Source organism: Rhodococcus sp. 27YEA6 (genome assembly GCF_044908235.1).
In the GTDB taxonomy this organism is placed as follows: Bacteria; Actinomycetota; Actinomycetes; order Mycobacteriales; family Mycobacteriaceae; genus Rhodococcus_F; species Rhodococcus_F qingshengii.
Window position 1 is genome coordinate 403,050 of sequence record NZ_JBIYCY010000004.1, and the last position, 57,671, is coordinate 460,720.

The following is a 57,671-nucleotide window of genomic DNA, read 5'->3' on the forward strand; positions in this document are numbered from 1 at the left end:
CATTCTCGGCCTCGGCCTGCGCCGCAGCCGAGAATGCTCCTGGCAAGTCGAACTCCGCCCGAACCACTCCGAAGTCGATTCCCTGCACCATCATTCGACTTGCGGGCACGCATCCTCCATGATCGGTTCGGGCCGGTGTAGCAGCAGTACCGGTCCCAGTTGTTCGAGTCCCGGCTGTTCCAAGGCTCAGTTATTCCAAGGCTCAGTTGTTCCAGTCTTCGTCTGCCCGATCGGCGGCTTTGTTGCGTTCGGCAGCGATCTTCAATGCATGCTCGGCAGAGTCCCGATCAGGGTACGGCCCCATCCTCGTCAGCGAGGACGCACCCTTTCCCTGCGTGACGGAACCGTCGGACACGTCGAAGTACCAGAGTCGATCTTCATCAGTCATATCCACAGTGTGACATCAGAGTGAGATAGAAGCTTGTAGATCGCTGTGAGACTGATATTCTTTCTACTTGGCCTGGCAGGTGAGAACCGGACATTCGAACGGTGAGTTCTGCTTGAATGCCCAACACAAGCTACGAACAGAAAATGGAGTGCGCATGTCCGCAATTCTTTACGATTACCTCCTCCCGCTCATGGGCCATGACGCGGCAACGTACTGGGCTACGCTGCTGGTCATCAAGCCTGTCTGACAGCTTTTCGAACAAGGAAGACCCCCACCGATCCGGTGGGGGTCTTCTTTTTCTCACTGTGCAGATCGCGGGCGGACGAGTCGGCGTGTAAGCCGGATCCTGTCCTGCGGCACCGAAGTGCCGAGTGGCGACCATCCATCTGGGCACACCGTCGCCGGGTGCCTCGAGCGGTTCACCCGCAGGCTCGGGCGAGCAGCCCTCGAACACCTGCGCAGCCGCACCGCGAGCGATGCGACCTTCAACCTTGCTCCGGGCGGGGTTTACCTAGCCACCCCGGTCACCCGAGGTGCTGGTGCGCTCTTACCGCACCGTTTCACCCTTACCTGCCTCGAAAGGCAGGCGGTCTGTTTTCTGTGGCACTGTCCCGCGAGTTGCCTCGGGTTGCCGTTAACAACCGCCCTGCTCTGTGGAGTCCGGACTTTCCTCGGCCCCAGGCCTGTGCGCGATACGCGCTGGTTCCAGAAGCCGCGGCCGCCCGGCCAACTCGTCCGCCCCCGTATGCTACCGGGCGCCTGTCGGTGGCCGGCACTATGGTCACCGTATGACTCGGTACGTGGCCCTGCTACGCGGTATCAACGTGGGCGGCATCAACATCAAGATGGCGGACCTGGCGAGAGTCTTCGGTGACCTCGGATTCCAAGGGGTGAAAACCGTGTTGGCCTCAGGCAACGTTCTGTTCGACAGTCCGAGCACCGACATCCCGACGCTGAAGAAACAGATCGAATCCGCCCTTGCCCGCGAGTTCGGCTACGAGGCTTGGGTGTTCGTCCTCGACCTTCCGACACTGCAGGCGATCGTGGACAACTACCCGTTCGAGCGCGAACGCGAGGGTTGGCACGCTTATGCGATGGTTGCCTCCGAGCCGGAAATCCTGGAGGAATTGAGCACTGCGGCAGCGCAACTCGATGCCTCGGTCGAGCGTGTGGCGGCAGGCGACGGAGTCTTGTACTGGGAGGTCGAGAAGGGGCAGACCGTCAAGAGCGCGTTCGGCCGGAACACCGGAAAACCGAAGTTCAAGGCGTTCACCACAACCCGAAACCTGAACACGCTCTACAAACTGCTCAAATGACGCTCGCCCCGACACGGAGCACCAACGCGTGACTCTTCTTCCCATCCTGCTCGTCGCCGCCGTACTCGTCTTTGCGATAGTGCGTCCACGCGGGCTTCCCGAGATCGTCATCGCCGGGCCGGCAGCCGTCATCGTTCTCCTGACCGGCGTCGTAACTCTCGACGAAGCCCGCGAAGAACTGACGAGCATGGCACCCACCGTCGTCTTCCTGGTTGCCGTGCTGGTTCTCGCTCATGCCGCGGACGCTCTCGGCGTCTTTCGCTGGGTCAGCCAGATCCTGCAGCAAAAATCCCTCGCCGATCCACACCGGTTGCTGATTTACGTTTTCGGCGCCGCTGCCCTGACCACGGCGGTCCTGAGCCTCGACGCCACCGTCGTGCTGTTGACACCCGCGGTGATCGCGGCCGCACGATCCATCGGAGCAAGTACGCGGCCCCATTCCTATGCCAGTGCGCACCTGTCGAACTCGGCGTCGACGCTCCTGCCGGTATCGAATCTGACCAACCTCATCGCGTTTGCCGCAACAGGTTTGACGTTCTTGCACTTCACCGCATTGATGGCGTTGCCGTGGGTTGTGACGATCGCTGTCGAGTACCTGATTTTTCGACTGTTCTTCCGTTCGGAACTCGCGCGGGGCGACAGCGCCGAACCGCCGGTGGCAGCCAGATCTGCGCCTGCGCCGATTCTGCCGCTGACGGTGATCGGAATGACGCTGCTCGGTTTCGCGGTTTCGGGTTTCTTCGGGATCGAGCCCGCCTGGATCGCGGTGGTGGGTGCGAGTGTCCTGGGAGCGATCGCTCTGTCTCGGCACCGTACGACCGCCGCCAAGATGCTCTACGCTGCCGACCTCTGGTTCTGCGCGTTCGTCCTGGTTCTCGGAATCATCGTCGCCGGAGTCGCGAACGGGCCGGTGGGTGAATGGATTGCGCAGATCCTGCCAGGCGACACCAGCTACGGCTCGCTGCTCTTTGTCGCCGCGGTAGCGGCGGTTGCGTCCAATCTCGTCAACAACCTGCCGGCAACCTTGCTGATGATCGCAGCGCTCGGAACGGCGGCACCTCCAGCGCTGGTGCTTGCGATGTTGATCGGCGTCAACCTCGGCCCCAACCTCACCTACGTGGGCTCACTGGCAACGATGCTCTGGCGACGAGTCGCCACCAGCGCGGGCGCACCGCCCACGCTGGCGACATTCACTCTGCTCGGGGTCATCACGACGCCACTGACATTGCTCGCCGCCGTGAGTGCCCTGTGGTTGGTGATCTGATCAGAGGCTGATCAGCCGTCGGGGCTCTTTCAGCGAAGGTGTGACGTGTCGTTGACCAACCGGACCGAGGCTCCCCCGTCGGGATAGAACTCGGTGATACTCAGCGACGCCAGATCCAGATGCAACCGATACAGCAACGACGGCCCGGCATCGAGGGCCAGCTGCACCAAAGTCTTGATCGGGGTGACGTGAGAGACGACCAACAGCGTCGCGCCGCCGTAGGTCGAGATCAGGTCGTCACGCGCGGCGACGACTCGTTCGCGTACCTCGTCGAAACTCTCGCCGCCCGGTGGACGCACCGAAGTGTCCGAGAGCCATTCGCGATGCAGGTCCGGGTCACGCTCGGCTGCCTCGCGGAACGTGAGTCCGTCCCAGTCGCCGAAATCGGTTTCGATCAAACCCTTGTGCTCGACGACGGGTAAACCGAGCACGCGGGCCGATGCCTCTGCCGTCTCACGGGTTCTGCCGAGGGGTGAGCAGACGATGGCGTCGATACCGCCTCGGTTCCCGAAGCGTCCGGCTGCGCCGGCAGCCTGCGCGCGGCCCAGTTCCGTGAGCTCCGGATTCCCGCGTCCGGAATACCGGCGATCGACCGACATCGCTGTCTGTCCGTGACGTAGCAACAACATTCGTGTCGGCTTGCCGGTGGTGGCGATCCATCCCGGAGAGCCGGCGATCTGCGGCTCCGACGTCTCTTCGGACGGCGCGGCGGGTGCGGGGGCTGCGGTTTCGATGCCGGCAGCCGCGTCCATCGCCTCGTTGGCAAGACGATCGGCATGAGAGTTCTCGCCGCGAGGAATCCACGTGTAGGTCACTCGCGAGAACTGCGTCGCCAGCTCGGCAGCGCGCCGCTGCAGCGGAATCATGTCCGGGTGCTTGACCTTCCAGCGCCCGGACATCTGCTCGACGACCAACTTGGAATCCATGCGGACGTCGACCGTCGACGCGCCGAGCTCACCGGCAGCGGTCAACCCGGCGATCAGTCCGCGGTACTCGGCGACGTTGTTGGTCGCGATACCGATGCTTTCCTTGCGTTCGGCCAACACCGAGCGCGAGGCGTCGAACACCACCGCTCCGTAGCCGGCCGGACCGGGATTGCCCCGCGATCCACCGTCGGCCTCGACGATGACCTGCGAGAGAGTCACAGACCGGACTCCTTGGTACGCACCATGATTGCATTGCACTCTGGGCAACGAACTACGACGTCGGCCGGTGTCGCGGCGATTCGGGAGATCTCGCCGCGGTCGATCTCGATCCGGCAAGCGCCGCATCGGCGTGCCTGCAGAAGCGCCGCGCCCGGTCCGCCCAGGCTGCGCTGCTTCTCGTAGACAGCAAGGAAATCGGCGGGGAATTCACCGACGAGTCGTTCACGATCGGCGGCACAACGCTCCTGCGCCTTGTCCAGATCAGCGACGGCATCGTCGCGGCGACGCTTGGCGTCGATCAGCTCTTCTTCGGCCTGGGACAGCTGGGCACCGGCGTGATCGTGATCGGCCTGCAACGCCTCACGCTGCTCCATCACTTCGAGCAACTCGTCTTCGAGAAGCCCCTGACGCCGGACCAGGCTGCCGAGTTCGTGTTCGAGTTCGGTGAGCTGCTTCGCCCCGACCGACCCGCTCTGCAAGAGTGTGCGGTCACGATCCTCGCGCTGACGAACCGCGTCGACCTCGCCTTCGAGCTTGCGAATGTCGCGATCGATGTCGTCGATCTGGATTTCGACGGCTACGGACGCGTCTTTACGGCTGATTCGCTCGGCCTCGAGACGTTCGACTTCCTGCTGCTCGGGAAGCGCTCCGCGTCGGTGGGTGATCCGAGTGAGCTCAGCATCCACCCCGGCGAGGTCGAGAAGCTTGGATTGCACCTGTGGTTCGACGTTCACGCTGTATAACTCCTGCTGTAAGTCCGATGTCGGCAGTGCTCGCGAAGGACGGCTCTCGAAGAACTGCTCTTGAATTGTTCGTGCAACCGTACCTTGCAGAGCGCTGCACTAATGCGCACTCAAACACCACGGATCGGTGCGAATTGTCGAAACCCGGCTTTCCCACTCCGGATTGTCGGCAAACGCGGCGTCGAGCACCGATTTCGCCTGTGCGCACCACGGGTATTCACTCGCCCAGTGCGCGACGTCGACCAGAGCCGGGCCACCGGCGCGTAGATGCTCGTCCGCGGGATGATGCCGCAGGTCCGCAGTGACGTAGACGTCGGCGCCCAGTGCCGCCACCACGTCGAGATACGAGTCGCCGGAACCGCCGCACACCGCCACGGTACGAACGGTCGCGTCTGGATCTCCGGCCGCGCGAACACCCCACTCGGTCGAGGGCAGTGAGCGCGCCACTCGCGCGGTGAATTCCCGCAAGGTTTCGGGGTGGTCGAGCTCACCCAACCGCCCCAGTCCGAGTGAACTGGGGAACGCTGCGAGTTCGAAGACATCGAAGGCCGGTTCCTCGTACGGATGGGAGGCACGCAATGCGCCCAGCACTGCGCTTCGCTTTCCGCGAGGGGCAATCACTTCCACACGATTCTCGCGAACCTGCTCCACAGCGCCGACGGTCCCGATCGTCGGATTCGCTCCGTCGGCGGGCAGGAACTGACCCGTACCGGTGACGGTCCAACTGCACTGGCTGTAGTCACCGATCCGCCCAGCCCCGGCCTCGAAAAGTGCATCCTGCACGGCCGATGCATTCTCCACCGGAACCATGACGACCCACTTGTCGAGCGGCTGCGTCGGCTTGGGTTCGATCGGGCGCAGCACGGTCAGGCCCAGAGCCTGCGCCAACGCGTCGGACACTCCGGGGTCGGCCGAGTCCGCATTGGTGTGCGCCGAGAACAGCGCGCACCCCGCCTTGATGAGCTTGTGAACCAACGCACCTTTGGGTGTGTGAGCACCGACGGTGTCCACCCCACGCAGCAGAAGTGGATGGTGAACGACCAGAAGGTCGGTACCGGAGGCGATGGCGTCGTCGACCACTGCCTCGGTCGGATCCACCGCGAAAACCACTCTCGTCACAGCGTCGGCCGGATCGCCGCAGACCAGGCCGACCGAGTCCCACGATTCCGCCAGGGCCGGCGGATAAGCGGATTCCAGCACGGCTATGACGTCCGCAAGAGTTGGGCCACTCACAAGATCTCCTTCATCGCTTCGATCAGTACCGCAACCTGCTCGGCTGGACGGACGGCCACGCGCAGCCGATCCGGGCCGAGTCCGGGAAAGGTGTCGCACCGGCGGACCGCGATTCCGCGGGCATGCAGGTGCTCTCGCATCGTGGCGCCGTCACGGACGTCGATGAGCACGAACGGCCCCGCAGCGGGTTCGTGCACGGCAATCCCGATCTCGGTCAGTCGCCGCGACATGTCTCGGCGGTCCACGGCAATCGCGTCGGCTTTGATCCTCGACTGCTCGACGGCAAACGGTTCGCAGCACGCCGTGATGGCCTCGATCTGCAGACTGCCCAATGGCCAGTGGGCTCGGCCGTGACTGAGTCGAGCCAGAAGATCGGGAGAGCCGATCGCGTATCCACACCGCAATCCGGCGAGCGCCCACGTCTTGGTCAGGCTCCGAAGGACCAGTACATCCGCCGACTCGACACCGGCGATGCTCTCCGTTTCGCCGGGGACCGCGTCGCCGAAGGCCTCGTCCACCACCAGGATCCGGCCCGGCTGACGCAATGCCAACACATCGGCCTTGGGGTGAAGCACGGATGTCGGGTTGGTCGGATTGCCCAGAACGACAAGGTCCGCGGATTCGGGTACCTGCGCGGTCCGAAGCTCGAAAGGCGGCTCCAGAATCACTTGAGTCACCGGCACACCGGCCTCTCGCAGTGCCAGTTCCGGCTCGGTGAACGACGGATGGATCAGCGCTGCCGAACGAGCGCCCAGGCGCGGCAGCATCGCGAATCCCTCGGCACCGCCCGAGAGCAACAACACCTCTTCGGGCCGGCGCCCGTGCCGCTGCGCGACCGTTTCGCGAGCCTTCAGTTCCGCTGCGGCCGACGGGTACGAACCAAGCGTCGCCAGCCTTGCGGCCAGCCGATCCCGCAACCACTTCGGCGGGCCGGAGCCTTGAACGTTGACGGCAAAATCGAGTAACCCGGGCTCCGCTTCGACATCGCCGTGATGTCGCAAGCTCTCCAGGTCAACCGTTCCGGTACTCACCCGGTCAGCCTACGGTCGAGCACCGTGCGCGGACATCACCCCTGCCGTCCGGGACAATGAGTGCCGTGACGACACCCCCGCTCGACCGCTTTCCCGTAGTTCTGTTCGATCTGGACGGCACCATCACCGATTCCGCTCCCGGCATTCACGGCGGCTTCCGACACGCGTTGGCAACTGTCGGCCATCCGGAGCCGACGGAATCGATGTTGGCATCGGTGATCGGCCCGCCGATGGTCGACACCTTCAGGTCACTCGGTATGGCCCCGGCGGACGTGGATCGGGCGATCGCCGCGTACATCGAGCGTTACGACGCGACCGGGTGGCAGGAGAACTCGGTGTACGAAGGCATGGACGTCGTCCTGGGTAAGGCTCGCGCGAGCGGAACCCGACTGGCCGTCGCCACCTCCAAGTCGGAGCGATTCGCCATTCGAATCCTCGAGCATTTCGGCCTGGCCGAGCACTTCGAGTTCATCGGCGGCGCGAGTGACGACGGAACTCGTCGGGCTAAACCCGATGTGATCGCGCATTCGCTGACCTCGCTCGGGATCACTCCCGTCCTCGCATCCGACGGCGGAACCCCCGACGTTCTCATGATCGGCGACCGTGATCACGACGTGCTCGGCGCCGCGAAGTACGGCATCCCCACCGTCGTCGTCGAATGGGGCTACGGTTCCGCCGAGGAAGCGCGGCAAGCGTTTCGCTCCGTATCGTCGGCATCCGAACTGGGAGGACTTCTCGATGGCCGCCACTGAACCACTCCACGTGACTGAACCACTTCATGTGACGTTTGTGTGCACCGGCAATATCTGCCGGTCACCGATGGCCGAAAAGATCTTGCTCGCGCATCTGGACCGTGAAGGCCTCGCCGACCGAGTCCGTGTCAGCAGTGCAGGTACCGAGGGGTTTCACACCGGTAGCGAGGCCGACGAGCGGACCAACGTCGTGCTCCGAGCGGCCGGATATCCGACGGGCCACAGCGCCGCGCAGGTCAATGCAGATCATCTCGCCGCCGATCTTGTCGTCGCCCTCGACACCGGGCACGAACGTGAGCTTGCTCATCTCGGCGTGCCCACCGAGCGTCGGCGCCTACTGCGATCGTTCGACCCCGAGGCGGACGGAGAATCGGTTCCGGACCCGTACTACGGGGATCAGGAGGACTTCGAACTGGTGCGAGACCAGATCGAAGCAGCCATTCCCGACATACTCGACTGGATCCGCGAGCGAGCCTGAACCCGGAGCAAAATTCACTCCCGTTCGGGCAACGGATACCGTGGACGTGTGCGAAGACTGAAATTCCTGTTGCGGCCCGGTTGGTTGGTACTGGCAGCTGTGGTCGGGCTCTTCGCCTACCTGTGCTTCACCGTGCTCGCCCCATGGCAACTCGGCAAGAACACAAAGACCGAGCACCGCAATGATCTGATCTCGAACTCGATCAACGCGGAGACCGTGCCGATCGGTGACGTCATCGCCGATTCGACGATCGCACCGGACGACGAATGGCGAAACATCACCGCGGCAGGCACCTATCTGCCCGACGCCGACATCCTCGTTCGACTGCAGTCCATCGAGGGCGCACCGTCGTACGAGATCCTGACGCCTTTCCTTCTCGACGACGGCCGCACGATCCTCGTCAATCGCGGATACGTTCGGCCGATCAACGGCGCCGAGGCACCGCCCATCGCCGCGCCGCCGACCGATCCGGTCACTCTCAACGGTCGCGTGCGTCTGTCGGAAGGCACCGCGCCCGGCCGAGTTCCGATGTTCGAGGACGGCGCGAAACAGGTCTACTCCATCGACGCACAACCTATCGGCGAGTTCATCGGAACGGACCTGATCGACGCGTACATCCAACTCGAACCCGACCAGCCCGGCGGCCTGGGGACGATCCCTCTCCCCCAACTCGATGCAGGCCCCTACCTCTCGTACGGGTTCCAGTGGCTGGCGTTCGGCATCATGGCGCCGCTCGGACTGGCCTACTTCATTCGCGCGGAGTGGCGCGAACGTCGCAAGGAGAAGGCAGCTCAAGCAGCTGTCGACGGTTTCGCAGCGGACGACGCCGCTACCGAGACGACCCCGGAAGCGCCGGTGTCCGCGCCTGCCTCATCCCCCGCCGAACCGGCTCGTACCTTCAGCCGTCGCAAGAAGCCGGAGCCGGAATCAGTGCCGCTGACGGCGCAGGAAGCCAAACTTGCCGATCGATACGGCAATACCCGCTGAAATACCCGCTGACACCACAACTGCACTGATCTGCACCGCCGACGAAAGCCTCGACGCGCGGCGCAGATCGTTCGGCGTCGGCACAGTCCCGCGGCCGAGGACGGGACGCATCTCCACCCCGTGCGCGTACTCGGTCCGACCACCCAACGAAATGCCCAACGCCCCTGCCGCCGACGCTTCCGCGACGCCCGCATTGGGGCTTGGATGAGCCGCTGCGTCGCGTTTCCACGCTGCCAGTGATTCCTGAACCGAGCCGCCTACCACCGGTGCACACGCAGCCGTCAGCGCACCTGTCAGCCGAGCGGGGACGATGTTGACCAGGTCGTCGAACCTCGCCGCAGCCCACCCGAATCTGCGGTATTTCTCGGAGCGGTAGCCGATCATCGCGTCGAGGGTGTTGGCGGCGCGGTAGACGAACAGACCCGGCACGCCCGCAATTGCACCCCAGAACATTGCACCGACGCTTGCATCCGAGGTGTTTTCGGCGACCGACTCCAGCGCTGCACGCGTGAGGCCCTCCTCGCCCAGCACCGAGGGATCGCGTCCACACAGTGAAGGGAGAAGCTCGCGCGCTTTCGTCAGGTCACCATCGACCTGTGACGCCTCCAATCGAGCGGCCATATCGATGCCGGTGCGTGCAAGCGACGTCCCGCCGAGCACAGCCCAGGTAGCCATCGCTGTCGTACCCGTGACGGCCACCCAACCGGCCCGGCGCGACGCTGCTTCGGCTGCGAGCCCAAGTCCAGCGGTGCCGGCCAAGAGCACAGCGACATGAAGTGTTCCGGCCGCGCGCGAGTCCCGGTAGGACATCTTCTGCAGCGCGATAGCCGCGGTTCCGAAGCCGGCAACCGGATGGAACCGCCCCGGATCGGCGAAGACCCGATCCGCGACGAATCCGAGGAGAAGCCCGGCAGCTCGCGCGTTGAATCGAGATCGGGACGAGCGAACCGAAATGTGCACGAGCGTAGTTTTAGCAGCCACGCTCGTTCTCTGGCCAACCGTCACGTATCTGCCCGAGCTGAGCACTACCTGCCCCAGTCGATCGTCAGATAGATCAAGCGGTGCATTCGGTTGATTTCCCAGACACGGGCAATCCCGGTCGCCAGTGCGTCGCTCTGGGAACGAACCCGGATCGTCTGCCCCGCGAACAACGCAACACTGAGACTGGGCATCTCGGCGATGTGTATGTGCGGACGGGTGGGATGCACGCGCGTCGGGTCGACGGCTACTTCGATCACAGAACTGGACATGCGTCCAGAATGGCGTATTGCGGACAATTCGTTGTCGAAAATGAAAAACCCCGATCTGCATCGACATGCAGATCGGGGTTTGAATTCTTCGGTGGGCGCGGAGGGTTTCGAACCCCCGACCGCTGGTGTGTAAAACCAGAGCTCTACCACTGAGCTACACGCCCGAACTCCCGGTGAGACCCTCACCGGGAGTGCTCTAAGACTCTAGCGCGGCAAGCGCGTTTGCCCAAAGTCCGTGGTCACGGGCTTCTCCGGGGCCGTTCATCTCGGCAAAACGAATGATTCCGTCTTTGTCGATGACAAAGGTGCCACGATTCGCGAAGCCCAACTTGTCGTTGAACACCTCGTACTTCTGAGCGACCTCACCGTGCGGCCAGAAGTCCGACAGCAAGGGAAATGTGTATCCCTGCTCGGCCGACCAGATCTTGTGAGTCGGCGAAGCACCGACAGAAATCGCGAGAATGGCGGTGTCGTCGTTCTCGAACTTCGGAAGCTCGTCACGGACCTTGCAGAGTTCCCCCTGACAAGTCCCGGTGAAGGCCAACGGATAGAAGACCAGCAGAACGTTCTTCTTACCGCGGAAATCTGCGAGCGAAACTTCCTGGTTGTTCTGGTCCTTCAAGGTGAAATCCGGTGCCTGGGCACCAACTTCGAGAGGCATGTGCGATTCCTTGGGAAAGTGCGGAAAGGACCGGGTCAGCGCTTGTTGGCCGGACGAGCCTTCGGCTGAACCAGTCGACTTCCCGACCAGTCACCGAGGTTGGCTGCCGATGTCTGCGTCAGGCCGGCAGTCGGCGCCGATTCGGCGATCTCGCTGGGCTCGACGTGTCCGTCGAGACCGGTCTTGGGAGTGAGAACCCACACGAAGCCTTCGTCGGCGAGGGGCCCGATGGCATCCATGAGGGCGTCCACCAGGTCACCGTCCTCGTCGCGCCACCACAGCAGCACGACGTCGATGACCTCGTCGGAATCCTCGTCGAGCATTTCCCCGCCGATGGTTTCCTCAACCGCGGCACGAATGCCGTCGTCGGTATCCTCATCCCAGCCCAGTTCCTGCACCACCATGTCAGTGGTAATCCCGAGTTTCTGAGCGTAGTTCTGGGCATCCGCCGCGGCGACCACGGTGGGGTCCTCCTTTTGTTGATGGTGTGTGGCGACCCCGCACACCTACCGTTTGACGATCAATTAGGGAAAGCGAACATGGTCTGAGGCGTTAGCGCAAGCCGACCACGCCGAAAACTTTCACCAAAGATCGTCTTCTGACACACGGCGAACCTTACGCCTGCGGATTACCGCAGGTCACAGGGATCCACATTCATCGAAGATCGACTTGCGAATCGAATTGCTCGTATCGCTGATCGAATTGATTTCATCGGCCGAATGATCACTCTCGATCACGACAGCAGATGAACGTAGGTTCGCGGCCAATTCGGCGAACAGTCCGGAAAGTTGCGTCGGAAGTTCACTCGAGACCGAGTCGAACCACGAGGCCGTCTCCCTTGCCGAGGAAGCAGCAGCGCTTGCTTCGGCTCTCAGGTCGGTCTCACCATGATTTCCGGCGTCGACGTAGGCATTGAACGCAACCACGTCGTTTTTCGATCGAGAGACCGCTTCCTCACAGATCGCGAACGCCGCATCTGCCGCATCTGCCGCCGCTTTCGACGAGGACGCGGCGGCCATCGAAATACTCACCTCGGATTGGTATGCAGCCACGTGCGCTTCATTGGGTACTGCCGATCCGGTCACCGCCGCCGAACATCCCACGATCACCGACAGTCCCACTGCGATCGATCCGACCGAGACCCACGCCCCGACCCTGCCGTAATTGATTTCTTTGTTTATTTTTTCCCACCCCTTCATACGTTCCGATCGATCCCCCAAGCCTGTGACTACGGGGAACCATCACACCCCTGCGTCACGCCGAAAAACGCTACCCGAGAGTAACCAGAGGCGAGGTGTGCCGGACCGACCGGGATGGTGAAAGATGAGGTACGCGCCATATTCACGATGGAAGTGCGTCGGACCTAACAAGGCCTCGATCACCTATGTAAGGACGCCCCACCACGCGTCCCCAAACCAATGAGGAGCACACGTTGTCTGACCTGATCCAGGGTCCCGCGTCCGGGCAGAACGCCGATTCCGGCGCCGCCGGCGAGTCGGGTTCGCCCGCGTCGAATACGCCGGGGGGAACCGACGGTCGCGTTCGCGTCATTCGCGAAGGTGTTGCGTCGTACCTGCCGGACATCGATCCGGACGAGACCACCGAATGGCTCGAATCATTCGACGGACTTCTGGATCGATCCGGACCCACGCGTGCCCGCTACCTCATGCTCCGCATGCTCGAACGCGCCGGCGAGAAGCACGTCGCACTCCCCGCGCTCACTTCGACCGACTACGTCAACACGATTCCGACCGAAAACGAGCCGTGGTTCCCCGGTGACGAAGAGGTCGAGCGCCGCTATCGCGCCTGGATCCGTTGGAACGCCGCGATCATGGTCCACCGCGCTCAGCGACCGGGCGTCGGCGTCGGCGGTCACATCTCCACCTACGCATCCTCGGCAGCGTTGTACGAGGTCGGCTTCAACCACTTCTTCCGCGGCAAGGACCACCCGGGCGGTGGCGACCACATCTTCATCCAGGGTCACGCCTCCCCCGGCATCTACGCACGCGCCTTCCTCGAGGGCCGCATCCCCGCGGAACAGCTCGACGGATTCCGCCAGGAGAAGTCCCACGCCGACTTCGGCGGCGCACTGCCGTCCTACCCGCACCCGCGGCTGCTTCCCGACTTCTGGGAGTTCCCGACGGTCTCGATGGGCCTCGGCCCGATGAACGCCATCTACCAGGCCCGGTTCAACCACTACCTCAACGACCGCGGCATCAAGGACACCACCGATCAGCACGTGTGGGCGTTCCTCGGCGACGGCGAAATGGACGAGCCCGAGTCACGCGGCCTCGCTCACGTCGCGGCAACCGAAGGCCTCGACAACCTCACGTTCGTGGTGAACTGCAACCTCCAACGCCTCGACGGCCCGGTCCGCGGCAACGGAAAGATCATCCAGGAACTGGAATCGTTCTTCCGCGGTGCCGGCTGGAACGTCATCAAGGTCGTCTGGGGTCGCGAGTGGGATGCGCTGCTGCACGCCGATCGCGACGGCGCACTGGTCAACCTGATGAACGTGACGCCGGACGGTGACTACCAGACGTACAAGGCCAACGACGGCGCGTTCGTACGCGATCACTTCTTCGGACGTGACCCCCGCACCAAGGAACTGGTCAAGGACCTCACAGACCAGGAAATCTGGAACCTCAAGCGCGGTGGCCACGACTACCGCAAGGTCCACGCCGCCTACGCAGCGGCCATGGCACACAAGGGCCAGCCGACGGTCATCCTGGCGCACACCATCAAGGGCTACACCCTCGGTAAGCACTTCGAGGGCCGCAACGCCACGCACCAGATGAAGAAGCTGACGCTGGACGATCTCAAGGCGTTCCGCGACATGCAGCACATCCCGATCTCGGACGCCGAGCTCGAGAAGGATCCGTACCTGCCTCCGTACTACCACCCGGGCGCCGACGCACCCGAGATCAAGTACATGCTCGACCGTCGTAAAGCACTGGGCGGGTTCCTGCCTTCCCGCAACACCGACGCTGCTCCGCTCAAGCTCCCCGAGGACAAGACGTACGACGTCATCCGCAAGGGTTCGGGCAAGCAGGAAGTCGCCACCACCATGGCGATCGTGCGCATCCTCAAGGAACTGTTGCGCGACAAGGAAATCGGCAAGCGCATCGTGCCGATCATCCCGGACGAGGCTCGCACGTTCGGTATGGACTCGTGGTTCCCGTCGCTGAAGATCTACAACCGCAACGGGCAGCTCTACACGTCCGTCGACGCCGAACTCATGCTCGCCTACAAGGAGAGCCCGATCGGCCAGATCCTGCACGAGGGCATCAACGAGGCCGGTTCGACGGCTTCGTTCACCGCAGTCGGCACGTCGTACGCCACCCACGGTGAACCGATGATTCCGCTGTACATCTTCTACTCGATGTTCGGTTTCCAGCGCACCGGCGACGGCCTGTGGGCGGCTGCCGACCAGATGGCTCGGGGATTCGTTCTCGGCGCCACCGCCGGTCGTACAACTCTGACCGGTGAAGGTCTTCAGCACGCCGACGGACACTCGCTGCTCCTGGCATCCACCAACCCCGCAGCTGTCACGTACGACGCCGCGTTCTCGTACGAGTTGGCGCACATCGTCAAGGACGGCTTGCGCCGCATGTACGGCGGCACCGAGGGCGTCGACGGTTTCGGTGGCGAGAACATCTTCTACTACCTGACCATCTACAACGAGCCGTACGTTCAGCCGGCCGAGCCCGAAGGTCTCGACGTCGAGGGCTTGCTCAAGGGCATCTACCTCTACAAGACGTCCGAAGCATCGGGCCCGAAGGCACAGATCCTCGTCTCCGGTGTCGCTATGCCCGAGGGGCTGCGCGCGCAGAAGCTGCTCGCCGACGAATGGGGCGTCTCGGCCGACGTCTGGTCGGTCACGTCCTGGGGTGAGCTGCGCCGCGAAGGCGTCGAATGCGAACGTCAGGCGCTGCTCAATCCGTCCGAGGATGCTCCGGTTCCCTTCGTCACCACGGCGTTGTCGTCGGCCCAAGGCCCTGTCGTCGCGGCTTCGGACTGGATGCGGGCGGTCTCGGACCAGATCCGTCAGTGGGTTCCCGGCGACTACACCACGCTCGGTACGGACGGGTTCGGGTTCTCCGACACACGCACTGCAGCGCGTCGCTACTTCAACGTCGATGCCGAGTCCATCGTCGTTGCCGTGTTGATCGGTTTGGCGAAGGAAGGATCGATCGAGCGGTCGAAGGCCGTCGAAGCAGCGAGCCGATACCGCATCGACGACGTGAATGCTGCTCCCGAGCAGACCGGGGACACCGGTAGCGCCTAAGTCGTAGGGCAACAGTCCCAGCGATCGAAAACAGACCTACGCCCATCGCCGCGGGTGTCATCTCGACATCCGCTGCGGTGATGGGCGTAGGTTTTTCTCATGCCCGAACCTGATCCCGAGAAACCCGAAGAGGGCGTACGCCGCACTCGACCTCAGTCGTCCGGGTTGCAGGCTGTACTCGCCCGCCGTCGTCAGGTTCGCGATCCACTTCCAGAAGCCTTGCTCCGCCGCGTCAAACAGTTCTCCGGCCGGCTCTCCACCGAGGCCGTGACCGTGATGGAGGAGCAGCTTCCGTTCTTCGACAGTCTCGACGCTTCGCAACGCGCCGACGTTCAACTGTTGGTGCAGACGTCGGTGGTGAATTTCCTGGAATGGCTGCGGCAACTCGACTCGGAGATCAGCTTCGGATACGAGTCGTTTCCGGTCATCCCTCAGGATCTTGCTCGACAGCTCACGCTGCGCCAGACCGTCGACATGGTCCGGGTGGCGATGGAGTTCTTCGAGAAATGGCTGCCGGCTCTCGCCCGCAACGATCAGCAGCTGATCGCGCTGACAGAAGCCGTCCTGCGCTACGGGCGTGAACTCGGTTTCGCAGCAGCGACGGTGTACGCAAGCGCTGCCGAGTCGCGGGGTGCCCTGGACACGCGACTGGAAGCGCTCGTCGTCGACGCCGTCGTGCAGGGAGACACCGGCTCGGACATGCTCTCTCGCGCCGCCACCTTGAACTGGGATGCCACGGCTCCGGCCACCGTCATCGTCGGGTCTCCCCCGCCGGACGAGCGGGTCTCGGTTGCCGGCACCGTCCACGCGACTGCCGCCGCGCACGGGCGCGCTGTTCTCGCCGTGGTGCAGGGTCCGCGACTGGTGATGATCGTCAGCGGGGAACTGAGTAGCAAGACGGAAGGCAGCCAATTCCTTCAAGACCTGCTCATGAGTTTCGCCGACGAGCCGGTGGTGATCGGCCCGACGACACCCTCGTTGAGCGCAGCGCACTTCAGTGCGTCCGAAGCGCTGGCGGGAATCAAGGCTGTTGCCGGGTGGCGCGGCGCACCTCGTCCCGTTTTCGCGACTGAACTGCTCCCGGAACGGGCACTACTGGGAGACGCCGCTGCCGTGAAGGCTCTTCGCGATTTCCTCGTCGCACCTTTAGCTGAATCCGGCACAGTCTTGACCGATACTTTAGACAGTTATCTCGACTGTGGAGGTGCGGTTGAGACTTGTGCACGTCTTCTGTTTGTTCATCCAAATACCGTTCGGTACCGCTTGAAGCGAATCGCCGAAGTTACCGGCCGGGATCCAACGAATCCACGCGACGCGTATGTACTACGGATCGCCGCTACCGTGGGCCGATTGACACAAATCGATCTCAAATCGAACAATTCGGTTACTTCAGTCACATCTTTAACATCCGGACAAACAAACCTGTAACCCCTGAGCGTCCAATTTCGATGGCCGAGCGCGACGTGGGATTTTGTGGGAACCCTACAAAACACTTCGCCAGAGTTCATCGCGACCGACATCTCGCAGGTCGCTCGCGGCGGTGTTCTCTTAATAAGTGATTTCGTTGCTCGCCCCGGGACAGGGCTCTCAGACACCCGGCATGCTCAGCCCCTGGCTGGCACTGCCCGGAGCACAAGACCGCCTCGAAGTGTGGTCGAAGGCAGCCGGCCTGGACCTCGTCCGACTCGGCACGACCGCGACCGCCGAAGAAATCACCGACACCTCGGTAACCCAGCCCCTCGTCGTTGCCGCTGCTCTGCTGGCATACGAGGAAATCGAATCACGTGGGCTCCTCGGCGCCGACGTCATCGCTGCCGGCCATTCGGTGGGTGAACTTGCCGCTGCTGCGGTCGCCGGTGTTATCTCCGCTGACGACGCGGTCGCGCTTGCCGCCCTCCGTGGCGCCGAGATGGCCAAGGCTTGTTCGCTCGAGCCCACGGGCATGTCAGCCGTTCTCGGTGGAGACGAAGCCGAAGTGCTCGCACGAATCGAAGAACTCGGGCTGGAAGCAGCCAACCGCAATGCGGCCGGCCAGATCGTGGCGGCCGGACTGCTCACCGCGCTCGAAGAACTCGCAGCAAACGCACCCGAAAAGGCCCGAGTCCGCGCACTACCCGTCGCCGGAGCTTTCCACACCCGCTTCATGGCGCCGGCGCAGGACGCCGTCGCAGCTGCTGCCGCCAAGATCACCCCTTCCGATCCGACGCGCACGCTGCTTTCCAACTCGGATGGCGCACCCGTCTCCTCGGGCGCCGACGCCCTCACCAAGCTTGCCGCGCAGGTAACCCGCCCCGTTCGTTGGGACCTCTGCTCCGCGTCGTTGCGGGCAGCAGAAGTCAGCGCGATCGTGGAACTCCCGCCGGCCGGAACCCTCGTCGGAATTGCCAAGCGTGAAATGCGTGGCACACCGACGGTGGCCCTCAAGAACCCGGAGGATATCTCCGCACTGTCCGAGCTGACCTAAGCTCGGACGCCCACCCGGCCGATCAGCCCGAACGGCGGCCGGACGTTTCACCCCACCTCAATCGATCAAGAAGGGAGCCACACCAGTGGCCCACACTCAGGAAGAAATCATCGCGGAACTCGGCCAGATCGTGGAGGAGGTCACCGGTATCGAGCCTTCCGAGGTCACCGTTGACAAGTCCTTCGTGGACGACCTCGATATCGACTCCCTGTCCATGGTCGAGATCGCCGTTCAGACCGAAGACAAGTACGGCGTGAAGGTCCCCGACGAGGATCTCGCAGGCCTGCGCACCGTCGGCGACATCGTCGCGTACATCCAGAAGCTCGAAGCCGAAGGCGCCGAAGCCAAGAACGCAGAGTGAGCCGACCGTGACTTCCGCTTCTACCCGCAAAGGGAAATTCCCCGACATCGTCGTCACGAGCCTCGCGACGTCGACCTCGGTGGCTGGTGATGTGGATGGCACGTGGAAGGCGCTCCTCGCCGGCGAAAGCGGCATCGGAATCCTCGATGACCCGTTCATCGACGAGTTCGACCTTCCCATTCGCATCGGCGGGCACCTGAAGGTTTCACCGGACGAGGGCTTGTCCCGCGTCGAAATTCGACGGATGAGCTGGGTGGAACGCCTTGCCCTCACGTTGAGTCGCACGGTCTGGAGCAACGCCGGCAGCCCTGAAGTCGATCAGGACCGCCTGGCCGTTGTCATCGGCACCGGACTCGGCGGCGGCGACACGCTCATCGACGCCGTCGACAAGCTCCGTGGCGGCGGATACCGCAAGGTGTCCCCGTTCTCGGTACAGATGGTCATGCCCAACGGACCGGCCGCAACGGTCGGACTCGAACTCGGGGCCCGCGGTGGCGTCATCACTCCGGTGTCGGCATGTTCATCAGGTTCCGAGGCAATTGCTCACGCTCACCGCATGCTTGTCATGGGTGACGCGGACATGGTTGTGGCTGGTGGAGTCGAGAGCTTCATCGACGCCGTTCCGATCGCGAGCTTCGCCATGATGCGTGCGATGAGCACCAACAACGACAATCCGGCCGCAGCTTCACGTCCTTTCGACAAGGACCGCGACGGATTTGTCTTCGGCGAAGCCGGCGCCTTGATGATCCTCGAAACCGAGGAGCACGCAAAGGCACGCGGGGCAACGATTCACGCCCGCCTGCTTGGTTCCGGAATCACTTCGGACGGGTACCACATCGTGGCACCGCATCCGGAAGGCCTGGGCGCGGCGCGAGCCATGACCCGAGCAATCGAGATGGCCGGACTGACGAAGTCCGACATCAAGCACATCAACGCCCACGCCACTGCGACGCCGATCGGTGACATCGCAGAGGCAAAGGCAATCAACGCAGCGGTCGGCAATCACGCTGCGGTGTACGGCCCGAAATCCGCGCTGGGACACTCGATCGGCGCTGTCGGCGCCCTCGAATCAGTCCTCACGGTTCTGGCAGTGCGTGACGGGATCATCCCGCCCACGCTCAATGTTGACAGCCAGGATCCAGAAATCGATCTCGATGTCGTCAAGGGTGAACCCCGAACCGGCTCTTTCGATTTCGCACTGAACAACTCGTTCGGTTTCGGTGGGCACAATGTCGCGCTCGCCTTCGGTCGGGCCTAGCCCGAACCGCGGTTTGCACCTGTCCGCGGGTGTCGTTGCAACACAACGTCACCCGCGGACAACACCGACCTTTCGTTCCACCCAAGGCTCGTACTGAAGGAGGACGCGATGACCATCCTGGCCCCCGTGACAAAGTCCGAATCATCGACAGACCCGCGCGATCCTCTTGCGCGCCTGGAAAATCTGTTCGACCCCGGCACAACAGTGCCGCTCCACGCCCGTGACAAGTCCGGTGTGCTCGCCGCGTCCGGAAACATCGACGGCGTCCGCACCATCGCATACTGCTCCGACGCCACTGTCATGGGTGGCGCCATGGGCGTCGACGGTTGCAAACACCTCGTCAAAGCCATCGATACCGCCATCGAGGAAGAGTCCCCGATCGTGGGCCTCTGGCACTCCGGTGGCGCGCGTCTGGCTGAAGGCGTCGAGGCGCTCCACGCCGTCGGACTGGTCTTCGAGGCCATGGTCCGCGCGTCGGGTCTCATACCTCAAATTTCCGTCGTGCTCGGCTTTGCCGCTGGCGGAGCCGCGTATGGTCCAGCCCTCACCGATGTCGTGATCATGGCGCCGGAAGGCCGAGTGTTCGTCACCGGGCCAGACGTAGTTCGTAGTGTCACCGGCGAACAGGTCGACATGGTGTCACTCGGCGGTCCGGACACACACACCAAGAAGTCGGGTGTCGCGCACATCGCCGCACACGACGAGGCCGACGCATTGCACCGCGCGCGCCGCCTGGTCTCGATGATGTGCGAGCAGGGCGAATTCGATCAGCGGGCAGCGGAACTCGGCGACAGCGATCTGCGCGCCATGATGCCTGCCTCCGCGAAACGCGCGTACGACGTTCGTCCGATCGTTCACGAAATGCTCGACAACGTCGAAGGCGAGTCGAGTTTCGAAGAACTGCAAGGCAATTACGCTCGGAGCATCGTCACCGGTTTCGGCCGGATGGCCGGACGCACCGTTGGCGTCATTGCGAACAACCCACTGCGACTCGGGGGGTGCCTGAACTCCGAAAGTGCAGAGAAGGCCGCTCGATTCGTGCGACTGTGCAACGCATTTGGCGTGCCGCTCGTGGTCGTCGTCGATGTTCCCGGGTATTTGCCGGGCGTCTCGATGGAGTGGGAAGGCGTTGTCCGACGCGGAGCGAAGTTACTTCACGCCTTCGCCGAGGCAACGGTCCCCCGCGTCACCGTCGTCACTCGAAAGATCTACGGCGGCGCCTACATCGCGATGAACTCGCGAGCACTGGGAGCCACGGCCGTATTCGCTTGGCCCAACTCCGAAGTAGCCGTGATGGGTGCGAAGGCTGCTGTCGGCATCCTGCACAAGCGGGCCCTCGCAGCTGCACCGGACGACGAGCGTGAAGCATTGCACGACCGACTCGCTGCCGAGCACGAGGCAATCGCGGGCGGCGTCGACCGCGCGGTCGAAATCGGCGTCGTCGACGAGGAAATCGACCCGGCGAAGACTCGCAGCATCGTGACCGCTGCCCTCGCGTCTGCACCATCTGTCCGCGCGCGGCACAAGAACATTCCGCTCTGACAACCCTGGACAGCAAGGTGGGCCTCGCCGATACGGCGGGGCCCACCTTTGTCATTCAAGTCTTTGTCGTTCAAGCCGCGAGAGCACTCCGGGTTCAGGATGGACCTCGGTCAGCTGACACGCCTTCGCAGCCATGTCACTTCGGCACCTTCGCCTGAACTCCGGAAGGGTTCGAGTTCCTCGTCCCACGGTGTACCTATCGCCCGATCGATTTCCGCGGCGATGTCTCCACCGGAATTCATGATGGACCGCAGTTTCATCTCCCCTACGACGACATCACCGTTCGCACTGGTGGATCCGCGCCACAGGCCCAGACCGGGCACATGGCTGTACCGTTCGCCGTCGACGCCATGACTCGGGTCCTCGGTGACCTCGAACCGCAACATCGGCCACGCGCGTAGCGAGTCGACCAGGCGGGCACAGGTTCCGACGGGACCCGTCCAGTCCGTCGTCGCACGCAGAAGCCCGTCGTAGGCAGGCTGTGAGGTCCATCTGAGCTTGGCAGGGCTGTCCAACGTGGCGGACAAAGCCCAATCCACGTGCGGGCACAGCGCCGCGGGCGACGAGTGGATGTAAACCACACCAGTCGTCACGTCCGCGAATTGATTCATTTCGCGCACTCGAGCCTCCTGCTTCGACGAGGGACGTCTTCCCCAACGACCTCTGTCGAGTTCGTGCAGCACGCTCGATTGAACAGTGTGCCTTGTGTTACCCGTGTTGCGCCAGTGGAAGGAGAGAAATTTGTGCTCTACCGCGAAACTTCACCGACCACGCCATCCGACAATTCGGTCCACAAAGGCTTGGCCCAATCACCGAAATCGCGATCGGTAAGCACGACGCACGCAGTATCGATCGTGGGATCGACCCACAGGAACGTCCCGGACTGGCCGAAATGACCGAAGGTAGCGGCCGAGTTCTCGAGACCCGTCCAATGCGGACGCTTGTCGCCCCGAATTTCGAATCCGAGCCCCCAGTCGTTGGGGCGCTGAGAGCCGTAACCCGGAAGAATTCCGTTGAGCCCCGGGAACTGCACAGTTGTCGCCTCTGCGAACGTCTGCGCCGAGACCAGAGTCGGCGAGAGCAGTTCAGCCGCGAACTTGGCCAAGTCGTCTGCCGATGCCTGCGCACCGTGACCGGCCGGACCGACAAGAGCCGCGCTGGTCATCGCCAACGGCGCGAACACCGCCTCGGCCAGATAGTCGGCAAATTCGATCTCGGTCTCCCGGGAAACCAACTCGGCAAGCACCTCGAACCCCGCACTCGAGTAAATCCGCTTCGACGCCACCGGCGCCTGAACAACACGTTCGGCGAATGCCAATCCCGAAGCATGTGCGAGGAGATGACGAACGGTCGACCCCTCAGGCCCGGCCGGCCCATCCAACTCGACCGCCCCCTCCTCCACTGCCACGAGAATCGCGTAGGCGCACAACAATTTTGTCACCGAAGCCAGGGGGAAAACATGCGCCTGGTCGCCACTGAAACCACGAATGCGGTCGCCCTCACCGGGATTCTTTCCGGAGAGGACGACCGCTGCCGCATTGTCGACCGGCCACTGCTGGATTACGTCGAGACTGTGAGTACTGGGCACCCGATCAGACTACTGGCACAAGGGTTGCGCTTCCGATCACCAGTCAGCTTCGGTGTAGCGGATGACGCCGCGGATGTTCTTGCCATCCAACATGTCCTGGTAGCCGTCGTTCACGCCTTCGAGCGTGTAGGTCCGAGTCACCATGTCGTCGAGGTTCAGCTTGCCTGCCTTGTACATCGCGAGGAGGTTCGGCACGTCCTGGCGAGCGTTGCCACCGCCGAAAATGTTGCCCTGAAGGTCCTTCTGAAGCATCGCCATCAGGAACAGGTTCAGCTTCACATCCATGTCCGTCAGGTGCCCCATTGCGGTGACGACACAACGGCCGGCCTTTGCCGTCAGAATCATCGCTTCTTCGACGTACTCACCCCTCATTTCGCCGACGGTGATGATCGTCTTCTGTGCCATGCGGCCATACGTAGCGTCGATGATCGGCTGAATGGCAGCGGCAGCGCTTTCGAAAGCGTGCGTTGCGCCGAACTTCAGAGCCTGCTCACGCTTCCACGGCACGGGGTCGATGGCAAAGATGTACCGGGCGCCCGATGCAACTGCACCCTGTAGCGCACTGATACCGACGCCGCCGACACCCATGATCACAACGTCTTCGCCGGGCTTCACATCGGCGATGTGGGTTGCCGATCCCCAACCGGTCGGGACGCCGCAACCGACGAGTGCGGCAACCTCGAACGGAATATCCTTGTCGATCTTCACCACTGACGACTGGTTCACGACCATGTAGGGCGAGAACGTCCCTAGCAGGCACATCGGGATCACGTTTTCGCCGCGAGCCTGGATCCGGTAAGTGCCGTCACTGATGGCCTGGCCGCTGAGGAGGCCCATCCCGAGGTCACACAGGTTCTGATGACCGGCCGAACACGCCGGACAGGTTCCACAAGCCGGAATGAAGGACAGAACGACGTGGTCGCCGACCTCCAGACCCTTGACCTCCGGGCCGAGCTTGGTGATGACGCCCGAACCCTCGTGCCCACCCATGACGGGGAACGACGGCATCGGGGTCGCGCCGGTGACGATGTGGTGATCGGAGTGGCACATTCCGGCCGCTTCCATGCGAATCTGAACTTCGCCGGCTACCGGCTCACCGATCTCGATCTCCTCGACGGACCACTTTTCATTGAGGCCCCACAGGATTGCACCCTTGGTCTTCACGTCACTTCACCCTTTCATTCGCACACCCGCATCTATCTCTGTGACCATAGCCACAAATCTGCGAAATTGGAACGTGTTCTAACGAAAGATTTTGCACTGCAGGTCAGACGTCCAAATGACCTGGCACAACCGGCGCGGCAACAACGGAATAATGACCCACTGAGTGGGACAGGCCACACGGGCACCCGAAAGTAGAGCCGCCCCGAAAGCACGCAACCATTCGACTCCACCCCCACCAATCGGTCGGACACAGAGCAGCGGGTCTGAAACAGACCTGGGCATGTTCTGGTGCATCTGAGGTTCGTCCTCAGGTTTTGAAGGTGGTGTTCGCCGGCCGCGGTTGCTGGCCGGGGTCGATCGAGGGTGGTGGGATGAACCAGGGTTTGTTGTCGACACCGATCCGAATCGCCCACTTCCCGACGAACCCTGATTTCCGGTGCATCAACCGGTGGTGCGAACGGCACAGCCGGACAAGGTTGTTCATCACCGTCGGGCCACCGTTGGCCCAGTGCCGGATATGGTGCGCATCCGTCCAGGCAGGCACACATGAACACCCCGGGAACGCGCAGCCCCTGTCTCGGGCGATCAACGCCACTCGCTGTTCGGGGGTGACCAATCGTTTTCCGGGTTTCGCATCGAGCGGTGCGCCGTGATCGTCGAGCAGAACCGTGGACAGGAAACAATCACACCCGAGAAGCCTGGTCTGCGACACCGACAGCGGTCCGAGCCAGGGCATGTGCCCGACATCGAGATCCGATACAGCCATTCCGTCATCAGCAGTGGAGGGTGTCGCGGCGCAGTCCCGATGCTCAGCGAGATCCCGAGCGTTGATGTGCACGTTCACGTGCGGGCGTTGACCACCGTCTGTGCCTGTTTTGGCGCAGTCCAGGTAACGGCGGATCAGTTCGGTGAACCCGTCCGCAGTGCGTTTCGCCGCCGACCGAGAATCCGGGGTTCCATCCGGAGCGGGGGTCGGCATCGTCAGATTCGACAACGCCGACAACAACATTTCACCGGTCAGGGCGTCGAAATCCCCACGCACCACCACCCGACCATTGAGCGTCGACGCGATCCGCAACTCGTTGAGATCGACATCCTCGGCGGGCGGAATCTCATCCGACTCGAACAACCGCTCCAACGTCGCGATCACGTTCCGCACCTTCGTCGTCGTCGCCCCCACACCCGACGCAGCAGCCAACAACAAATCGATACAGCGAGGTAGCGCCTCCTCCGGCATGCCTTTCGGTGGTGATTCACAGAACGCCACGATCAACACGGCATGCTCGAACGAGCAATCCCCGCCATCGAACCGAGCCGCCACCGCCGGAAACGGCCGCAAAGCCGCACCCAACGCGGCGATCTTCTTCCCGTCCCGAACCTGCAGCATCGTGTTCGCCGCCACCCACGCACCCACCCCGCGGCTGGCAATCACCTGATCATCCGGGCGCAACGACAACTCGTCCACCACCGCCACACGCACAGCCTCGAGACGCAGAATCTCCGCACTCGACGACACCGCAGCCTCACGCAACTCAGCAGCAGACAACTGCCACAACCGTCCGCGTAACCCCACCGCAGAACCAGACACCACATCCGACAACAAGACACTCATTGAATCCCCCGATCCCCTCCCCAAAGGATACTCGAACACCCGTTCGAGTCAAGAGGGTTTATCGAATCAATCCACCGAGCGTCCCGGAACCACCAGACCGCATTGATAGGCCAGAACCACCAACTGTGCGCGGTCACGGACATCAAGTTTTGCCATCGCCCGGTTCACGTGTGTTTTTGCCGTGACAGCGCTGATCACCAACTCCGCGGCGATCTCGTCGTTGGACATCCCCATAGCAACGAGAGCTACCACCTCGAGTTCACGCGGCGTCAATTGACCGAAGATCCCAGAAGTCGAGTCTGCCCGCGACGGGATGGAAAGGAATCGAGTAATCAACGCACTGGTCGCAATCGGCGACAACAACGAGTTGCCACCTGCGACCGTCCGAACAGCATCCAGCAGATCTTCAGCCCGGATCCCTTTGCCGATAAAGCCGCTGGCACCCGCCCGGATCGCCTGTGCCACATGCTCATCCACCTCGAATGTCGTCAGGATCAACACGTGTACGTCGGACAAATCCGGATGATCGGCGATCATGGCGGTTGCTTCGACACCGCTGGTGCCCGGCATTCGAATATCCATGAGTACAACGTCAGGTCGGTGTTCGAGCGCTGCCTGGAATGCCTGCTCTCCGTCCGCCGCCTCGGCGACCACCTCCATGTCGTCTTCAGAACCGATGAGCAGTGCAAGCGTTTGCCGAAAGAGCGCCTGATCGTCCGCCACTACCACCCGAACAGTCACAGCGATTCCCCACGCAGAGAACCGCTCGACACTGGCACAAGCGGAAGTTGCGCGTCCACACGAAATCCCCCGTCCGCGCGGAATCCTGCTGACACTTCGCCTCCCATTGCCTGAGCCCTCTCTTTCATTCCGAGCAGACCGTACCCGGGTGGCGACGTCGAAGGCACTGCTGTTCCGGAGTTTTCGACTGTCAGCACCAGAACCTCAGCTTCGTACGACAACGACACGGTGACGGCTCCTGGCAGCGCATGCTTGCTCGCATTCACGAGTGCCTCCTGGATAATTCGATACGCCGTGAGATCTACTGCGGGTCCGAGTGGGCGCACAGAACCCACAGTGCGCACCTCGATTTCCATTCCTGCACTGACGAATTGATCCACCAGTGCCGGTAGATCCGAAAGCCCCGGAGCCGGCTTCATCGAGCGATCGCCGTCCTGCGCATCACGGAGGACACCAACGGTGGCCCGAATCTCGTCCAGTGCGGCCTTGGATGTTTCTTCCACTCCGCGTAGTGCAGTCGTCGCTTTCTCCGGGTCTTTCCCGATCAGGTGCGACGCGACCCCAACTTGCAGATTGACCAATGCAATGTGGTGCGCGACGACGTCGTGCAGGTCTCGCGCTATCCGCATCCTTTCTTCGACGACCCGGTGTCGAGCCTCGTCCTCGCGCATCCTTTCCGCTTGCACCGCACGCTCTTCGACGGACTCCAGATATGCACGGCGAGAACGGACCTCAGCGCCGGCGAAGCTCGCCATCAGCAACCAAGACAACAACCCCAGCGCTTCCTGTAGGAGGTTGTTTCCTACTCCGAGGAAAATCGTGACAAGCATCAGCGATCCGACTGTGATTGCCGCTGCGAAAAAGGTCTTCCGGCGGTCACTCGTGCTGGCAATGTAATAGAGGCATACCATCGCCGCCGAACCTGTGCCGGCATTCGGCGGCGCTGACAGTGCAATCATCAAAACGCCGAGAAGCACTGCCACCGCGAGTGCCGAGAACGGATAGCGCCTTCGGAACACGATGGTTGCGGCTGCAATAGCTGTCACGACAACTCCCACAACCGTGACCTCGCGGGTCTCATTGCCGTCGAGCGCGATGCGGTGCGCCGTCCACGTGGCAAGGAGCACGAGGATGGTCAGTGCCAGGTCGATGGTGCGCGGGTGTTCCGCACACCATCGACCCCACGTCGAAGTCGAGGTCATCGATCTACCGTATCCGGGTCACACCGACAACTTGTCGTTCGCGGGCTCAGTGGAATCCTTCGAATCTGCGAGCAGCGCAGTCAACTGCTCCCCCTCGACATCGACGTTCGGGACCAACCGGTCCAGCCATGAGGGGAACCACCATGCCTTCGAGCCCAACAGGGACATGACGGCCGGTACGACGGTCATACGAATCACGAAGGCGTCGAACAGAACCGCGAACGAGAGTCCGAGTCCAATCTGCATGATGAAGGCGTCGCCGCCGAAGATGAAGCCCGCGAAAACGGCGATCATGATCAGCGCCGCGGCCGTGACGACTCGCGCGCCCTGGTCGAAGCCCTTCACGACTGCTTCATCCGGTCCGTCACCGTGGACGAACGCTTCACGCATTCTGGTCACCAGGAACACCTGGTAGTCCATCGCCAACCCGAAGACGATGCCGATCATGAAGATGGGCAACATCGCCACAACTGATCCGGTTTGACCTTCGATTCCGAGAATGCCTGCGAACCAACCCCACTGGAAGATTGCGACCAGCACACCGAACGTCGCACCGATCGAGAGCAGAAATCCGAGAGTTGCCTTGAGCGGTACCAAGATCGAGCGGAACACCAGCATCAAAAGAATGAAGGCGAGGCCGACGACCAATGCGAGGTAGGGAACGAGGGCATCAGCCAGGCGGTCCGAGACGTCGATCGTCAACGCTGTCTGACCGGTGACCGACATCGTGGCCCCGGTCTCGTCGGTCAGTGATCCGGCGACCTCACGTATATCTGCGACGAGCGCCTTTGTTGCCTCGGTTTCGGGGCCGCTCGAGGGAACCACCGTGATGACTGCTGTATCGCCGGCCTGATTGAGTGCTGGCGGCGTCACTGCCGCTACGTCGGGCAGAGCACCGAGCTTTTCCTGGGCGCCGCTCAATGCCGCTGCCGGATCTGCGGCGTCGGCAACGTCGACGACCACCATGAGCGGGCCGCTGAACCCGGCACCGAACCCCTCGGATAGTCGGTCGGTAGCCCTGGCGGCAGTTGTGTCGGGCACTGGTGGGCTCGCCAAACTCAGGTTGATTCCGAAGGTGGGGATCGCCAGCAATCCCAGCCCGAGGACTGACGCGAGCAAAACCGGAACTCGACGCCGGATCACGAACTTGGCCCATCGCGAGCCCGCCCCCTCCGACTGTTTCCGGTGTGTCAGTTCACCGCCGGACGCCAGCAGTCGACGATCAGACCGACTCATGACGCGCGACCCTGCAAATCCGAGTGTGGCGGGCAGCAGCGTCAGTGAAATCACCACTGCAACAGCAACTGCGAATGCTGCAGCCAGACCCATGCTCGTCAGGAACGGGATGTTCACGACGAACAGTCCTGCCAATGCGATGAGCACCGTCAACCCCGCGAACACTACGGCCGAACCCGCAGTCCCCGCTGCGCGGCCCGCAGCAATTTCTGGATCATGTCCGTCACGTAGTTCGGAGCGGTAGCGCGAGACGATGAAGAGCGAATAGTCGATCGCCACGGCGAGCCCCAGCATCATTGCCAGGACGGTTGTGCTCGAACCTAATTCGATGAAACCAGTTGCGATAGTGATCGTGCAGATCGCGATGCCGATGCCGATCAACGCGCTGATCAAGGGAAGCCCTGCTGCCACCAACGAACCGAAAGTGACCGTCAGGACCACAGCGGCGATCGCGACGCCGATCACTTCGCCCATCGATTCGGCGCTGCTTTCCATCAGCACGTTGCCGGCGACATCGATCGCCAGTCCCGAACCCGCAGCGTCGTGAACGGCGGACTCGAGCAGTTCTTTCGAGCTGTCCGGCAAGTCGATCGAGTCGGCGGTATAGGAGACCTGCATGTATCCGATCGTCCCAGTCGGCGACACTCCGCCGGAGGCATATGGATCCGATACCGCTGCAACCTCGGGGTCCTTCCCGAGCGCAGAGACCAAGTCACTGACGGATTGTCGAATCGCCGGATCGGTGAGCGTCGTGCCCGCCGGAGATTCGAAGACGATGCGAGCACTGGCTCCATCGGTGGACGACTGCGGAAATCTTTCAGCCAGAAGATCTTGCGCCGCTTGTGATTCGGTGCCCGGAATCGACAACGTATTGACGGTCGGACCGGACAGCGTTGCTGCGCCTACTCCGCCCGCCACCAGCAGGACGACCCAGAAGCCCACCATTGCCCAACGGCGCCGAAACGCGAGTCGCGAGAGTTTGTACAGGAATATCGACATGCGTGTCACTGTGCCGATACACGACCCCGTCGCACATCGTGCACAGGTAGGCAGTTCGACGTACTGCGCTCGCAGTAGGGCGGTGGTCCCCAGTGCTAGACGGGCCGGCCCAACTCCCTTGACCACGGCGGATCCGCCCCGGGACGTGACACGGTGACGGCTGCCGCGCGTGCGGCAAAGGTCAACGCGGCCGACCAATCTGCCTCGGTGAACGCACGCACAACAGCGACGTCGAGTGCGTCGTGACGATCAAGGTAGGCCAACAGGGCTCCGTGAACGGTATCGCCCGCACCGATCGTGTCCGCGACGTCGACCGCGGGCGCCGGCACCGAAACATCGAGTTCCTCGGTGATCAACCGCAACCCGTCACCACCACGGGTGAGCAGGACGGCGCCGACGCCTTCGTGGAGCCACTCGGCGCCGTCGACCGAACCCAACCACTTCGCGTCGTCGTCGCTCACTTTGAGAATATCGATGGCGGGCAACCACGAACGAAACCGTCGTCGATACGCGTCCGGGTCGGAGATCACCGCCGGACGAATGTTGGGGTCGACCATGGTGAGTCGACCGCGGGCGTGGGCTTCGTGCAGCAAAGCTTCGTAGGCAGAGGCCCCGGGCTCGAGCACCAGCGACAGCGTTCCGAACGAGAATGCCCGGGCAGAGGGAAGTTTCGGCAGCGCGAACTGTCGATCTGCCGTTCCCTCGAGGTAGAAGGAATACCGCGCACCACCGTCCGCTGCAAGGTTCACGACGGCCAGAGTTGTCGGCTCGGGCCCACGTTCGACTCCGGTTGTGTCGACATTGGACGCGGCCAGCGAGTCGATCATCCGATCTCCGAAGGCGTCGGTGGACAAGCGAGAGACGAATCCCACGTCGGATCCGAGTCGGCCCAATGCAACCGCAACGTTGAACGGTCCACCGCCCAACTTGGGCGAGAAGTTCTCCCCCACCGGAACCAGATCAACCAGTCCCTCACCACACACCACGACGGATCGTTCGCGTGTATCACTCATCGGTAGACCCTAACCTTCTCACCAGTCGAAGATGGATGTGACCTGCTCGGCACGAACGAGTTCGGGTGCCGAGCAGGTCACGAATGCGATGGGATTCAGCTACCCACACGCTCGCCCGTAGCCGGGTCGAAGAGGTGAACGAGGCCGTCCACCCGCTCGAAGCCCAGCGTCTGGCCGTACTGCAGCTTCGATCGCCCGCCGGTGCGTGCGACGAGCGAAATCGGATCGGATTCCGTGCCAGGTACGTGCGCGTAGATGTACGACTCGTTGCCCAGTTCCTCTACCAGGTCGATCTGAGCTGCGATTCCGTCTCCGGCAGCAACCACCTGGAATTGCTCGGGCCGAATTCCCACTGTGACCGAAGCCAGACCGGCCGCGGCGATTGCCGCCATCTGCTCGCGGTCCAGCGGAACCTCGACGTCACCGAAACGCACCCCACCCGAACTGACCGGCGCCGTTACCAAGTTCATACCTGGAGATCCGATGAAACCGGCAACAAACGCATTGGCCGGCCGATCGTAAAGTTCGGTCGGAGAAGCGAATTGTTGCAACTTGCCGCCCTTGAGCACTGCCACGCGATCACCCATCGTCATCGCTTCCACCTGATCGTGCGTGACGTAGACGGTGGTGGTTCCGAGACGACGCTGCAACGCCGCGATCTGCGTGCGGGTCTGGACGCGTAGCTTTGCGTCGAGGTTGGAGAGCGGCTCGTCCATGCAGAACACTTGCGGTTCACGAACGATAGCTCGGCCCATGGCAACTCGCTGCCGTTGACCACCGGAAAGCTTGGCCGGTTTGCGGTCGAGATAGTCAGTCAGGTCAAGCAGTTTGGCCGCTTCGGCCACTTTCTTCTTACGCTCCTCGACGGGCACACCGCGCATCTTCAACGCGAACCCCATATTTTCGCCGACGGTTTTATTGGGGTACAGCGCGTAATTCTGGAAGACCATTGCGATGTCGCGATCCTTCGACGGGACATCGGTCATGTCCTTGCCGTTGATGGTGATCGCACCGGAATCGATGTCCTCGAGCCCTGCCAACATGCGCAGGGCCGTGGACTTTCCGGAACCTGACGGACCGACGAGCACGATGAACTCCCCGTCCTTGATGTCAAGATCGAGTGAATCTACAGCGAGGGTCCCAGCACCTTCGTAGATGCAAGACGCTTTCTGGTAAGAGATTTCAGCCATGACGAACTCCTGAGAGGGTGAGGAGAATTATTTGATTGCACCGAAGGACAGGCCGCGCACCAGTTTGTTCTGGGCGAACCAACCGGCCAGGATGACGGGCAATGCCGCCATGGTCGCTGCCGCGGAGAGCCGAGCCCAGTACAGTCCCTCGCCGGTGATGAACCCGACCAGGAAGACCGGAATCGTCTGCGCTTGAACAGCTGTCAGGTTGACTGCGAAGAAGAATTCGTTCCACGAGAAGATCACGCAGATCAGCGCAGTCGCAGCAATTCCGGGCGAGATCAGCGGGAGGATCACCTCGCGAACCGAGGTCCACAAACTCGCGCCGTCCATGCTGGCAGCTTCGAGAAGTTCGCCGGGGACTTCGAGAAAGAACGAACGCATCATCCACACTGCGATCGGCAGATTCATCGATGTGTACAAGATGACCAGCGCCCAGATATTGTCGAGCAATCCGATGTCGTTGACGATCACGTACAGCGGCACGATTGCAGCGACGACTGGGAGCATCTTGGTACTGATGAAGAAGAACAGCACATCCTGAGTCTTCTTCACCGGGCGAAGCGAGAGCGCAAAAGCCGCCGGAACACCCAGTAGCAGAACAAGAATCGTCGACATTCCTGTGGCAAATGCCGAGTTCGCCAGCGTCGTGCCGAGACCGGAATCGAGAACGGCACGAAACTGCTCGAGCGTCGGGGTGAAGAACAACTTCGGCGGATCCGTGTAGGCGTCTGCCTCGGTCTTGAATGCGGTCAGGACCATCCAGAAGACCGGGAAGAAGAATCCCAGAGCGGCGATCCACGCCACGACCGACCACGGACTGAAGTTACTGCTCTTCTTTTTCTTGACGACGGGTTTGTCGGTCGTCACGCTTGTCGTCTCTACGGCAGTCATCACGCCGCCTCCTCGTTGCCGGTGAAGCTCTTGAAGATCAATCGGAGCGCAAGTGTCGACACGATGATGGTCGCGATCACTGTCACGACACCCATCGCCGCAGCTTGACCTACGTCGAAGCCGAGGAACGCGCGCTGGTAGATGTAGAACGGCAGGTTCGAACTGGCCACGCCTGGCCCGCCCGACGTCATCATGTACACCGCGTCAAAGGTGTTCACGAGGTAGATCGCACCCAGAACTGCACCGAGTTCGATGAAACGGCGCAGGTGCGGCAGTGTCAGTTCGCGGAACATCGCAAACGGCTTGGCTCCGTCCACCCGTGCGGCTTCGAGGATGTCTCGGGGCATGGACTGCAAGCCGGCCAGAATGAGCAGCATCATGAAAGGCGTCCACTGCCAGATCAGATTGATCATGACGGCGGCGAGCGGAAACTTGCTGACCCAGTCGACCTGGCCGACACCGAAAGGCTGGAGGACGAAGTTCACGATACCGAACACCGGGTCGAACATTGTTGTCTTCCAGAGCAATGCGCCAGCGACGGGGGTGATGAGAAACGGCGTGATCAGCAGTGTCCGCACGATCCCGCGACCGAGGAAGGCTCTGTCGAGTAGCAGTGCCAACGCGAGTCCGAGGATCACCGAAACGATGACCGTCCCCACGATCATGATGACCGTGTTGACCGCGACTTCCCGAAACTGACTGTCCTTGAAAACCTCGATGTAGTTGTCGAACCCGTTGAAGTGCCGCGATCCCGGCCGGACTAGGTTCCACGACTGCGTCGAGTAGTAGAGGGTGAACAGAAACGGAATCTGGGTGACGACGATCGAAAAGATCAACGCCGGCAACAGGGGACCTCTACGACGCCAACCCTCGGCGCGGGAGATCTTCTTTTCGACACGGACCGGTGGCGCGTCGTCCACCGTAGTTCTGGGCTCGGCAACCGTAGTCATCGGTTCTCCTGATAGGTCTTGCCGACCACCTCGGCATACTGCTGGGATTGTTCGAGTGCTTCTTTCACGCTCTTCTGACCCGCGATGGCCGCACTGATCTGCTGGCTGACGCGAGTGCCCAGGTCCTGAAACTCAGGGATGGTGAGGAACTGGACGCCGGTGTACGGAACCGGTTGCACTGTAGGGTTTTTCGGATCTGCATTGTTGATCGATTCGAGGGTGATCGGACCGAATGCCTGTGCGGCCTCTTGATATTCCGGAATCTCGTAGGTCGATAGGCGACTTCCCGGAGGAACTCTCGACCAGCCGAGTTCGGTTCCGACCTTCTGGATGTAGTCCTTGTTCGTCATCCAGGAAATGAACTTCCAGGCATCATCTTTGTTCTTTGCCGACTCCGGGATTCCGAGCGCCCACGTGTAGAGCCAACCAGGATCGGACTTCTCGACCTTCGGGGCCTTCGCATATCCGATGTTGCCGACTACCTTCGACGACGCAGGGTCCTCGAGAACCGACACAGCCGACGTCGCGTCGTACCACATCGCCGTGTTGCCTTGCGCGAATTGTGTTGCACATTCACCGAATCCGCTTGTGGCAGGACCCGGCTGACCGTGCTCCTTGACAGTGTCCACGTAGAACTGAACCGCATCCTCGACCTGCGGACTGGTCAGCTGCGCATTCCAATTCTCGTCGTACCAGCGTCCACCGAAGGTGTTGATCACGGTGTTCAGCGGTGCGAGTACCTCACCCCAGCCAGGCTTTCCGCGCAAGCAGATTCCCGCCATCTTGGCGTCCGGGTTGTCGAACTGTGCTGCCCAACCTGCAACTTCTTGCCACGTCGGGTCTTCGGGAACTGTAATCCCCGCCTGATCGAACAGATCCTTGCGGTACATCAGGAACGACGACTCCCCGTAGAAGGGGACCGCGTACATACTGTCCTCGTACGACAGAGAAGTCTTGATCGACGGTACGAAGTCGTCCTCGTCGTAACCGGGCGTCGTGTCTGCATAGTCGGACAGGTTCGTGAGCCAACCGTTCGCGGCCCACTGAGGTGTCTCGTAGTTGCTGATCATCACGACGTCGAACTCACCGCCGCCGGTTGCCGTCGACGCTGTGATCTTGGCGCGCGCCTGGTTCTCGGAAAGGCTGACGAATTTGAGGTCGATGCCAGGGTTCTCGGCTTCGAAAGCCGGCGCCAGTTTGATGGCGTCCTGCATCTGCGAGTTCGACACCATCGCGATGGTGACTGTTCGTTCGCCGGAACCACCGAGCGCACCAGCGCCCGCACATCCCGACACCAGGAGGCAGAGCGCCGCCGCGGCAGCGCCCCACACTCGTCTTCCTGTTTTCACGGATTACCTTCCTTCACACTTGCGTGTCAGTCGCGCGCTCGGACCGCGAAGCTCGTGAGATCGCTAGCCTTCGAGCAGCCACTGGGCGCACTCGACGTCGGTGACGAGTACGTTTGCCAAACCTCCGCGCAATGCGCCCAGAACGGCCTGGCGTTTGTGTGTTCCCCCCGAAATCAGAATCGTCTGATCGCAGGATTTCACTGCGTCGAGCGATACGGAGACCGTTCGCTCAGGCAGTGGCCCCTCCACTGGATTGCCGTCGATCGTGTAGAAACGGCCGCCGATTTCACCGACAGCGCCTCGACTTTCCAACTCGTCCAGCATGGTCGAGTCGACGAAGCTACCGGCAAACAAGGTCGTGGCAGTCGAGACGGCACCAACTCCGAAAACCATGATGTCGGAATCAGTTCCGGCTTGCAGCGCCTTCGAGATCACCGAGTCGTTTCGCATCGACTCCACAGTCGCCGGGTCGGCATACAGCGGAGCGTTGAGACGAATAGGATTGGCCTGCAACTGTTGTGCACATCGGCCGATGGTGAAGTCGACACCGGTTTGGTAGTCGGTCACCGTCATGGAGCCGTCAAGTTGTACCACAGCCGAGCACTTCGCGGCCTTGTCTGGCAAAGATCCTGCTACCGCAACGGTTTCCGGACCCCAGGTAAACCCGAGAACGCTCGACGGCTGCAGACGACGAACCAGAACTTCCGCTGCTCTTCGACCGAGTGCGTCGAAGTCCGGGTCGTCCGCATCCGAAATCGCTTCGGGGACGATCAACACTTCGGCCAACCCGAAGTGCTTCTCCAGCTTCGATTCCAACTCCGTGTTCACCGAACCTTCGAGCTCCGGCGGTACCAAAATCTCGACCCTGACCAAACCTTGCGTCCGCGCCCTGGCCAACAGTCGCCCGGCTGTCGGCCGCGAGACGCCCAACTTCGCTGCAATCTCCGCCTGAGTGGCACCTTCGAGGTGATACATGGTCGCTGCCCGCAAGGCGAGCCGCACATCTTCGGAAGCGGGCAACTTCGACGTCTTGAGTCCTGTGGGCTGAGCCGACTGGTTCACGCGGTCTCCTTGTGCATCAGGTTCAAAGTTTCTTGATCGTGAGCAGATGCTCACTAGATGTTCTTATGCTCATTAAGCTAACATCTACGTTGTGACCCACACAACAGTTTCCGGAGAATCCGTCGATCTACCTGCGACAATTCGGGCAAATGTCCTCGTCGAGACCGGAAAGATGCAGATGGTCGAGAGACCACGACCGTCCCCGAAGGCGGGTGAAGTCCTCGTTCGCATCCATGCCGTGGGCGTGTGCGGGTCGGACGCGCACTACTTTCACGAAGGTCGCATCGGCCCTTACGTAGTCAACTCACCGCTCGTTCTCGGACACGAAGCATCGGGACGCATCGCTGCGGTCGGTGACGGCGTCGACCCAAGACGCATCGGGCAGCGTGTCTCCATCGAGCCTCAGAAGCCCGATCCGACAAGTCCCGAATCCAAGGCAGGCAGATACAACCTCTGCCCTCATATGGAGTTCTTCGCGACGCCGCCGATCGACGGTGCGCTGACCGACTACGTCACGATCGGTGCCGACTTCGCCCATCCCATCGCAGATTCCGTGTCCTACGAGGCAGCTGCGCTGTTCGAGCCACTTTCCGTAGGGATCGCCTCAGCCCAGAAGGCGGGGATCACTGCCGGCTCTCGGGTGTTGATCGCCGGCGCCGGCCCGGTAGGAATCGTGACGACGCAGGTGGCCAAGGCATTCGGCGCGACGGAAGTCATCGTCTCGGACATCGACGCGGCCCGGCGTGATGTGGCACTGAAATTCGGCGCAACAACCGTCGTTGATCCCCATGTAAGCGACGTACGCTCGCTGGCCGTCGACGCATTCATCGACGCGTCGGGTGCCACGGCCGCAGTGATCGACGGGATTCACGCAGTTCGGCCCGCTGGAACCGTCGTTCTGGTCGGAATGGGTGCCGACGAGATACCGTTGCCGGTCCCGATCATTCAGAATCGCGAACTGATGCTCACCGGAGTGTTCCGATACGCCAACACGTGGCCGATCGCCGCCGCACTGGTCGCTGCCGGGCGCGTCGATCTGGACTCGATGGTCACAGCACGCTTTTCACTCGAACAGTCGCAAGAGGCCCTGGTGGCCGATCGCATTCCCGGCAGCATCAAAGCCGTAGTCATTGTCGCCGAAGGAGACTAGTACTTTCATGGAACTCAATACGAAGACCCTGCTCGACTTCGATGCTGCACTCGAAGTGCCGACCTACGACCGGAGCAAAGTTACTACCGGCATAGTGCATTTCGGTGTCGGAGGCTTTCACCGTGCACACCAGGCCATGTACATCGATGCTCTCCTGCGACGCGGTGAGGGCTTCGACTGGGGAATCTGCGGAGTGGGAGTGATGCCGTCGGACAAGCGAATGAAAGACGCACTCCGCGCGCAGGACGGCCTCTACACGCTGGCGCTCAAGCATTCCGACGGAACCCTCGAGGCCCGGGTCATCGGGTCGATCGTCGAGTACCTGTTCGCTCCGGAGGATCCGGAGGCGGTGATCGAAAAGATGGCATCCGAATCGACGAAAATCGTATCTCTCACCATCACCGAGGGCGGATACAACATCTCGCACACTACGGGTGAGTTCGACGCGTCCGATCCCGATGTAATGCACGATCTCGAGCCGGGAACACTCCCCCGCACCACCTTCGGTCTGATTTGTGCGGCACTCGCACTCCGTCGCGACCGGGGCCTCGCCCCGTTCACGATCATGAGTTGCGACAACATCGAAGGCAACGGATCGGTCGCCAAGACGGCTGTCGAAGCCTTCGCCGCTCTGAAAGATCCCGAACTTGCGGAATGGATCGACGAGAACGGCGCCTTCCCCAACTCCATGGTCGACCGGATCACACCCGTCACGACAGCCGAGGTGACCACCGAGATCGCCGAGACGTTTGGCGTGGAAGATCAGTGGCCGGTCGCGGCTGAGCCGTTCACCGCGTGGTTCCTCGAGGACGAGTTCACCTCAGGCAGGCCACCTCTGGAGAATGCCGGCGTCAATCTCGTGCCGGATGTTCGCCCGTACGAACTGATGAAACTGCGCCTTCTCAATGCCGGCCATCAAGGCATCGCTTACTTCGGCTACCTTGCCGGATACCGCCTGGTCCACGAGGCATGCCAGGACGAACTCTTGTCGGGGTTCCTGCTCGACTACATGAATCTCGAAGCGACGCCGACCCTTGACCCGGTACCCGGCGTCGACCTGGATCAGTACAAGAAGACCCTCATCGAACGATTCTCGAACCCCCAGATCCGCGACACGATTGCACGTCTGTGCGCCGAGTCGTCCGATCGAATTCCCAAGTGGCTGTTGCCCGTCATCCGGACCCAACTCGACACCGGTGGGTCGATCAACCTGTCCACCGCAATTGTCGCCAGTTGGGCCCGCTACGCCGAGGGCACAGACGATAACGGAGATCCCATCACCGTCGTCGATCAGCTGTCGGACACTCTGGTGCCGCTCGCCCAGAAACAGTCGAGCGACCCGTTGGCCTTCATCGGGTACCGACAAGTGTTCGGCGATCTCGTGGACGATCGCCGATTTGTCGCAAGCTTCCGAAAGACCCTCGACTCATTGCACTCCGTCGGAGCCAGAAGAACCCTCGAGGAGGTGCGCGGGCTCTGACTACACCGAGACGTCGTGCAGGTGATGGATCGGATCGTGAATGAAGTAGGCCGCCAACGATTCGACGGTGAACGCCGATCCGTCACTGCGGAGACCCCGTCGATGGCGGCTACCCTCTGGCACGGTTTCGAAGGCATTCGCGACCTCCGCCGCGGCGTCGGACAATTCCGATGCCACCGTTGCCGGATCTTGGTCGTTGTACCGCTCGGCCTCGGCTGTTGCGTCCTGATCCCAGTTCTCGAATCGCGGATCGTCGAATTCGAGCATCTGTTCCAACCGCACCTTGAAGATCCGGAACACGTCGCGTACGTGGGCGGAATACTCCAGCGCTGACCATGTGTCGCTGTCTGGCCGCACCGTCACGTTCTCGTGTTCGAGCACTGCAGCCCAGGATGCGGCGTTGGCACGCACGAGATCGGGAACGTCCGTGAATGCGACGGTGGATGAATCGAACCCACACTCGCCGCAAGGGCGTTCGAGGACCCAGGTCCAGTTCTTTGTATCCGGGGTGATCGGCATGCATCGAGAATAGTCCGCGGGAGCGGAGTCGGTCTGCTTCGATTGGCCGATGAAGCGCATCATGGTCGGTATTGCGATTCCATTCGTGCTGATGCTTACTTCGTGTGGCGGGGACGGGGGCGACGCCGAACCACACGAACTCGCCTTCACATGCGACTACGCACATGCGTACCTCGAAGTTTTCGGGACGGTCGAGGCGGCGTTGGCCCGGCTACAGAGCCCTGGATGGAACGATGTCCCTGAACTCGTGGGTTCCGCCAGCGCCTGGGCAGCGTTCACACCACAACAGCAGACTGCGTTAGTCAATTCACTTCATGCGGCTTCCCGAGGTGAATGTTGATCCGTATTTCGGTGCCGGTATCCGGCATCTGACTCCGTCGACAAGATTTGCCGGTCGATACTCGGATCGGCCGAAGAACTGGACATACTCCGACTGATTCCACGTCGCCGATCGATCGAGTCCGCGATGACATGAGCGGACCGCACGACGACTGGAGAGGATTCGACGCTAAGGCGCGTGAGCGCACCAAGAAGCCTTCGAAGCAGCGGAATCGGGATCGTGCGACTGAGCAACGCCGGAGGCCTGATTCGCCGGTCGCACAACAGAATTACAAACGACGACGTAACTACGTCATTCCGTTCGTGACAAAATACTCGTTCGTCGGCGACGGACCGATCACTTCGATTTCCTCGACGGGTCTCGTCGCCCCTCACGTGAAGGGCGTCGAGTCGACATGTACCCCTTCCGAACGCAGTAAATGCTCGGCCGCACAAATCAACAGCGAAAGTGATTCGTACGAGAGTCCCTCGATCGCATGCATCAGCCTGTCAGGCGCCGGAATCGACCGGTCGACCGGCGAACCCTCGGATCTCCGCACAGAAAGCACGGTCGAGAGTTCTCGTTGATTCACCACCTGACCTGCGCTGTTCGCTCGCTCGAACATGGCATTCAGCCGCTGGACCAGTTCCTCACCTTCAGCTGATCGAATAGTGTTGCCGAACAGCCTGTTTCCATGACCGGCTTCGACACCAGGCCCGATCGAGTTCTTGATTGTCACAGTATGTTCTCCGTTACGTTGGTCTGTCAGGTTGATCAGGGGTGCGACCCGGCGCAATTCGCAGAGCCTTTATCCGTGCCGCCCAACGGCGTCGCGTCCATCGACAGCAGACGAATCTCCCCCGGCGCCCATCGGCTTCCGGTAGCGAGACCTTGAAGTTGCTGTTCACTTGCAGTTCGTCGTTACACTTTAACAATAGTTGTAACGCATCGACAAGCGTTTTGTTCCGATTGCCCGGTTTTGCACCCGATCGAGGTAACTACTGAGCTCTCGCGGGCTGCGGATTCTGCAATTCACGAAGCTCGGCAAAATGGATCCGACGCAGACAAGGACGGCGAGGCAGCCCTCGTTGGCTCTCATTTCCAGTGATCGAGCACGAAGTCCTCAATGGTGATGACCCAAGTCCGACAGCGCTTTTCAGACAGGGAAAGGGCCCCGCAGTTGCGGGGCCCACTATCGTTGCCGTTCCTTGCGTAGAGTCGTTTCCGACAGTCGGCTGCCGGTCAGCGCGTCAACATTTGGGTGCAGCCGAGCCGCGGGGGGGGACGGCTCGACTGCCTTGTACCTACACCGGTAGGCACGTCTAAAGCGTGACACTTCTGTACGTCGAGCACATACGCTGAAATACCCGGATAGGTACCTACTTTTCCTTCACGTCCGGCACGTCGCTCGCTCGGTTGCGCCCAATTGCACTGCGCTCCCGATACTTGTCGAGGATTGGGTATCCGGATCCGAGACTTTCACCTCGTCCGAGATCGACGATCGCGGTACGACATTTACTTGTGTAGCCACGAAGGATCAACTCAGCCGTACCCGCATGCGCGTTGCGTGCGATTCAATACCAACTACGTGTGGGCAACTGCACCAACTACCTGTGGGCAACTGCCCTGTTGATTGCACTCTGCGCACTTGTCGCCGTTGCGATCGTCGGCAGCATGACTTTCGACAAACGTCATTGGGTCTGACCTGCGGGCTCACGGCAACTGAACGTGGGGCGGGCGGGGCTCGAACCCGCGACCAATGGATTATGAGTCCACGGCTCTAACCGACTGAGCTACCGCCCCATCCGGATGCGATGCATCGCGGCGAATCCGAATGTTACCGGCACATCCGACGCGGATCACAATCGGGCAGGCGGTGACGCGTTGCACTCTTTCGAGTCGAGTCTTCCAAGGTTGGTCGGCACAGGCGCGATGAGCCGATACCGTGGGAGTGCACACCCCACGGAACAGGATCACCACATGAAGCTTGCACTGACCGAATTCAAGAACTCGAAGGCCACGATCCGGATCATCATGTCCGACGGCGCGAAGCTGAACGGCACCGTCACCGATTTCACCGAAGACACTCTCGTTCTCAATTCTCCGAATGGTGTCTACTACATCAACCCCAGCCACATCGTCCGACTGTTCGAGCCTTCGGATCGCGCAGCGAAGTAAGCGCACCGGCCGAACAGTTCGACGGTTCCGCCGAAAGCCCGACGCAGAGTATTGCGTCGGGCTTTTCGTATCTCCGTCGCCATCGTCTTCGCTTCGCGTTCACTGATGCTGATGCCGCCTATCCTCTGCGACATGGCGAACGACAGCGGACCACCTGAACTCGTGTTGTTCGACTTGGGTGGCGTGCTGTGTCGATTCGAGCCTGACCGTCGCGCCGCAGAACTGGCTGCGGCCATCGGCGTCACGGAAGACGAGATTCATGCCCTCGTGTTCGCGTCCGGGTTCGACCAGGAATGCGATCTCGGCATTCACTCCGAAACCGCGATCCTGGAACGCTTTCGACGACTCGGGTTTCCTGGTGACCGCGACGAGCTACGCCGAGCCTGGGCCAAGGCCTTCATCCCGGACCGCGCGGTCATCGATCTCGCAATCGCGCTTCGAAGCGAGGGGGTCGTGGTCGCCACACTCTCCGACAACGGACCTGTTCTCTTGGCCGCCATCGAGAGTGTCGTAACTCCATCGGCAATCGACGAGCATGTTTTCTCCTGCATGCTCGGAGCTACCAAACCCGAACCTGCGGCCTTCCTGGCTGCGCTGGAGTTGCTCGATGCGCGTCCACAGCAGACCTTCTTCGTCGACGACAACCCGGTGAACGTCCTCAGCGCTCGACGGCTGGGAATTCGCGGCGAACAAGCAAACAAGGCGGCAGACGTCGAATCGGCACTTCGATCGGTGGGTCTGCTGCGAGCGCACTAGGTCAGACAAAAACAAGGTCAGACCACAACAAGAAAGCCCCCCACCCGATTTCTCAGGTGAGGGGCTTCACTGCTCCCCCGGCTGGACTCGAACCAGCAACCGTCCGATTAACAGTCGGAAGCTCTGCCAATTGAGCTACAGGGGATTGTCTTGCTCGCTTCGCCCGTTCCGGCGTTGCCTGAGAAACTGTAGCGAATCCTTCACCGAAGTACCAAATCGCCTGCCCAGCGAGTCATCAGGCAGGATGGAGTCAGGACGATCGGTGCTGGAGGGAAGCAGGAATGATGCGTTTGTTGATCGGTGTTGCAGCTGGGTACGTCCTGGGAACCAAAGCGGGCCGCGCACGATACGAGCAGATCAGCCGGGCCGCGAAGGCGGTGGCCACCAGTCCGGCCACCAAGAAGGTGTTGGACGCGTCACGGCAGAAGCTGGCCGACTCACTGAGTACTCAGCCCAAGCTCGAGCCGATGAAGCCGATCAACGAGGAGACTACGATTCTGGTCCCCCACGACCAGTTGAAGAAAAACCGTTAGGTCAGACGCTTTGGTCGCCGACAGCCTGCTCACGCAGCTGTCGGCGATACTGCTCCAGCGCCACGAGGTCGCCGAACAGTGAGTTGTACTCCTCGGGGGCCGCAGCAGGTGAAACGCGCTGAAGCTTGGATTTGAGGTCGGCAACCTGCTCGCCCACCCACGCTTCCTGCAGTCGTGCGAGCACTCCGTTGATGTAGCGCGGAACCGTGTCTTCGTCACACGGCATCGGTTCGACGGCCAGCTCAGATACAACCGAGGCCACCGTCATGTCTTCGACGCCCTTGATGACGACTTCGATCCACTCGGCGCCGCCGAGTCCCTTGCTCGTTCCACCGGCGTCAGCCATTGCCTGTCTGATGACAACGTAGGCGGGGTGGGTGAACGTCTCGGGCGGCAACGAGTCGAAGACACTGCCGGCGATGCCAGGGTGCTGCAATGCGGCCTTGAGGACAGCTCGCTGCGTCGAGAGCGCGGGATCGTTGGGCCGGGGCCTGGAGATTCCGATCGGCAGCGCAAGCGCATCGGCAGCAGGTTGGTCGACAACCTGACGACGCTTGGGCGCCGGTGACGATCCGCGCGTCGACGCGCGTTTGCGAGCTTCGTCACGCACGCGTCGTCGAACTGACGGAAGATCGTCCCAACCGACCCATCCGCACAACAGATTCGCGTAGCTGTCGCGCAGAGTTGATTCCTTGATCTGCGCAACGACGGGCACGGTACGACGCAGTGCCTCGACACGACCTTCAGCGGTCTCCAGATCGTGTTCGGTGAGGATGGACTTCACCACGAACTCGAACATCGGAGTGCGCCGTGCCACGAGGTCGCGAACGGCGGCATCACCAGACTTCAGACGCAGATCGCACGGGTCCATTCCGTCGGGCGCGACGGCGACGAACGTCTGCCCGGCCATCTTTTGATCACCCTCGAACGCCTTCATCGCAGCGGCCTGCCCCGCGGCATCACCGTCGAAGGTGTAGATGATTTCACCGCGAAAGTAGCTGTCGTCCATCAGGAGTCGACGGAGCATCGCAAGGTGCTCCTCACCGAAGGCGGTCCCGCACGAAGCGACGGCGGTCTTGACGCCGGCCAAATGCATCGCCATGACGTCGGTGTAACCCTCGACGACTACCGCCTGGTGTCCCTTGGCGATGTCGCGCTTGGCGAGGTCCAAGCCGAACAGGACCTGAGACTTCTTGTAGAGAATCGTTTCCGGCGTGTTGACGTACTTACCCGGCATGGTGTCGTCGTCGAAGAGCTTGCGGGCACCGAAGCCGATGACGTCACCGGCGACGCTGCGGATCGGCCACAGAAGTCGGCGATGGAACCGGTCGATCGGACCTCGCCGGCCTTCTTTGGACAGCCCGGCTGCTTCTAGTTCTTTGAACTCGAAACCTTTGGACATCAAGTGTTTTGTGAGAGTGTCCCAACCTTCTGGCGCGTATCCACACCCGAACTGCAGGGCCGCTGCACCGTCGAAGTTTCTCTCGGTGAGGTAGTCGCGAGCCGCCTGGGCATCGGGTTCGCGCAGACGAGCGGCGTAGAACTCCTGAGCCGCCGCGTTTGCTGCGATCAAGCGTGCACGGGTGCCGCGATCGCGCTGAACGGACGGTCCGCCGCCCTCGTACGAAATCGTGTAGCTGAGTCGATCCGCCAACTGCTCGACGGCCTCTACGAAGCTGATGTGATCCATCTTCTGCAGGAACGAGTACACGTCACCACCCTCACCGCAGCCGAAGCAGTGGTAGAGGCCGTGGTTGGGTCGCACGTGGAACGACGGCGACTTCTCGTCGTGAAAGGGACACAGACCTTTGATCGAATCGCCACCGGCACGCTTGAGTGAAACGTATTCACCGACGATGTCCTCGATGCGAGTGCGTTCGCGAATGGCCGCGATGTCTCTGTCAGAAATTCGGCCCGCCACGTACATCAGTCTAGGCGGTCGCCCGGCACCTCCTGACAACGATATGTTGATGGCCGACTCTGCACCGCAGCGATGGGACCGACGATGACTGAAAACGCCTCGAGCTCGCACGAAGGGCGATCAGGAACCCGATTCGGCGTGTACGAGTTGCGTAGCCTCCTCGGCCGAGGCGGAATGGGTGAAGTGTACGAGGCGTACGACACCTCGAAGGATCGCCTGGTCGCTCTCAAGTTGCTCCATCGAGAGCTTGCGGCCGACCCGTCATTCCAAGCTCGTTTCCGCCGAGAATCTCGCACCACCGCCGCCCTGAACGAACCGCACGTGATCCCTGTGCACGACTGGGGCGAGATCGACGGAGTTCTCTTCATCGACATGCGATTGGTCGAAGGTCATACGTTGCGAGCCGAGTTGACCGAATTCGGCCGACTCACGCCTGTACGAGCCGTCGACATCGTCTCGCAAATCGCGTCGGCGTTGGACGCCGCCCATGCCCGCGGGCTCATCCATCGTGACGTCAAACCAGACAACATCATTCTCACGAACAACGGCTTCGCCTACCTCGTCGACTTCGGAATCGCATACTCACAGACGGACACGAAGATCACCACCGAGGGAAGCGCAGTCGGTTCCTATGCGTACATGGCGCCGGAGCGGTTCGGAATCGAAACGCCGACGGCCGCAGCGGATGTCTATTCCCTGGCTTGTGTCCTCTACCAATCACTCACCGGAACAACACCTTTCAACACCACAAGCATCGAGCATCTGGTCAATTCGCACCTGAACGCTCCGCCGCCACGCCCCACACTGGCGGTTCCGTCGCTCCCGCAAGGCCTTGACGCCGTCGTGGCTCGCGGCATGGCAAAGGATCCCGCACACCGCTATCCGACTACGGGAGCGCTCGCACTCCAAGCGCGGCAGGCCCTCTCGACGACCCACACCCCCGGTGCCGCCGGCGGATTGCACCCCACGATCGTCGGGCAGCCCACCTACACCACGGCGAATCCCGCTCACGGGAACTACACGCACATCGTGACAAAGACCAAGCGAAACCGAGCACCGATCGCGATCGGTGCGGCTGGAATTGCACTCGTTCTGGCCGCAGGAGGCACGGCGGCCTGGGTGACGCTGGGGAATTCGGGCCCCGAATCACCAACCGCTGTAGCAGCTTCCACCGCCACGTCGGCACTGGCACCCATTCAGGATCCGGTCAGAACGCCGATGCTCGAGCCGCTACCCACCGCCGGACAGCAGGCAACCACGACCACGCGGGCGCCGAACCCCGCCACGAAGAACGGCGATCTCGGGGTGAGCAAGCCGATCACCGTCCCCTCATGCAAAGGAACCGGAATCGTGGTGTTGGCCAATGCCACCGATCCGGCAACGTACGCCAGCGAGATTCAGAACTACCTCGACGCGTTCCCCGGCTCGAAATACCTACGCACAGACCAGTCCTGCCCGTCACTGCGTCAAGTCTCCGATTCGGGGACGGCGATCTACACGGTGTATCGCGAATCCGGGAGCACCGAGTCGAAGATCTGCAAGGACGTTCGCGCAGCAGGTGGCGACGCTTACGGCAAGTGGCTCGATACCACTACCGACCCGTCGACGCGGATGACTTGCTGAGGGCGTAAGTGGCTCAGCCCCAGCTGGCCTGCGCGCCCAGGCTCGCTTTGTCCACCCGTTCGAGCCGACTCTCCGTGTACGACGCGATCTGATCCACCACTACCCGGACCCGAGCACCGTCGTCTGCGGCGCGTTCCCACGCGGGCAGCAGGATCGGATCGAGCCCGGCCGGCGCAGTTGCCAGCAGCCATTCCGCGACGCGATGAACACGATCACGCTGCCGATCCTGACGCGCTTTGTGTCCGGCGTCGGACATCACGTAGTAGAGCGCCACGGTCTTGAGCAACGCGACCTCGGATGCGACGGCCTCAGGTATGTCGAGGTCGGCTTGATAGCGCGAGAGGGGTCGGTTGCCGTTTGTGAGCCGAGTGCTGGCGATCGCGGCCGTGGCGAAGCGTCCCACCAATTCACTTGTCAGGTTCTTCAACGCGACGGAACTTCCCAGCGTCCCGTCGAAACTTCCGACTCCGCGTACGACGGGGAGTTCGGACAACCGCTGAGCGGCTTCGATCAGATCGTCGACTACCAAGCCGCGGAACTCGGAGGCCCCCAGTTCTGCCAGTGCGCGCTGCTCGGACGGATCAGCAAGCGAGCGAAGGTCGATCCGGCCTGCGATCACCCCGTCCTCCACGTCGTGCACGGAATAGGCGATGTCGTCGGCCCAGTCCATGACCTGAGCTTCCAGGCATTGCCGTCGCTCGGGCGCTCCCTCGCGAACCCAGGCGAGCACCTCTGCGTCGTCGTCGTATGCCCCGAACTTCGCGCCGGGCTCAGGGCGGGTCCAGGGATACTTGATGGCTGCGTCGAGTGACGCCCTGGTGAGATTGAGGCCTGCGCTCAGACCGTCGGGGCGCAGGATCTTGGGTTCGAGGCTGGTCAAGATCCGCAGATTCTGCGCATTGCCCTCGAAACCTCCGCAGTCCTTGGCGACTTCGTCGAGGGCCTTCTCGCCGTTGTGACCGTACGGTGGGTGCCCGATGTCGTGCGCGAGACCGGCGAGGTCCACCAGGTCCGGATCGCAACCGAGTCCGTCGGCGATCCCTCGCCCGATCTGTGCGACCTCCATCGAGTGCGTCAACCGCGTGCGAGGTGTGTCACCGTCGCGCGGGCCGACAACCTGGGTCTTGTCGGCCAAGCGCCGCAAAGCCGCGGAGTGTTGGACACGCGCCCGATCTCGCGAGAAGTCCGAACGATGCTGCGCCGCTGCGATCTGCGAACCCGCCAACCCCGCTCGCTTCGGCGCCTCGACGACACGACGTTCGAGGTCGTGTTCGGAGTAGGTGCCGCCTCCGTAGGTGGTGTGAGCTGTCATGGTCTCTATTGCCCTGCCGTGTAGGGGAAGTCTGCCGAGAAGTGCGTGAGCTGATACCAGAGCAGCGCGCCGGTTTCGCGAGCGATTCCGTGCAACTGGGATTCGCGGGTGAAGACAGCCGGGCCCTGACGAGTAGGTGCGGTCCACGCCTGGAGTCCTGTGTCGCGGGCCATCGTCCGCGTTCGCAAGGAGTGCCACGGGTCACTGACCAGGACAGCGGAATTGATTCCCTGCGAGGACATCTCGGCGCTCACCGCGTCGATACTGAGCAGTGTGTCCGAACCGGTCTCCACCGCGGTGATCGCACTCGAAGGAATTCCGCGATCGGTCAGATACATCTTTCCCGACGCCGCTTCGGTGTACTCGTCACCTTCTTGTTTGCCGCCGACAGTGATGATCTGCGGCGCCACTCCGCGCTTGTACAGCTTGTACGCCTGCTCGAGTCGGGCCTCGAAGACGGACGACGGAGTGCCGGAATACTGAGCCGCGCCCAGAACGACTATCGCGTCGGCCGGCCGCGTGTCGTCGATGCGCGCCACCTGCCACACCCGGAACGCAGTACCCCCGACCAGAACCACGGCCATCAACACGGCACCGGCGATCAGTCGGCGCGTCCAGCGAGCCAATCCTGCCCCGAAGCCGCCCGCCCGCGAGGGTGATGGGTCGTGGGGGCGGTTACCGAAAGCAGGTTTCACTCCCGCAATTCTGCCAGTTCGCAGCGATCACCTCCGATGCCGACGCGCCACAACGGATAGATTTGCGTCATGGCCCTCGCACCACACTTCGCGCAGTTGTCCTCGGTAGAGCAGAGTCGGACAACCACCCGACCCGTTCGGCGTCGGGGAAGCGCCGCCGCCGTCGCTGCGATTTTCGCTTTGCTGGCGCTCGTCTTCAGTCCTGCGCTCGCCTCGGCGGACGCCCCGATGGTGTTGCCGAATCACATCACCGACACCTCCGGGGTCCTCGATTCCGGGCAACGCAGCGACATACAAGCCGCGATCGATCAACTCGGCGAGGACCACCAGATCGATCTGTGGGTCGCGTTCGTCCCCGATTTCAACAACCTGGGTGGCCAGGCGTGGGCACAGCAGACAGCCACGAAGTCGACGCTGAGCACGAAGTCCGTCCTGCTTGCAGTTGCCACGGCGGAGCGTGCTTACTACCTCGATGTGCCCGCTGAGCTGAGCAACATCACGGATTCCGACATCGAATCGATCAATACCGACGCGGTGGAACCGGCTCTCGCCGAGGATGATTGGACCGGCGCGGCAATTGCCGCAGCCGGCGCACTCGGCGACGCGAACAACACGAGCGGCGGAATGGGAGTCGGAACACTCCTCATCGCGGGCGGCGCTGTGGTGGTCGGGACGGGCGGTGTGGTCCTGTACTCACGTAAGCGCAAGAACGACAAGAACAAGGCAAGCGTCGAAGCCGCGAAGAACATCTCCCCCGACGACATCGCCAGCCTCAACGCACTCCCGCTGCCGACGCTCGACGAACGCGCGAAGGAGATCCTCGTCGAGACGGACAACGCGATCGCCGGCAGCCAGGAGGAGCTCGATCTGGCCCGCAGCGAGTTCGGAGATTCCGCCGTCGCACCCTTCTCGGCAGCATTCGACAAGGCCAAGGCCACCCTCGCCGAAGCCTTCGCGATCAGGCAGCGACTCGACGACGCCATCCCGGAAACTCCCGATCAACGCCGACAGATGCTGATCGACATCATTTCCTCGTGCGGTCGAGCCGACCAAGAACTCGAAGCTCGCGTCGAGGAGTTCGACGGGCTTCGCGACCTTCTCATCAACGCCCCCGCACGTCTCGATGCGTTGACGCAGAGTGTTGTTTCTCTCAGCGTGCGCTTGCCCGAATCCGAGGCGATTCTGACCAAATTGAAGGATCAATTCCCCGCGCCGACGCTGGCATCTGTCGTGAACAACGTCACGATGGCCAGTGAACGCCTGACGCTCGCCGAGAAGTCGATCGAGGAAGGCCGCGATGCCACCGCGCTGCCGGCCGGTAAGCAAGGCGCTGCCGTCACTGCGATTCGCACGGCCGAAGCCGCCCTCGATCAGGCACGCAAGCTACTCGACGGCGTCGATCACGCCGCCGACGACATCCGAAACGCCATCGCGACACTTCCGTCCGCGATGGACGACGTCCAACAGGGCATCACCGCTGCGGACGCTTACCTGGCGCAAGGCGGGCAGAAGTTGGCGGACGCGAAGGCCGCAGCCCAGGCAGCGTTGGCGAATGCTCAGACGTCGAAGGACAGCGATCCGCTGACAGCCTTCAACCAGATCGTCGCAGCCGACGCCCAACTCGACGCGCTTCTTGCCGACGCTCAGGAGCAGAAGCAGCAGCTCGAACGTGCACAGCAGCGCCTCGCCCAGGACATTCTGGCCGCACAGGCTCAGGTGACCGCTGCAGGCGACTTCCTCGGAACCAGGCGCGGCGCGATCGGGGCGGAGGCGCGCACTCGCTACGCCGAGGCTCAGCGGCACCTGCAGGCGGCCCAGCAATTGCAGGCCTCGGATCCGTCGAAGGCACTGCAACACGCCCAGGCCGCGACCACCTTGGCGACGCACTCACTTCGCGCCGCGCAGAACGACGTCAACACCTGGGAAGCAAACCAACGACCCCGCGGTGGCGGCGGCGATGCGACGGGAGCGATCCTCGGCGGCATCCTGATCAACAGCATTCTGCGAGGTGGCGGCGGGCCCCGCTCGTACGGCGGACCGAGCAGCAGCGGACGCTCCGGTCGCGGTGGCGGCGGCGGGGGTTTCGGCGGCGGGGGCGGCGGCCGAACCAGTCGAGGCGGCGGCGGCCGGTTCTGACGGATCCCGTCGAGGTAGTAAAATCCCTACTTTGTTCACGACCGCACTCGTCGTACGCTTCATCCGGCAAGTCGGGATCACAGATCATACGAAGGTGTTATGGAAAGCGTCGCCCCGCAGATAACCGTCGTTGTACCTACATACAACGAGCGTGAGAACCTGCCAAAGCTCGTCGATCGCCTCGCCGCGTTGAAGATCCCGAACCTGCACGTCCTCGTGGTGGATGACAACTCCCCCGACGGAACGGGCGAGGTTGCGGACAAGTTGGGTATCGATGGTCCCATCCCGGTCGGAGTGCTTCACCGCACGGTCAAGGACGGTCTCGGCCGTGCTTACGTCGCGGGCATGAGCCGGGCTCTGGCAGAGAACGCAGACATCGTCATTCAGATGGACGCAGATCTCTCGCACCCGTCCGAAGCGATCCCCGCCATGATCGAGATCCTCACCACTACCGATGCGGCAGTCGTTCTCGGCTCCCGCTACGTCGAAGGCGGCGCAGTCGCCGGCGACTGGCCGTGGCACCGCAAGGCTTTGTCCGCCTGGGCGAACTTTTATGTCAACGCCATTCTGCGACTGCATGTCAAGGATGCGACCGCCGGCTTCAAGGCTTGGCATGCAAAGACCTTGCGCGACATCGACGTCGAATCGGTGCAGAGCAACGGCTACGCGTTCCAGGTCGAGATGAACTACCGAGTTGTTCAGCGCGGCATGAAGATCGCCGAAACGCCCATCCGCTTCGAGGAGCGCACCGAAGGCGTCTCCAAGATGAGTCTCTCGGTTCAGTTGGAGTCTGCTCTGGTGCCGTGGAAGCTCAAGTTCGGCAAGAAGTCCCTGTGACCTCGGCGGCCGATCGAAAGTAGTCGGCCGTCTGCGTGTCCGACGGGTAGAACGATTCGATCGCAATCTCTGCGAGCGTGACGTCGCGCGGCGTACCGAACACGGTGGTGGTGCTGAACATCGCCAGTTCGGTATCGCCGACGCGTACACGCAACGGAACCAGCAGGGAATTCGCGCGGTCGTCGTGCCAGTCTCCGCCGCTCGGATAGGCGCGCAGCTCGTCGAGCAACGACGACAGCTGCGCATCCGCACTGACCTCCACTTCCCGAGCCAGCCTTGTGAGCAGGTGGGCCCGCCACTGCGCGAGGTTCACGATCCGCGGCGCCATGCCCTCGGGATGCAAGCTCAGACGCAATACGTTCACCGGTGGTTCCAGGAGGAAATCAGCGGCGCCCGCGGTCAAAATTCCCACGGCCTGGTTCCCGGCGACCATCTCCCACTGCTGATCGACCACCACGGCCGGATACGGGTCATGCGCGTCGATGATGCGATCGATAGCCTCACTCACCGCTGACATCGGCGCTTCTGCCAACGACTTCTGCGAGTACTCCGGCGCGTGGCCACTTGCCAGCAGAAGCGTGTTCTGTTGTCGTAGAGGAACATCCAGACATTCGGACAGGTGAAGGATCATGTCCCGGCTTGGTTTGGAGCGGCCGGTTTCGATGAAGCTCAGATGCCTGGTCGACACTCCTGCCGCCGCCGAGAGTCCCAACTGAGTGAGCCTTCGCCGCTCCCGCCACCGCTTGAGTTCGGAGCCCACGTCCATCGTCTCGAAGGTCATTCTTTCAAGTTAGCGACCCGAGGTAGCCGAGGCCATGACCTCAGAGGTAATCGACCCGACGCAGTTTCGGAGGAACAGTGGTCTCAGCCGGCGAGGCCGCCGGACATTCACCACCGGAAACTGATCAAGGGAGCGACCATGAGCGACTTCGACGCAATCGCCGACGCCTACATCGACATGTGGAACGAAACCGATACCACCGCCCGTAAAGCACGGGTCGAGCAATTGTTCGCACCCGGCGGTCGCTACACCGATCCGCTCGCGGACGTCACCGGACACGATCAGATCGACGCGATGATCAACGCTGTGCAGCAACAATTTCCGGGCATGCACTTCACCCTCGTCGGACCTGTGGACGCGCATCACCGACAGGCCCGATTCGGTTGGGCTCTCGGCCCGTCGGGGGCCGAGTCACTGATCGACGGATTCGACGTACTCGAACGCGACGACGACGGCCGGGTGACGCTTGTCCTCGGGTTTCTCGACAAGGTGCCTTCGGCCTGAATCGGGACTACCACCGTCAGCGTTCGTCACGAAGGTTGTCGGTGGTTCGTGGCATCATCGGTGCCGATGAACGCCGACGGATTTACCTGGTCCACACCGATTCCCGAGTCCGAGGGTGCTGAGTACGACGCTCACACGCTGACCGTCAACGGCCTTCCCACCGTCTATCGAACCGCCAAGACGACGCCGACCAAGCTCGGTCAGTTCGTCACACTGTGGCGCCGTTCAGAGGCCGGGCCCATCCGCCCATTCGACGCCAGCGACCGCGTGATGCTGTTCGTGGTGAAGGTATACGACGAAGAGCATTCGGGGCACTTCGTCTTTCCCGTCGAAACCCTCGTCGAACACGACATCGTCTCGACGAACTTCTCCGGCGGTAAGCGCGCTGTCCGGGTCTATGCACCCTGGGTTACGCCGACCAGCGCGCAAGCAGTCAGAACTCAGCGCTGGCAGATCCGGCATTTCGGCGAGTTCCCTGATGTACTCAGCTCGACTGTGTTCAGCTCAACTGTGTTCAGCTCAACTGATACGTCGCGATGATGACGCCTGTTGTCGTGGGGACGCTGTCGGTGAGGGTGAACTGAGCGAGCGCAGCTCCGTCGGGGAACAATCTGCGCCCGGTTCCGAGAACCAGCGGATGTATCAGCAGAGTGTAGGTGTCGACGAGACGTCGCTCGGCCAAGGACGTGATCAAGTCGCCGCTGCCCAGAATCACCAGATCCGGGCCCTCACTTTCCTTGAGCGTGGCGACCGCGTCGGCGGCATCACCTTTCAACAAGGTCGAGTTCTTCCACGGCAGCGGTTCACCCAAAGTCCTTGACGCTACGTACTTCTGCGTGTTGTCGAGCACCTCGGTGAACGGATTGTCGGTCTGAAACGGCCAGTACGAGGCGAAGTTTTCGTAAGTTCTGCGACCGAACAGCAACGCCGATTTCTTCGCCATCCCCTCCCCCATCTTCTGCGCCATGACGGAATCGTTGAAGGGTGCTGCCCACCCACCGTGCTCGAATCCGCCACGACGGTCCTCGTCCGGCCCACCAGGTGCCTGCATGACACCGTCGAGAGTCACGCTGTTGGTCACGCTGAGTTTTCTCATAACTTCGATCCTGCGCCTGAAGGACCATCGGGGAAAGAGAAAACGGGCGGTCCTTCTCGATTGAGAAGGACCGCCCGTCAGCTTCGAACGAGAATCAGGAGCCGATCAGCCGTGCGGCCAGGTAGCTTTCCACCTGATCGAGGGCGACGCGTTCCTGCGCCATGGAGTCACGCTCACGCACCGTCACAGCCTGGTCTTCGAGAGTGTCGAAGTCGACCGTGATGCAGAACGGTGTGCCGATCTCGTCCTGGCGACGGTAACGACGACCGATGGCGCCGGCGTCGTCGAACTCGACGTTCCAATTCTGACGCAGCTGCGCTGCAAGATCTTTGGCCTTCGGCGTCAGGTCCGCGTTACGCGAGAGCGGCAGAACGGCAGCCTTGACGGGAGCGAGTCGACGATCCAGGCGGAGCACTGTGCGCTTGTCGACGCCGCCCTTGGAGTTGGGCGCCTCGTCCTCGGTGTAGGCGTCGACCAGGAAGGCCATCAGCGAACGCGTGAGACCGGCCGCCGGCTCGATGACGTACGGCGTGTACCGCTCGCCCGTCGTCTGGTCGTAGTAGTTCAGCTCGGTGCCCGAATGCTTGGAGTGCGTCGAGAGATCGAAGTCGGTACGGTTCGCGATGCCCTCGAGCTCGCCCCATTCGCTGCCCTGGAAGTGGAAGCGGTACTCGATGTCGGTCGTGCCCTTCGAGTAGTGCGAAAGCTTTTCCGGCGCATGCTCGTACAGACGCAGGTTGTCCTTGTTGATACCGAGGCCGGTGTACCAGTCAAGGCGGTAGTCGATCCAGTACTGATGCCACTGCTCGTCCTCGCCCGGCTTGACGAAGAATTCCATCTCCATCTGCTCGAACTCACGGGTGCGGAAGATGAAGTTGCCGGGGGTGATCTCGTTGCGGAAGCTCTTGCCGATCTGGCCGATGCCGAACGGCGGCTTCTTACGCGAGGTGGTCAGCACGTTGGCGAAGTTCACGAAGATGCCCTGAGCGGTCTCGGGGCGAAGGTAGTGCATACCCTCTTCGCTCTCGACGGGGCCGAGGTACGTCTTGAGCATCATGTTGAAGTCGCGCGGCTCGGTCCACTGGCCGACGGTGCCGCAGTCGGGGCAACCGATGACATCCATCGAGACGTCGTCCGGGTTGTCGAGCTTCTTCTTCTCCGCGTACGCCTCCTGCAGGTGATCCTGACGGTGACGCTTGTGACAGTTGAGGCACTCGACGAGCGGGTCGTTGAAGACACCGACGTGACCGGACGCGACCCACACCTCGCGGGGCAGGATCACCGACGAGTCGAGGCCGACGACGTCCTCGCGGCTGGTGACCATGTTGCGCCACCACTGGCGCTTGATGTTCTCCTTGAGCTCGACACCCAATGGGCCGTAGTCCCATGCGGACTTGGTACCGCCGTAGATCTCACCGCACGGGTAGACCAGGCCTCGCCGCTTGGCGAGATTGACAACGGCTTCGATCTTGGACTTGGGTGCCACTCGATTGCTCTCCATCTGGGTAATAGATGCATGATTTTCGTGCGCTTTTCGCACCATCAGCCTATCTGGCGGCTGCCACGCACTTCCGTCCAAGGTTGACATGCATACTTGTGCATATCAAAATGAAAGTGATTTGCAATAATGTGGTGAGATGGCTATGCCCGGACATCATGATCTACCCCTCGAAGGAGCCTCGCTGTGAGCATTGCGGATACCGGCGATCTCCACAAAAGCCATGATCATTCCGACCTCGGACACACGCACGACCCGTTCGAAGCCGCACCGCCCGCGCCCGTGCCGCCCAAGGAAACCCTGGCGGCCGCCGGCGAAATTCTGCGGGCGCTCGCTGCACCCGTTCGGATCGCGATCGTGCTTCAGTTGCACGAGTCGGAGCGTTGCGTTCACGAACTCGTCGGAGCTCTCGGTGTCACTCAGCCACTCATCAGCCAGCATCTGCGCGTACTCAAAGCAGCGGGCGTCGTCCGCGGCGAGCGCAACGGACGAGAAGTTCTCTATCGACTCGTCGACGATCACCTTGCACACATCGTCGTCGACGCTGTCGCCCACGCCGAAGAAGGATGAGATTCCACCGCATGAACACCCCGGGCAGTACGACCTCGAAACGTGGACCGGCCACAGTCGGCGTTCGTTCCACGAAACAGCGCAGCGCCATCTCCGCCCTGCTCGACGACATCGACGAATTCAAGTCGGCACAGGAATTGCACGACGAACTGCGCAAGCGAGGTGAAGGCATCGGCCTGACCACCGTCTACCGCACGCTGCAGGCACTCTCCGACGCCGGAACCATCGACGTCCTACGCACCGACACAGGTGAGTCCGTCTACCGACGCTGCTCCTCCGGGCACCACCATCACCTGGTGTGCCGCAACTGCGGATTCACCGTCGAGGTCGAGGGCCCGACGGTCGAGCAGTGGTCACAGACCATCGCCGAGGACAACGGTTTCACCGAAGTGAGTCACACCGTCGAGATCTTCGGCACCTGCCGCGACTGCGCCGCCGCCTGAGAGCGTCAGGGAATCAAACCCTGCCGGGCGGTATCGGCACCGGTGAGCGCCAGTAGCAACATCGTGGTCAGTGCCTCGTCGTCCAGTCCGGCGGCAGGGAACGTGTAACGCAGGATGACGTCCGCCAGACTGCCGTGGCCGAACACCGCGATGGAGCCGAATTGGATGGTGCGATTTCGCTCGGCCACCTTGCGATGCAGTGCCGCGCTGACCGGTCGGTCCCATGCGAGAACGCACGTCATGGACAGCACGTCCAGACCCTCGGACAGATTCATCGCCTGGATGGAACACAGCGCGCCGGAGTACTGGAAACCCAGTGATCCGTCGGCAGCCACATCGACCGTCACGAAATGCGCCAGCGAGGCGGCCGCGCGTTCTTGTAGGCGGGCTGCTTCGTCGGTGGTGTCGGTCATGTTCTCCCCTGTCATTTGACGCCACCGAATCTACGGTCGCGTGAGGCGTACTCGACGCAGGCGGCCCAAAGGTCGCGGCGGTCGAAATCGGGAAACAGCTTCTCCTGGTACACCATTTCGGCGTAGGCGGATTGCCAGATCAAGAAATTGGACGTCCGCTGTTCCCCCGACGGACGCAGGAAGAGGTCGACGTCGGGCATGTCGGGTTCGTCGAGGTACTTGGCAACCGTCGCCTCGGTGATCTTGTCCGGATTGATCTCACCGGCCGCGACACGCTTCGCGATTTCCTTTACCGCATCGGCAATTTCGGCCCGGCCGCCGTAGTTCACACACATGGTCAAGTTCATGACGGTGTTGTTCTTGGTCAGTTCTTCGGCGATCTCGAGTTCCTTGATCACGCTGGCCCACAGGCGCGGCTTACGACCGGCCCACCGAACACGCACACCCATTTCGTTCATCTCGTCGCGTCGGCGGCGGATGACATCACGGTTGAAGCCCATCAGGAATCGAACCTCGTCGGGACTCCGTTTCCAGTTCTCGGTGGAGAAGGCGTAAGCGGAGAGCCACTCGACACCCATCTCGATGCACCCGCAGACGGTGTCCATCAGGACAGCTTCGCCGCGTTCGTGCCCGGCGGTTCGGGGCAGACCGCGCTCCTGCGCCCATCGTCCGTTGCCGTCCATCACCAAAGCGACGTGGCGCGGGATCAGTTCGGTCTGCAGGATCGGCGGGGTTGCCCCGGACGG

The 57,671-nt window shown here is 62.1% G+C and carries 57 protein-coding genes, 3 tRNA genes and 1 other RNA gene (2 of these 61 cut by a window edge); 23 read left to right on the forward strand and 38 right to left on the reverse strand.

Features of this window, described 5'->3' with window-relative positions; genetic code table 11:
- The 3 genes from ABH939_RS14490 to rnpB all read right to left on the reverse strand — a co-directional run.
- Positions 1-94, reverse strand: the 5' portion of a protein-coding gene (locus tag ABH939_RS14490; RefSeq protein ID WP_064113243.1) for an RNB domain-containing ribonuclease. Its footprint begins 1,316 nt before the window's first position; 94 of the gene's 1,410 nt are visible here — the first part of the coding sequence; it begins with the start codon at positions 92-94; the stop codon falls past the left edge of the window.
- 108 nt (positions 95-202) lie between these two features.
- A complete protein-coding gene (locus ABH939_RS14495) occupies positions 203-388 on the reverse strand; it encodes a hypothetical protein (protein ID WP_007735457.1) in 186 nt (61 codons plus the stop codon).
- Between the two features lie 319 nt (positions 389-707).
- Positions 708-1,122, reverse strand: an RNA gene (rnpB, locus tag ABH939_RS14500) — RNase P RNA component class A.
- Positions 1,123-1,176: 54 nt separating this feature from the next.
- Between rnpB and ABH939_RS14505 the strand changes: the two genes are divergently transcribed.
- Both ABH939_RS14505 and ABH939_RS14510 read left to right on the forward strand, forming a co-directional pair.
- On the forward strand, positions 1,177-1,704 hold the full coding sequence (locus ABH939_RS14505) for a DUF1697 domain-containing protein (protein ID WP_007735458.1): 528 nt from the start codon (positions 1,177-1,179) through the stop codon (positions 1,702-1,704).
- 28 nt (positions 1,705-1,732) lie between these two features.
- Positions 1,733-2,968 (forward strand): SLC13 family permease, encoded by a 1,236-nt coding sequence (locus ABH939_RS14510; protein WP_042445760.1) that lies wholly within the window; start codon positions 1,733-1,735, stop codon positions 2,966-2,968.
- A 29-nt stretch (positions 2,969-2,997) separates the two neighbouring features.
- Here the strand turns inward: ABH939_RS14510 and ABH939_RS14515 are convergent, their stop codons facing one another.
- From ABH939_RS14515 to cobC, 4 genes are all read right to left on the reverse strand, one after another.
- On the reverse strand, positions 2,998-4,113 hold the full coding sequence (locus ABH939_RS14515) for a bifunctional RNase H/acid phosphatase (RefSeq protein ID WP_007735460.1): 1,116 nt from the start codon (positions 4,111-4,113) through the stop codon (positions 2,998-3,000).
- Positions 4,110-4,847 (reverse strand): zinc ribbon domain-containing protein, encoded by a 738-nt coding sequence (locus tag ABH939_RS14520; protein ID WP_003941604.1) that lies wholly within the window; start codon positions 4,845-4,847, stop codon positions 4,110-4,112. Before ABH939_RS14520 ends, ABH939_RS14515 begins: the two co-directional genes overlap by 4 nt.
- A 108-nt stretch (positions 4,848-4,955) precedes the next feature.
- Entirely contained in the window at positions 4,956-6,089 is a 1,134-nt protein-coding gene (locus ABH939_RS14525) for a Nif3-like dinuclear metal center hexameric protein (RefSeq protein ID WP_322002251.1), read from the reverse strand.
- Entirely contained in the window at positions 6,086-7,120 is a 1,035-nt protein-coding gene (gene cobC, locus ABH939_RS14530; RefSeq protein ID WP_378504714.1) for an Rv2231c family pyridoxal phosphate-dependent protein CobC, read from the reverse strand. The genes ABH939_RS14525 and cobC overlap by 4 nt, the downstream gene beginning before the upstream one ends.
- A 56-nt stretch (positions 7,121-7,176) precedes the next feature.
- Between cobC and ABH939_RS14535 the strand changes: the two genes are divergently transcribed.
- From ABH939_RS14535 to ABH939_RS14545, 3 genes are read left to right on the forward strand one after another with little or no spacing between them, the layout of a single operon-like run.
- Positions 7,177-7,872: an HAD hydrolase-like protein gene (locus ABH939_RS14535; RefSeq protein WP_373936742.1), complete on the forward strand. Its 696-nt coding sequence runs from the start codon at positions 7,177-7,179 to the stop codon at positions 7,870-7,872.
- Positions 7,859-8,350, forward strand: coding sequence for a low molecular weight protein-tyrosine-phosphatase (locus ABH939_RS14540; RefSeq protein ID WP_007735468.1), 492 nt, complete (start codon positions 7,859-7,861; stop codon positions 8,348-8,350). Before ABH939_RS14535 ends, ABH939_RS14540 begins: the two co-directional genes overlap by 14 nt.
- A 48-nt stretch (positions 8,351-8,398) precedes the next feature.
- Positions 8,399-9,337, forward strand: a complete 939-nt coding sequence (locus ABH939_RS14545) for an SURF1 family protein (protein WP_204856013.1) — start codon at positions 8,399-8,401, stop codon at positions 9,335-9,337.
- Here ABH939_RS14545 and ABH939_RS14550 read toward each other — a convergent pair.
- The 6 genes from ABH939_RS14550 to ABH939_RS14575 form a co-directional block, all read right to left on the reverse strand.
- Complete coding sequence (locus ABH939_RS14550) at positions 9,278-10,297, reverse strand: cobalamin biosynthesis protein (RefSeq protein ID WP_404649758.1); 1,020 nt, start codon at positions 10,295-10,297, stop codon at positions 9,278-9,280. The two genes, ABH939_RS14545 and ABH939_RS14550, sit on opposite strands and share 60 nt — an antisense overlap.
- Positions 10,298-10,362: 65 nt before the next feature.
- Positions 10,363-10,587, reverse strand: a complete 225-nt coding sequence (locus tag ABH939_RS14555) for a hypothetical protein (RefSeq protein ID WP_064689136.1) — start codon at positions 10,585-10,587, stop codon at positions 10,363-10,365.
- Positions 10,588-10,679: 92 nt separating this feature from the next.
- Positions 10,680-10,751 (reverse strand) — tRNA-Val (locus ABH939_RS14560).
- A gap of 32 nt (positions 10,752-10,783) precedes the next feature.
- On the reverse strand, positions 10,784-11,248 hold the full coding sequence (locus ABH939_RS14565; RefSeq protein WP_003941619.1) for a peroxiredoxin: 465 nt from the start codon (positions 11,246-11,248) through the stop codon (positions 10,784-10,786).
- 35 nt (positions 11,249-11,283) lie between these two features.
- Entirely contained in the window at positions 11,284-11,709 is a 426-nt protein-coding gene (locus ABH939_RS14570) for a DUF3052 domain-containing protein (protein ID WP_003941575.1), read from the reverse strand.
- A 177-nt stretch (positions 11,710-11,886) separates the two neighbouring features.
- Positions 11,887-12,447, reverse strand: a complete 561-nt coding sequence (locus tag ABH939_RS14575; RefSeq protein WP_228401081.1) for a hypothetical protein — start codon at positions 12,445-12,447, stop codon at positions 11,887-11,889.
- Between the two features lie 233 nt (positions 12,448-12,680).
- Here ABH939_RS14575 and aceE point away from each other — a divergent pair, with 233 nt between their 5' ends.
- The 6 genes from aceE to ABH939_RS14605 all read left to right on the forward strand — a co-directional run bounded on the left by aceE (position 12,681) and on the right by ABH939_RS14605 (position 21,161).
- The gene (aceE, locus tag ABH939_RS14580) at positions 12,681-15,536 is read left to right on the forward strand and encodes a pyruvate dehydrogenase (acetyl-transferring), homodimeric type (protein WP_042445740.1); all 2,856 of its coding nucleotides are present in this window, start codon (positions 12,681-12,683) and stop codon (positions 15,534-15,536) included.
- Positions 15,537-15,635: 99 nt separating this feature from the next.
- Positions 15,636-16,964 carry a CdaR family transcriptional regulator gene (locus tag ABH939_RS14585; RefSeq protein ID WP_003941635.1) on the forward strand — a complete coding sequence of 443 codons (1,329 nt, stop codon included), beginning with the start codon at positions 15,636-15,638 and terminating at the stop codon, positions 16,962-16,964.
- 127 nt (positions 16,965-17,091) lie between these two features.
- Positions 17,092-18,000, forward strand: coding sequence for an ACP S-malonyltransferase (locus ABH939_RS14590; protein WP_082845760.1), 909 nt, complete (start codon positions 17,092-17,094; stop codon positions 17,998-18,000).
- Positions 18,001-18,085: 85 nt separating this feature from the next.
- On the forward strand, positions 18,086-18,361 hold the full coding sequence (gene acpM, locus ABH939_RS14595; RefSeq protein ID WP_003941649.1) for a meromycolate extension acyl carrier protein AcpM: 276 nt from the start codon (positions 18,086-18,088) through the stop codon (positions 18,359-18,361).
- A 7-nt stretch (positions 18,362-18,368) separates the two neighbouring features.
- On the forward strand, positions 18,369-19,619 hold the full coding sequence (locus ABH939_RS14600; protein ID WP_003941591.1) for a KasA/KasB family beta-ketoacyl-ACP synthase: 1,251 nt from the start codon (positions 18,369-18,371) through the stop codon (positions 19,617-19,619).
- A gap of 108 nt (positions 19,620-19,727) precedes the next feature.
- Positions 19,728-21,161, forward strand: coding sequence for an acyl-CoA carboxylase subunit beta (locus ABH939_RS14605; RefSeq protein WP_003941597.1), 1,434 nt, complete (start codon positions 19,728-19,730; stop codon positions 21,159-21,161).
- A 110-nt stretch (positions 21,162-21,271) separates the two neighbouring features.
- On the opposite strand, the gene ABH939_RS14610 is transcribed toward ABH939_RS14605, so the two are convergent.
- From ABH939_RS14610 to ABH939_RS14670, 13 genes are all read right to left on the reverse strand, one after another.
- Complete coding sequence (locus tag ABH939_RS14610; RefSeq protein WP_042445731.1) at positions 21,272-21,781, reverse strand: DUF3145 domain-containing protein; 510 nt, start codon at positions 21,779-21,781, stop codon at positions 21,272-21,274.
- Positions 21,782-21,909: 128 nt separating this feature from the next.
- Positions 21,910-22,749 (reverse strand): serine hydrolase, encoded by an 840-nt coding sequence (locus ABH939_RS14615; protein WP_007735479.1) that lies wholly within the window; start codon positions 22,747-22,749, stop codon positions 21,910-21,912.
- Positions 22,750-22,785: 36 nt separating this feature from the next.
- The gene (locus ABH939_RS14620) at positions 22,786-23,913 is read right to left on the reverse strand and encodes an NDMA-dependent alcohol dehydrogenase (RefSeq protein ID WP_007735481.1); all 1,128 of its coding nucleotides are present in this window, start codon (positions 23,911-23,913) and stop codon (positions 22,786-22,788) included.
- Positions 23,914-24,220: 307 nt separating this feature from the next.
- On the reverse strand, positions 24,221-25,525 hold the full coding sequence (locus ABH939_RS14625; RefSeq protein ID WP_404649739.1) for a DUF222 domain-containing protein: 1,305 nt from the start codon (positions 25,523-25,525) through the stop codon (positions 24,221-24,223).
- Between the two features lie 66 nt (positions 25,526-25,591).
- Positions 25,592-26,266 carry a response regulator transcription factor gene (locus ABH939_RS14630; RefSeq protein WP_063316181.1) on the reverse strand — a complete coding sequence of 225 codons (675 nt, stop codon included), beginning with the start codon at positions 26,264-26,266 and terminating at the stop codon, positions 25,592-25,594.
- Positions 26,263-27,468: a sensor histidine kinase gene (locus ABH939_RS14635; RefSeq protein ID WP_003941588.1), complete on the reverse strand. Its 1,206-nt coding sequence runs from the start codon at positions 27,466-27,468 to the stop codon at positions 26,263-26,265. Before ABH939_RS14635 ends, ABH939_RS14630 begins: the two co-directional genes overlap by 4 nt.
- 18 nt (positions 27,469-27,486) lie before the next feature.
- Positions 27,487-29,703, reverse strand: a complete 2,217-nt coding sequence (locus ABH939_RS14640) for an MMPL family transporter (protein WP_404649740.1) — start codon at positions 29,701-29,703, stop codon at positions 27,487-27,489.
- A 95-nt stretch (positions 29,704-29,798) separates the two neighbouring features.
- Positions 29,799-30,716, reverse strand: a complete 918-nt coding sequence (locus tag ABH939_RS14645) for a carbohydrate kinase (RefSeq protein WP_030536579.1) — start codon at positions 30,714-30,716, stop codon at positions 29,799-29,801.
- A gap of 95 nt (positions 30,717-30,811) precedes the next feature.
- Positions 30,812-31,906, reverse strand: coding sequence for an ABC transporter ATP-binding protein (locus ABH939_RS14650; protein ID WP_218680241.1), 1,095 nt, complete (start codon positions 31,904-31,906; stop codon positions 30,812-30,814).
- Between the two features lie 27 nt (positions 31,907-31,933).
- A complete protein-coding gene (locus ABH939_RS14655; protein ID WP_391590825.1) occupies positions 31,934-32,800 on the reverse strand; it encodes a carbohydrate ABC transporter permease in 867 nt (288 codons plus the stop codon).
- The gene (locus ABH939_RS14660) at positions 32,800-33,750 is read right to left on the reverse strand and encodes a carbohydrate ABC transporter permease (protein ID WP_019748978.1); all 951 of its coding nucleotides are present in this window, start codon (positions 33,748-33,750) and stop codon (positions 32,800-32,802) included. Before ABH939_RS14660 ends, ABH939_RS14655 begins: the two co-directional genes overlap by 1 nt.
- Complete coding sequence (locus ABH939_RS14665; RefSeq protein ID WP_030536581.1) at positions 33,747-35,099, reverse strand: sugar ABC transporter substrate-binding protein; 1,353 nt, start codon at positions 35,097-35,099, stop codon at positions 33,747-33,749. Before ABH939_RS14665 ends, ABH939_RS14660 begins: the two co-directional genes overlap by 4 nt.
- 63 nt (positions 35,100-35,162) lie before the next feature.
- The gene (locus tag ABH939_RS14670) at positions 35,163-36,161 is read right to left on the reverse strand and encodes a sugar-binding transcriptional regulator (RefSeq protein ID WP_054827191.1); all 999 of its coding nucleotides are present in this window, start codon (positions 36,159-36,161) and stop codon (positions 35,163-35,165) included.
- Between the two features lie 139 nt (positions 36,162-36,300).
- Here ABH939_RS14670 and ABH939_RS14675 point away from each other — a divergent pair, with 139 nt between their 5' ends.
- Positions 36,301-37,311 carry an NAD(P)-dependent alcohol dehydrogenase gene (locus ABH939_RS14675; protein ID WP_050657017.1) on the forward strand — a complete coding sequence of 337 codons (1,011 nt, stop codon included), beginning with the start codon at positions 36,301-36,303 and terminating at the stop codon, positions 37,309-37,311.
- A gap of 7 nt (positions 37,312-37,318) precedes the next feature.
- Positions 37,319-38,791 (forward strand): mannitol dehydrogenase family protein, encoded by a 1,473-nt coding sequence (locus ABH939_RS14680; protein ID WP_404649741.1) that lies wholly within the window; start codon positions 37,319-37,321, stop codon positions 38,789-38,791.
- On the opposite strand, the gene ABH939_RS14685 is transcribed toward ABH939_RS14680, so the two are convergent.
- From ABH939_RS14685 to ABH939_RS14695, 3 genes are all read right to left on the reverse strand, one after another.
- Entirely contained in the window at positions 38,792-39,310 is a 519-nt protein-coding gene (locus ABH939_RS14685) for a DinB family protein (protein WP_404649742.1), read from the reverse strand.
- Positions 39,311-40,020: 710 nt separating this feature from the next.
- Positions 40,021-40,368, reverse strand: a complete 348-nt coding sequence (locus ABH939_RS14690) for a hypothetical protein (protein WP_075833484.1) — start codon at positions 40,366-40,368, stop codon at positions 40,021-40,023.
- A gap of 990 nt (positions 40,369-41,358) precedes the next feature.
- Positions 41,359-41,432: transfer RNA gene (locus ABH939_RS14695), tRNA-Ile, on the reverse strand.
- 177 nt (positions 41,433-41,609) lie between these two features.
- On the opposite strand from ABH939_RS14695, the gene ABH939_RS14700 reads away from it, so the two are divergent.
- Together ABH939_RS14700 and ABH939_RS14705 are read left to right on the forward strand one after the other, a co-directional pair.
- On the forward strand, positions 41,610-41,807 hold the full coding sequence (locus ABH939_RS14700) for a hypothetical protein (RefSeq protein ID WP_223304512.1): 198 nt from the start codon (positions 41,610-41,612) through the stop codon (positions 41,805-41,807).
- Between the two features lie 132 nt (positions 41,808-41,939).
- Positions 41,940-42,563: an HAD-IA family hydrolase gene (locus tag ABH939_RS14705; RefSeq protein WP_223304513.1), complete on the forward strand. Its 624-nt coding sequence runs from the start codon at positions 41,940-41,942 to the stop codon at positions 42,561-42,563.
- Between the two features lie 72 nt (positions 42,564-42,635).
- Here ABH939_RS14705 and ABH939_RS14710 read toward each other — a convergent pair.
- Positions 42,636-42,708, reverse strand: a tRNA-Asn gene (locus ABH939_RS14710).
- Positions 42,709-42,844: 136 nt separating this feature from the next.
- On the opposite strand from ABH939_RS14710, the gene ABH939_RS14715 reads away from it, so the two are divergent.
- Entirely contained in the window at positions 42,845-43,096 is a 252-nt protein-coding gene (locus ABH939_RS14715; protein WP_003941570.1) for a hypothetical protein, read from the forward strand.
- Between the two features lies 1 nt (position 43,097).
- Here ABH939_RS14715 and dnaG read toward each other — a convergent pair whose 3' ends face one another.
- Positions 43,098-45,017 carry a DNA primase gene (dnaG, locus tag ABH939_RS14720; protein ID WP_404649743.1) on the reverse strand — a complete coding sequence of 640 codons (1,920 nt, stop codon included), beginning with the start codon at positions 45,015-45,017 and terminating at the stop codon, positions 43,098-43,100.
- Positions 45,018-45,089: 72 nt separating this feature from the next.
- Between dnaG and ABH939_RS14725 the strand changes: the two genes are divergently transcribed.
- Entirely contained in the window at positions 45,090-46,640 is a 1,551-nt protein-coding gene (locus ABH939_RS14725) for a serine/threonine-protein kinase (protein WP_404649744.1), read from the forward strand.
- A 13-nt stretch (positions 46,641-46,653) separates the two neighbouring features.
- Here ABH939_RS14725 and ABH939_RS14730 read toward each other — a convergent pair whose 3' ends face one another.
- Positions 46,654-47,952 carry a deoxyguanosinetriphosphate triphosphohydrolase gene (locus ABH939_RS14730; RefSeq protein WP_063316214.1) on the reverse strand — a complete coding sequence of 433 codons (1,299 nt, stop codon included), beginning with the start codon at positions 47,950-47,952 and terminating at the stop codon, positions 46,654-46,656.
- Positions 47,953-47,957: 5 nt separating this feature from the next.
- Positions 47,958-48,536, reverse strand: a complete 579-nt coding sequence (locus ABH939_RS14735; protein WP_128638009.1) for a YdcF family protein — start codon at positions 48,534-48,536, stop codon at positions 47,958-47,960.
- 180 nt (positions 48,537-48,716) lie between these two features.
- Here ABH939_RS14735 and ABH939_RS14740 point away from each other — a divergent pair, with 180 nt between their 5' ends.
- Entirely contained in the window at positions 48,717-50,783 is a 2,067-nt protein-coding gene (locus ABH939_RS14740) for a TPM domain-containing protein (protein ID WP_064113212.1), read from the forward strand.
- A gap of 99 nt (positions 50,784-50,882) precedes the next feature.
- On the forward strand, positions 50,883-51,620 hold the full coding sequence (locus ABH939_RS14745; protein WP_003944487.1) for a polyprenol monophosphomannose synthase: 738 nt from the start codon (positions 50,883-50,885) through the stop codon (positions 51,618-51,620).
- Here ABH939_RS14745 and ABH939_RS14750 read toward each other — a convergent pair.
- On the reverse strand, positions 51,595-52,401 hold the full coding sequence (locus tag ABH939_RS14750) for a helix-turn-helix domain-containing protein (protein WP_054827649.1): 807 nt from the start codon (positions 52,399-52,401) through the stop codon (positions 51,595-51,597). The genes ABH939_RS14745 and ABH939_RS14750 overlap by 26 nt on opposite strands.
- A 138-nt stretch (positions 52,402-52,539) precedes the next feature.
- Here ABH939_RS14750 and ABH939_RS14755 point away from each other — a divergent pair, with 138 nt between their 5' ends.
- Together ABH939_RS14755 and ABH939_RS14760 are read left to right on the forward strand one after the other, a co-directional pair.
- Entirely contained in the window at positions 52,540-52,905 is a 366-nt protein-coding gene (locus ABH939_RS14755) for a nuclear transport factor 2 family protein (RefSeq protein WP_054781579.1), read from the forward strand.
- 48 nt (positions 52,906-52,953) lie between these two features.
- Positions 52,954-53,445 (forward strand): MepB family protein, encoded by a 492-nt coding sequence (locus ABH939_RS14760; RefSeq protein ID WP_054781578.1) that lies wholly within the window; start codon positions 52,954-52,956, stop codon positions 53,443-53,445.
- On the opposite strand, the gene ABH939_RS14765 is transcribed toward ABH939_RS14760, so the two are convergent.
- Complete coding sequence (locus ABH939_RS14765; protein ID WP_217017343.1) at positions 53,420-54,001, reverse strand: dihydrofolate reductase family protein; 582 nt, start codon at positions 53,999-54,001, stop codon at positions 53,420-53,422. The genes ABH939_RS14760 and ABH939_RS14765 overlap by 26 nt on opposite strands.
- Before the next feature lie 94 nt (positions 54,002-54,095).
- Entirely contained in the window at positions 54,096-55,487 is a 1,392-nt protein-coding gene (locus ABH939_RS14770) for a glycine--tRNA ligase (RefSeq protein WP_003944491.1), read from the reverse strand.
- A gap of 198 nt (positions 55,488-55,685) precedes the next feature.
- On the opposite strand from ABH939_RS14770, the gene ABH939_RS14775 reads away from it, so the two are divergent.
- Together ABH939_RS14775 and ABH939_RS14780 are read left to right on the forward strand one after the other, a co-directional pair.
- Positions 55,686-56,069 carry a metalloregulator ArsR/SmtB family transcription factor gene (locus tag ABH939_RS14775; protein ID WP_003944457.1) on the forward strand — a complete coding sequence of 128 codons (384 nt, stop codon included), beginning with the start codon at positions 55,686-55,688 and terminating at the stop codon, positions 56,067-56,069.
- 11 nt (positions 56,070-56,080) lie between these two features.
- On the forward strand, positions 56,081-56,512 hold the full coding sequence (locus ABH939_RS14780) for a Fur family transcriptional regulator (protein WP_003944514.1): 432 nt from the start codon (positions 56,081-56,083) through the stop codon (positions 56,510-56,512).
- A gap of 5 nt (positions 56,513-56,517) precedes the next feature.
- Here ABH939_RS14780 and ABH939_RS14785 read toward each other — a convergent pair whose 3' ends face one another.
- Together ABH939_RS14785 and ABH939_RS14790 are read right to left on the reverse strand one after the other, a co-directional pair.
- Positions 56,518-56,940: a YbjN domain-containing protein gene (locus ABH939_RS14785; protein WP_019749000.1), complete on the reverse strand. Its 423-nt coding sequence runs from the start codon at positions 56,938-56,940 to the stop codon at positions 56,518-56,520.
- Positions 56,937-57,671 carry the 3' portion of an isoprenyl transferase gene (locus tag ABH939_RS14790; RefSeq protein WP_003944543.1) on the reverse strand. Its footprint extends 84 nt past the window's final position, so only the last 735 of its 819 coding nucleotides appear in the window; its start codon lies beyond the right edge, outside the window; it ends in the stop codon at positions 56,937-56,939. The genes ABH939_RS14785 and ABH939_RS14790 overlap by 4 nt, the downstream gene beginning before the upstream one ends.

What these genes read in the sequence shown, in the direction of transcription:
- ABH939_RS14495 (WP_007735457.1), bottom strand. Translation starts at nt 388, where the DNA reads ATGACTGATGAAGATCGACTCTGGTACTTCGACGTGTCCGACGGTTCC.
- ABH939_RS14505 (WP_007735458.1), top strand. Translation starts at nt 1,177, where the DNA reads ATGACTCGGTACGTGGCCCTGCTACGCGGTATCAACGTGGGCGGCATC.
- ABH939_RS14535 (WP_373936742.1), top strand. Translation starts at nt 7,177, where the DNA reads ATGAGTGCCGTGACGACACCCCCGCTCGACCGCTTTCCCGTAGTTCTG.
- ABH939_RS14540 (WP_007735468.1), top strand. Translation starts at nt 7,859, where the DNA reads ATGGCCGCCACTGAACCACTCCACGTGACTGAACCACTTCATGTGACG.
- ABH939_RS14555 (WP_064689136.1), bottom strand. Translation starts at nt 10,587, where the DNA reads ATGTCCAGTTCTGTGATCGAAGTAGCCGTCGACCCGACGCGCGTGCAT.
- ABH939_RS14565 (WP_003941619.1), bottom strand. Translation starts at nt 11,248, where the DNA reads ATGCCTCTCGAAGTTGGTGCCCAGGCACCGGATTTCACCTTGAAGGAC.
- ABH939_RS14575 (WP_228401081.1), bottom strand. Translation starts at nt 12,447, where the DNA reads ATGAAGGGGTGGGAAAAAATAAACAAAGAAATCAATTACGGCAGGGTC.
- ABH939_RS14585 (WP_003941635.1), top strand. Translation starts at nt 15,636, where the DNA reads ATGCCCGAACCTGATCCCGAGAAACCCGAAGAGGGCGTACGCCGCACT.
- ABH939_RS14605 (WP_003941597.1), top strand. Translation starts at nt 19,728, where the DNA reads ATGACCATCCTGGCCCCCGTGACAAAGTCCGAATCATCGACAGACCCG.
- ABH939_RS14625 (WP_404649739.1), bottom strand. Translation starts at nt 25,525, where the DNA reads ATGAGTGTCTTGTTGTCGGATGTGGTGTCTGGTTCTGCGGTGGGGTTA.
- ABH939_RS14635 (WP_003941588.1), bottom strand. Translation starts at nt 27,468, where the DNA reads ATGACCTCGACTTCGACGTGGGGTCGATGGTGTGCGGAACACCCGCGC.
- ABH939_RS14640 (WP_404649740.1), bottom strand. Translation starts at nt 29,703, where the DNA reads ATGTCGATATTCCTGTACAAACTCTCGCGACTCGCGTTTCGGCGCCGT.
- ABH939_RS14645 (WP_030536579.1), bottom strand. Translation starts at nt 30,716, where the DNA reads ATGAGTGATACACGCGAACGATCCGTCGTGGTGTGTGGTGAGGGACTG.
- ABH939_RS14650 (WP_218680241.1), bottom strand. Translation starts at nt 31,906, where the DNA reads ATGGCTGAAATCTCTTACCAGAAAGCGTCTTGCATCTACGAAGGTGCT.
- ABH939_RS14655 (WP_391590825.1), bottom strand. Translation starts at nt 32,800, where the DNA reads ATGACTGCCGTAGAGACGACAAGCGTGACGACCGACAAACCCGTCGTC.
- ABH939_RS14660 (WP_019748978.1), bottom strand. Translation starts at nt 33,750, where the DNA reads ATGACTACGGTTGCCGAGCCCAGAACTACGGTGGACGACGCGCCACCG.
- ABH939_RS14680 (WP_404649741.1), top strand. Translation starts at nt 37,319, where the DNA reads ATGGAACTCAATACGAAGACCCTGCTCGACTTCGATGCTGCACTCGAA.
- ABH939_RS14685 (WP_404649742.1), bottom strand. Translation starts at nt 39,310, where the DNA reads ATGCCGATCACCCCGGATACAAAGAACTGGACCTGGGTCCTCGAACGC.
- ABH939_RS14700 (WP_223304512.1), top strand. Translation starts at nt 41,610, where the DNA reads ATGAAGCTTGCACTGACCGAATTCAAGAACTCGAAGGCCACGATCCGG.
- ABH939_RS14705 (WP_223304513.1), top strand. Translation starts at nt 41,940, where the DNA reads ATGGCGAACGACAGCGGACCACCTGAACTCGTGTTGTTCGACTTGGGT.
- ABH939_RS14715 (WP_003941570.1), top strand. Translation starts at nt 42,845, where the DNA reads ATGATGCGTTTGTTGATCGGTGTTGCAGCTGGGTACGTCCTGGGAACC.
- ABH939_RS14725 (WP_404649744.1), top strand. Translation starts at nt 45,090, where the DNA reads ATGGGACCGACGATGACTGAAAACGCCTCGAGCTCGCACGAAGGGCGA.
- ABH939_RS14730 (WP_063316214.1), bottom strand. Translation starts at nt 47,952, where the DNA reads ATGACAGCTCACACCACCTACGGAGGCGGCACCTACTCCGAACACGAC.
- ABH939_RS14735 (WP_128638009.1), bottom strand. Translation starts at nt 48,536, where the DNA reads ATGGCCGTGGTTCTGGTCGGGGGTACTGCGTTCCGGGTGTGGCAGGTG.
- ABH939_RS14740 (WP_064113212.1), top strand. Translation starts at nt 48,717, where the DNA reads ATGGCCCTCGCACCACACTTCGCGCAGTTGTCCTCGGTAGAGCAGAGT.
- ABH939_RS14745 (WP_003944487.1), top strand. Translation starts at nt 50,883, where the DNA reads ATGGAAAGCGTCGCCCCGCAGATAACCGTCGTTGTACCTACATACAAC.
- ABH939_RS14750 (WP_054827649.1), bottom strand. Translation starts at nt 52,401, where the DNA reads ATGACCTTCGAGACGATGGACGTGGGCTCCGAACTCAAGCGGTGGCGG.
- ABH939_RS14755 (WP_054781579.1), top strand. Translation starts at nt 52,540, where the DNA reads ATGAGCGACTTCGACGCAATCGCCGACGCCTACATCGACATGTGGAAC.
- ABH939_RS14765 (WP_217017343.1), bottom strand. Translation starts at nt 54,001, where the DNA reads ATGAGAAAACTCAGCGTGACCAACAGCGTGACTCTCGACGGTGTCATG.
- ABH939_RS14780 (WP_003944514.1), top strand. Translation starts at nt 56,081, where the DNA reads ATGAACACCCCGGGCAGTACGACCTCGAAACGTGGACCGGCCACAGTC.
- ABH939_RS14785 (WP_019749000.1), bottom strand. Translation starts at nt 56,940, where the DNA reads ATGACAGGGGAGAACATGACCGACACCACCGACGAAGCAGCCCGCCTA.